This is a genomic window from Noviherbaspirillum album, assembly GCF_035916955.1.
Lineage (GTDB): Bacteria > Pseudomonadota > Gammaproteobacteria > Burkholderiales > Burkholderiaceae_D > Noviherbaspirillum > Noviherbaspirillum album.
This window is the reverse complement of the sequence record NZ_JAWIIV010000044.1, coordinates 1-44,974: the sequence shown is the minus strand read 5'-3', so window position 1 is coordinate 44,974 and position 44,974 is coordinate 1. Positions and strand designations below refer to the sequence as shown.

The 44,974-nt window shown below is 59.8% G+C and carries 39 protein-coding genes and 2 pseudogenes; 19 read left to right on the top strand and 22 right to left on the bottom strand.

The annotated features are described in order from the left end of the window. Nucleotides 1-229, top strand: a 229-nt coding sequence (locus tag RY831_RS28790; RefSeq protein ID WP_326509776.1) for a hypothetical protein, incomplete at its 5' end; no start/stop codon positions are given. Between the two features lie 229 nt (nt 230-458). On the opposite strand, the gene RY831_RS28785 is transcribed toward RY831_RS28790, so the two are convergent. Continuing rightward, on the bottom strand, nt 459-908 hold the full coding sequence (locus RY831_RS28785; protein WP_326509775.1) for a hypothetical protein: 450 nt from the start codon (nt 906-908) through the stop codon (nt 459-461). 237 nt (nt 909-1,145) lie between these two features. Here RY831_RS28785 and RY831_RS28780 point away from each other — a divergent pair, with 237 nt between their 5' ends. Next, nucleotides 1,146-2,327 carry an esterase-like activity of phytase family protein gene (locus RY831_RS28780; RefSeq protein ID WP_326509774.1) on the top strand — a complete coding sequence of 394 codons (1,182 nt, stop codon included), beginning with the start codon at nt 1,146-1,148 and terminating at the stop codon, nt 2,325-2,327. A 33-nt stretch (nt 2,328-2,360) separates the two neighbouring features. Here RY831_RS28780 and maiA read toward each other — a convergent pair whose 3' ends face one another. Genes maiA through hmgA form a run of 3 tightly spaced genes read right to left on the bottom strand, consistent with a single transcriptional unit; the run spans nt 2,361 to nt 5,645 of the window. After that, the gene (maiA, locus tag RY831_RS28775; RefSeq protein ID WP_326509773.1) at nt 2,361-3,005 is read right to left on the bottom strand and encodes a maleylacetoacetate isomerase; all 645 of its coding nucleotides are present in this window, start codon (nt 3,003-3,005) and stop codon (nt 2,361-2,363) included. A 10-nt stretch (nt 3,006-3,015) separates the two neighbouring features. Beyond that, complete coding sequence (fahA, locus tag RY831_RS28770; protein ID WP_326509772.1) at nt 3,016-4,305, bottom strand: fumarylacetoacetase; 1,290 nt, start codon at nt 4,303-4,305, stop codon at nt 3,016-3,018. Then, entirely contained in the window at nt 4,302-5,645 is a 1,344-nt protein-coding gene (gene hmgA, locus RY831_RS28765) for a homogentisate 1,2-dioxygenase (protein ID WP_326509771.1), read from the bottom strand. The genes fahA and hmgA overlap by 4 nt, the downstream gene beginning before the upstream one ends. A gap of 138 nt (nt 5,646-5,783) precedes the next feature. On the opposite strand from hmgA, the gene RY831_RS28760 reads away from it, so the two are divergent. Then, on the top strand, nt 5,784-6,689 hold the full coding sequence (locus tag RY831_RS28760; protein ID WP_326509770.1) for a LysR family transcriptional regulator: 906 nt from the start codon (nt 5,784-5,786) through the stop codon (nt 6,687-6,689). 51 nt (nt 6,690-6,740) lie between these two features. On the opposite strand, the gene RY831_RS28755 is transcribed toward RY831_RS28760, so the two are convergent. Genes RY831_RS28755 through RY831_RS28740 form a run of 4 tightly spaced genes read right to left on the bottom strand, consistent with a single transcriptional unit; the run spans nt 6,741 to nt 9,822 of the window. Next, a complete protein-coding gene (locus RY831_RS28755) occupies nt 6,741-6,953 on the bottom strand; it encodes a DUF2783 domain-containing protein (RefSeq protein ID WP_326509769.1) in 213 nt (70 codons plus the stop codon). Continuing rightward, nucleotides 6,935-8,653, bottom strand: a complete 1,719-nt coding sequence (locus RY831_RS28750) for an FAD-dependent oxidoreductase (protein WP_326509768.1) — start codon at nt 8,651-8,653, stop codon at nt 6,935-6,937. The genes RY831_RS28755 and RY831_RS28750 overlap by 19 nt, the downstream gene beginning before the upstream one ends. A 55-nt stretch (nt 8,654-8,708) precedes the next feature. Beyond that, nucleotides 8,709-8,876 (bottom strand): hypothetical protein, encoded by a 168-nt coding sequence (locus RY831_RS28745; protein WP_326509767.1) that lies wholly within the window; start codon nt 8,874-8,876, stop codon nt 8,709-8,711. After that, nucleotides 8,860-9,822, bottom strand: coding sequence for an MBL fold metallo-hydrolase (locus RY831_RS28740; RefSeq protein ID WP_326509766.1), 963 nt, complete (start codon nt 9,820-9,822; stop codon nt 8,860-8,862). Before RY831_RS28740 ends, RY831_RS28745 begins: the two co-directional genes overlap by 17 nt. Nucleotides 9,823-10,160: 338 nt before the next feature. On the opposite strand from RY831_RS28740, the pseudogene RY831_RS28735 reads away from it, so the two are divergent. Then, nucleotides 10,161-10,814 (top strand): annotated as a pseudogene (locus tag RY831_RS28735) (LysE family translocator). Nucleotides 10,815-10,946: 132 nt separating this feature from the next. Here RY831_RS28735 and RY831_RS28730 read toward each other — a convergent pair. After that, the gene (locus RY831_RS28730) at nt 10,947-11,273 is read right to left on the bottom strand and encodes a DUF3861 domain-containing protein (RefSeq protein ID WP_326509765.1); all 327 of its coding nucleotides are present in this window, start codon (nt 11,271-11,273) and stop codon (nt 10,947-10,949) included. 466 nt (nt 11,274-11,739) lie between these two features. Here RY831_RS28730 and RY831_RS28725 point away from each other — a divergent pair, with 466 nt between their 5' ends. Both RY831_RS28725 and RY831_RS28720 read left to right on the top strand, forming a co-directional pair. Next, a complete protein-coding gene (locus tag RY831_RS28725; RefSeq protein ID WP_326509764.1) occupies nt 11,740-12,237 on the top strand; it encodes a hypothetical protein in 498 nt (165 codons plus the stop codon). A 373-nt stretch (nt 12,238-12,610) separates the two neighbouring features. Next, nucleotides 12,611-13,900 carry a GGDEF domain-containing protein gene (locus RY831_RS28720; RefSeq protein ID WP_326509763.1) on the top strand — a complete coding sequence of 430 codons (1,290 nt, stop codon included), beginning with the start codon at nt 12,611-12,613 and terminating at the stop codon, nt 13,898-13,900. A gap of 146 nt (nt 13,901-14,046) precedes the next feature. Here the strand turns inward: RY831_RS28720 and RY831_RS28715 are convergent, their stop codons facing one another. The 4 genes from RY831_RS28715 to RY831_RS28700 all read right to left on the bottom strand — a co-directional run bounded on the left by RY831_RS28715 (nt 14,047) and on the right by RY831_RS28700 (nt 18,561). Next, nucleotides 14,047-14,856, bottom strand: a complete 810-nt coding sequence (locus tag RY831_RS28715) for a hypothetical protein (protein WP_326509762.1) — start codon at nt 14,854-14,856, stop codon at nt 14,047-14,049. Nucleotides 14,857-14,887: 31 nt separating this feature from the next. Then, nucleotides 14,888-15,604, bottom strand: coding sequence for a hypothetical protein (locus RY831_RS28710; RefSeq protein WP_326509761.1), 717 nt, complete (start codon nt 15,602-15,604; stop codon nt 14,888-14,890). Next, nucleotides 15,601-16,821 (bottom strand): sialidase family protein, encoded by a 1,221-nt coding sequence (locus RY831_RS28705; RefSeq protein ID WP_326509760.1) that lies wholly within the window; start codon nt 16,819-16,821, stop codon nt 15,601-15,603. The genes RY831_RS28710 and RY831_RS28705 overlap by 4 nt, the downstream gene beginning before the upstream one ends. A gap of 627 nt (nt 16,822-17,448) precedes the next feature. After that, nucleotides 17,449-18,561: a hypothetical protein gene (locus tag RY831_RS28700; protein ID WP_326509759.1), complete on the bottom strand. Its 1,113-nt coding sequence runs from the start codon at nt 18,559-18,561 to the stop codon at nt 17,449-17,451. A gap of 354 nt (nt 18,562-18,915) precedes the next feature. On the opposite strand from RY831_RS28700, the gene RY831_RS28695 reads away from it, so the two are divergent. Together RY831_RS28695 and RY831_RS28690 are read left to right on the top strand one after the other, a co-directional pair. Further along, complete coding sequence (locus RY831_RS28695; RefSeq protein WP_326509758.1) at nt 18,916-19,740, top strand: alpha/beta fold hydrolase; 825 nt, start codon at nt 18,916-18,918, stop codon at nt 19,738-19,740. Next, nucleotides 19,737-22,220, top strand: a complete 2,484-nt coding sequence (locus RY831_RS28690; protein ID WP_326509757.1) for a hybrid sensor histidine kinase/response regulator — start codon at nt 19,737-19,739, stop codon at nt 22,218-22,220. Before RY831_RS28695 ends, RY831_RS28690 begins: the two co-directional genes overlap by 4 nt. 79 nt (nt 22,221-22,299) lie before the next feature. Here the strand turns inward: RY831_RS28690 and RY831_RS28685 are convergent, their stop codons facing one another. The 3 genes from RY831_RS28685 to RY831_RS28675 form a co-directional block, all read right to left on the bottom strand. Next, nucleotides 22,300-23,310, bottom strand: coding sequence for a Bug family tripartite tricarboxylate transporter substrate binding protein (locus tag RY831_RS28685; protein ID WP_326509756.1), 1,011 nt, complete (start codon nt 23,308-23,310; stop codon nt 22,300-22,302). Nucleotides 23,311-23,392: 82 nt separating this feature from the next. Beyond that, on the bottom strand, nt 23,393-23,866 hold the full coding sequence (locus RY831_RS28680) for a DUF3237 domain-containing protein (RefSeq protein WP_326509755.1): 474 nt from the start codon (nt 23,864-23,866) through the stop codon (nt 23,393-23,395). A gap of 96 nt (nt 23,867-23,962) precedes the next feature. After that, nucleotides 23,963-25,639: a tannase/feruloyl esterase family alpha/beta hydrolase gene (locus RY831_RS28675; protein WP_326509754.1), complete on the bottom strand. Its 1,677-nt coding sequence runs from the start codon at nt 25,637-25,639 to the stop codon at nt 23,963-23,965. Between the two features lie 287 nt (nt 25,640-25,926). Between RY831_RS28675 and RY831_RS28670 the strand changes: the two genes are divergently transcribed. Beyond that, nucleotides 25,927-26,769, top strand: coding sequence for a helix-turn-helix transcriptional regulator (locus tag RY831_RS28670; protein ID WP_326509753.1), 843 nt, complete (start codon nt 25,927-25,929; stop codon nt 26,767-26,769). 3 nt (nt 26,770-26,772) lie between these two features. Beyond that, a pseudogene (locus RY831_RS28665) lies at nt 26,773-27,513 on the top strand (YoaK family protein); the annotation flags it as partial. 125 nt (nt 27,514-27,638) lie between these two features. Here the strand turns inward: RY831_RS28665 and RY831_RS28660 are convergent. Both RY831_RS28660 and RY831_RS28655 read right to left on the bottom strand, forming a co-directional pair. Then, nucleotides 27,639-28,091 carry a nuclear transport factor 2 family protein gene (locus RY831_RS28660; protein WP_326509752.1) on the bottom strand — a complete coding sequence of 151 codons (453 nt, stop codon included), beginning with the start codon at nt 28,089-28,091 and terminating at the stop codon, nt 27,639-27,641. A gap of 411 nt (nt 28,092-28,502) precedes the next feature. Then, nucleotides 28,503-28,970 (bottom strand): CHRD domain-containing protein, encoded by a 468-nt coding sequence (locus tag RY831_RS28655; protein WP_326509751.1) that lies wholly within the window; start codon nt 28,968-28,970, stop codon nt 28,503-28,505. A 314-nt stretch (nt 28,971-29,284) separates the two neighbouring features. On the opposite strand from RY831_RS28655, the gene RY831_RS28650 reads away from it, so the two are divergent. The 4 genes from RY831_RS28650 (at nt 29,285) to RY831_RS28635 (ending at nt 34,085) form a co-directional block, all read left to right on the top strand. After that, nucleotides 29,285-31,198: a hybrid sensor histidine kinase/response regulator gene (locus RY831_RS28650; RefSeq protein WP_326509750.1), complete on the top strand. Its 1,914-nt coding sequence runs from the start codon at nt 29,285-29,287 to the stop codon at nt 31,196-31,198. A gap of 387 nt (nt 31,199-31,585) precedes the next feature. After that, a complete protein-coding gene (locus RY831_RS28645) occupies nt 31,586-32,470 on the top strand; it encodes a sugar kinase (RefSeq protein ID WP_326509749.1) in 885 nt (294 codons plus the stop codon). A gap of 55 nt (nt 32,471-32,525) precedes the next feature. Then, nucleotides 32,526-32,948: a universal stress protein gene (locus RY831_RS28640; RefSeq protein ID WP_326509748.1), complete on the top strand. Its 423-nt coding sequence runs from the start codon at nt 32,526-32,528 to the stop codon at nt 32,946-32,948. A gap of 87 nt (nt 32,949-33,035) precedes the next feature. Then, nucleotides 33,036-34,085 (top strand): SDR family oxidoreductase, encoded by a 1,050-nt coding sequence (locus RY831_RS28635; protein ID WP_326509747.1) that lies wholly within the window; start codon nt 33,036-33,038, stop codon nt 34,083-34,085. 485 nt (nt 34,086-34,570) lie between these two features. Here the strand turns inward: RY831_RS28635 and RY831_RS28630 are convergent, their stop codons facing one another. Continuing rightward, nucleotides 34,571-36,391, bottom strand: a complete 1,821-nt coding sequence (locus tag RY831_RS28630) for a glycoside hydrolase family 15 protein (RefSeq protein ID WP_326509746.1) — start codon at nt 36,389-36,391, stop codon at nt 34,571-34,573. Between the two features lie 288 nt (nt 36,392-36,679). Here RY831_RS28630 and RY831_RS28625 point away from each other — a divergent pair, with 288 nt between their 5' ends. Next, nucleotides 36,680-37,156: a DUF2231 domain-containing protein gene (locus tag RY831_RS28625; RefSeq protein ID WP_326509745.1), complete on the top strand. Its 477-nt coding sequence runs from the start codon at nt 36,680-36,682 to the stop codon at nt 37,154-37,156. Nucleotides 37,157-37,168: 12 nt separating this feature from the next. On the opposite strand, the gene RY831_RS28620 is transcribed toward RY831_RS28625, so the two are convergent. Further along, complete coding sequence (locus RY831_RS28620; RefSeq protein WP_326509744.1) at nt 37,169-37,582, bottom strand: CopD family protein; 414 nt, start codon at nt 37,580-37,582, stop codon at nt 37,169-37,171. Nucleotides 37,583-37,767: 185 nt separating this feature from the next. On the opposite strand from RY831_RS28620, the gene coxB reads away from it, so the two are divergent. The 4 genes from coxB to RY831_RS28600 all read left to right on the top strand — a co-directional run bounded on the left by coxB (nt 37,768) and on the right by RY831_RS28600 (nt 42,549). After that, a complete protein-coding gene (coxB, locus tag RY831_RS28615) occupies nt 37,768-38,811 on the top strand; it encodes a cytochrome c oxidase subunit II (protein WP_326509743.1) in 1,044 nt (347 codons plus the stop codon). Further along, nucleotides 38,808-41,327 carry a cytochrome c oxidase subunit I gene (gene ctaD / locus RY831_RS28610; RefSeq protein WP_326509742.1) on the top strand — a complete coding sequence of 840 codons (2,520 nt, stop codon included), beginning with the start codon at nt 38,808-38,810 and terminating at the stop codon, nt 41,325-41,327. Before coxB ends, ctaD begins: the two co-directional genes overlap by 4 nt. Continuing rightward, a complete protein-coding gene (locus tag RY831_RS28605) occupies nt 41,273-41,686 on the top strand; it encodes a hypothetical protein (RefSeq protein ID WP_326509741.1) in 414 nt (137 codons plus the stop codon). Before ctaD ends, RY831_RS28605 begins: the two co-directional genes overlap by 55 nt. A gap of 98 nt (nt 41,687-41,784) precedes the next feature. Then, nucleotides 41,785-42,549: a cytochrome c oxidase assembly protein gene (locus tag RY831_RS28600; protein WP_326509740.1), complete on the top strand. Its 765-nt coding sequence runs from the start codon at nt 41,785-41,787 to the stop codon at nt 42,547-42,549. 286 nt (nt 42,550-42,835) lie between these two features. Here RY831_RS28600 and RY831_RS28595 read toward each other — a convergent pair whose 3' ends face one another. Continuing rightward, on the bottom strand, nt 42,836-43,429 hold the full coding sequence (locus tag RY831_RS28595) for a DUF2062 domain-containing protein (RefSeq protein WP_326509739.1): 594 nt from the start codon (nt 43,427-43,429) through the stop codon (nt 42,836-42,838). Between the two features lie 905 nt (nt 43,430-44,334). Further along, complete coding sequence (locus RY831_RS28590; protein ID WP_326509738.1) at nt 44,335-44,595, bottom strand: RHS domain-containing protein; 261 nt, start codon at nt 44,593-44,595, stop codon at nt 44,335-44,337. Between the last annotated feature and the right edge of the window lie 379 nt (nt 44,596-44,974).

The window sequence follows — 44,974 nt, the reverse complement described above, 5'->3', positions numbered from 1 at the left end:
GGTCACATTGGTTTGCGCGGATGCGGCGCCGGCGACAGCGCCGAGCACTGCCAGTGCGATGAGCGATTTTTTCATTGTTATCCCAGAGAGTTTGTCATTTACAGATGCCGTGCGGCTGTCGTTCGCATGCGCGAATTCAAGTCGCCGCCCTCGTTGGTCGGCGGCCGGCGCAGGCTTTTTGCACCTGCGCGGCGTTGAGGACAGGTGGAAGTCTGAATGCGGCCTGTGACAGCTTCATGACAATCGTACAAGCTGTTGTCAGTGTGCGACAGGTACTGGAAGGATGCGGATATGACTTCGCAGAGCGAAGAAGGTACAAAAAAAATGCCCGCAGGATCGCTGCGGGCAAAAATCAACCTTGGGGATGCTGGATGACGAGCGCATTGTAGTGGGCCATTGTTTCGCTCTGATGACAGCGCACTCGGCCAGCATCGGCCAACAGACAATCGCGATGCCGCTTACTTGCTGCTGCCTTGCGAGCCGGAAGGCGTCTTTCCGGCGCCGTAGGCGCCGCTGCCGCCAGCCGATGCATTTGACGAACCTGTTCCCGATGCCGGCTTGCCCGGATAGGCAGAGGAATCGCCCGAAGACATTTTTGCCGAACCGGAATTCGAACTTCCTCCGGAGGATTGCGCTCCTGACTTGTGGCTGCCCGAGCCGCTGTGCTGCGCGCTGCTTCCAGAGGAACCGGAAGTATCGGAAGAAGAACGCGATGTGCCTGAGGTGCCTGAGGTGGTACCGGAGGTTCCGGCGCTGCCCGGGCTCGGGTAAGCCGATGCGTCGCCGGAGGACGGACCTCCCTTGCTTGCTCCGGTTGAAGTGCTCTGCGCAAATGCAGGGGATGCAGCGAGGCCTGCGGCAAGAATTGCCACGGGCAGCATGCGAAGCAGATTGCGGTTTACTTGCATGATGTTCTCCAGATGAAGGTAGGGAACCGCCGCATCTGCAATTCATGTGCCAGTCCTGCGCCGCACGGTATGCCGATAAACTGTGCTTCGATTATTGAAGATGTGACGATTTTTCTGTAATTCCTACAAACGCGCCTGGACTGATTCGCAGGTGACGCTTGCGTGGCTGTCACGTTCCTGTCACGGTGTTTCCTTATAGTGCGACGTGTTTCCAACAACAAAAAGTCGACCACACTCATGCACAACAGAATCGCACACTATTTACTGGCCTCGGCGACCTTCACGCTACTCGGAGCTCTCGCGGGCTGCGGCGGCTCCGACGATAAGCAAACGGCGGAGCGCACGGTAAGCTCGCTGCGCTTGCTAGGCCAGCAGGTCCTTCCGAGGAGGACCGAGTTTCAGGGAACTGTGGTGGGCGGCCTGTCGGGCATTGATTACGATGCGGCCAACAACCGCTATGTCATGATTTCCGACGACCGCACGACTGCCGATTCGGGCAATCCGCCGCGCGCTTATACCGCCAACCTGGCATTCAGTGAAAGCGGATTCAACGGTGTCCAGTTTCTGTCCACATTTTCGCTGAAACAGCCAGACGGCAGCGTATATCCGAAAGTGCCCGATCCCAGGGTCGCGGATCCGGAAGGCATCCGCATCGATCCAGTCAGCGGCAACCTGGTCTGGGTCAGCGAAGGAGACCGCACGCTGACTTCGCCGCAGCGCATCATCGATCCATTCATCCGCGAAATGCGAACCGACGGCAGTCATGTCCGGGAATATGCCCTGCCCTCGATGTTCCGCATGTCTGCATCCGATACCGGACCGCGCGGCAATCTCGTATTCGAAGGCATCACATTCACGCCGGGCAGAAAAAATGCCGTGGTCCTTGCCGAAGGCCCGCTGCTTGCCGACGGCCCGGCGTCCACGACGACTTCCGGCTCCATCGCGCGCATTACCGAGTTCGACCGGGCAAGCGGCACCGCGATTGCGCAGTACGCCTATCCGGTCGAGCGGGTGCAGGCCGCTCCGGTCCCCGACAATGCATTCACGGTCAGCGGCGCGACCGAAATCCTCGCGCTGACGGACAAGCGCTTCCTGGTGCTGGAGCGCAGCTTCTCCGTCGGCGTCATCGGCAATCAGGTGCGACTCTATGAGATCGACGTCACGAATGCCACCGATGTGCTGTCCCGGCCAGCGCTCGCCACGGGAACCTATACGCCGGTCTCGAAGCGCCTCGTGCTGGATTTCGAAAGTCTGAAAGCCCAGCTCGGCGGCATTGCAAACTTGGAGGGCATGACTTTCGGCCCCAGGCTGGCAAACGGACGAGACTCGCTCATCGTGGTGGCGGATGACAATTTTCCCGCCGCCGACTCCGCAACCGACCGCAATCAAATCCTGGTATTTGAAGTCATTCCGCAATAAGCCCGGAATCCGGCACAGTGCCTAGTGGGGTGACTATTCCGCGTCGGGCTGCTTGGCGGGCGCGGCCAGCGCGAATGCGTCCAGTGTCATCGCGTAATCGTTGATGCGCATGATGGTTGGATAGGCATCGAGCGGAATACCGAAGCGCTGCGCATTCCATACCTGCGGCACCAGGCACAGGTCGGCCAGCGTGGGTTGGTCACCGCATGACAGCTTGCCGGTGCGGCTATCGGCGGCCAGTCGCGCTTCCAGCGAGGTGAAGCCGGTCGTTACCCAGTGGCGATACCATTGCTGCCTGGCTTCGTCGGACACGCCCAGCGTGCCGGTCAGGTACTTGAGCACGCGCAGGTTGTTCAGCGGATGGATGTCGCAGGCGATCTGCAAGGCCAGTGATCGGGCATAAGCGCGGCCGGCCGGCGTGCCTGGCAGCAGCGGCGGCTGTGGATGGATTTCGTCGAGATACTCGATGATGGCCAGCGACTGCTGCAATAACTGGCCATCGTCCTCCAGCGCCGGCACCAGCCCGTCCGCATGGATGGAGCGGTAAGTCTGTGCCAGCTGTTCGCCGCCGTTGCGCACCAGATGCACCGCCGCGTATTCGTACGAAAGACCTTTCAGGTTCAGTGCGATGCGCACGCGGAACGATGCCGAACTGCGGAAATAGCTGTAGAGCTTCACGCGCCCTCCTTTACTTTGCGGGGTGTGCCGGAAGAATGACGCCGGTGCAAGGACCGAAACCGACGCGGTAGCCATTGCCCTGGCACCATCCGCGCAATGTCAGCTCATCGCCGTCTTCGATGAAGGCGCGCTTCTCGCCTGTCTTCAGCGTCACCGGTTCGCGGCCGTTGAAGGTCATTTCCAGCAGCGAACCCAGGGAATCCGGCGTGGGGCCGCTGATGGTGCCAGAACCCATCAGGTCGCCGACGCGCGTATTGCAGCCCGACACCGTGTGGTGCGCCAGCTGCTGCGCCATGGTCCAGTACATGTACTTGAAATTCGTGCGGGCGATGGTGGTCGGCTCGGCCGCATTCTGCGGCTTGATCAGCGCTTCGAGCTGGATGTCGAAGGCATGGTCGCCGGCATGCTGCAGATAAGCCAGCGGCTGCGGATCCTGCTTCGGCTGCGTGGTTCGGAAAGGCGCCAGCGCATCCATCGTCACCACCCACGGCGAGATGGTGGTCGCGAAGGTCTTCGCGTTGAACGGGCCGAGCGGCACGTATTCCCAGGCCTGGAAATCGCGCGCGCTCCAGTCGTTGAGCAGCACCATGCCGAAGATATGCTTTTCCGCCTCTTCGCAGGGAATGGGGTCGCCGAGCGCATTCGGTACGCCGACGATGAAGCCGGTCTCGAGTTCGATATCAAGCTTGCGGCAGGCGCCGAATACCGGGCGCTCCTGGTCGGGCAGCTTGATCTGCCCGTTGGGACGACGTACCGGCGTGCCGCTCACGATCACCGAGGACGCGCGGCCGTTGTAGCCGATCGGAATTTCCGACCAGTTGGGCAGCAGGGCATTCTTGGGGTCGCGAAACAGCGAGCCAACATTGGTCGCGTGTTCTTTCGACGAATAGAAATCGGTGTAGCCGGGAATCTCCACCGGCAAAAGCATCGCCGCTTCAGACTGCGGAACCAGCGACGTCGCGCGAAGCGCGGCGTTGCCCTGCAGCGTCTGATCGGAAGCGGACAGCAAGGCGCTCACCTGCTCGCGCACGCTGCGCCATGTAGCCGGGCCTTCAGCGATGAAATCGTTCAGGCTGGCGCGCGCGAACACGTCCGGCTTGCATTGCAGCACGCCTTCGCCTGCCAGCACGGCGAGGTCGAGAATGCTGTCGCCGATGGCAACGCCCACCCGCGGCGCACCGTTCTTCGTGCTGAACACGCCATAGGGCAAATTCTGGATCGGGAATTCGCTGTCGGCCGCATTGGCGCTTTCCACCCAGCTCTTGAGGTCGGGCGCGGTAGTCATGTCTTGTTGGCTCATTTTGCGTTCGGATTGAAGTTTTTCTTGATGGTCTGCCAGCACTGGAAGTATTCGGCCTGCAGCTGCGAGGTTTCAAGTGCGAATTTCGTGGGTTTGATCACCGTGGGCGTTTCGAACATGAAGGCCATGGTGTCGGCCACCTTGTTCGGCTTGCTGGTGTCGCTGCGCGACGCCTTTTCGTAGGTCTCGCCGTCCGGGCCGTGTCCCGACATGCAGTTGTGCAGGCTGGCGCCGCCGGGCACGAAGCCTTCGGCCTTTGCATCGTACTCGCCATGGATCAGGCCCATGAACTCGCTGGCGATGTTGCGATGGAACCAGGGCGGGCGGAAAGTATTTTCCGCTGCCAGCCAGCGCGGCGGGAAGATCACGAAATCGATCGAATCCACGCCCGGCGTGTCGCTCGGCGACTGCAGCACCAGGAAGATCGACGGGTCCGGATGGTCATAGCTGATCGAGCCGATGGTATTGAAGCGGCGCAGGTCGTATTTGTATGGCGCATAGTTGCCGTGCCAGGCCACCACGTCCAGCGGCGAATGTCCGATCGCGGCGCTCCACAGGCGGCCGTTGAATTTGGCGAGCAGCTCGAAATCGCCTTCCACGTCTTCATAGGAAGCTTGCGGCGTCAGGAAGTCACGCGGATTGGCAAGCCCGTTGGAGCCGATCACGCCGAGGTCCGGCAGGCGGAACAGCGCGCCGAAGTTTTCGCAGATATAGCCGCGAGCCTGGCCGTCGGGCAGCGCAACCCGGAAGCGCACGCCGCGCGGGATGACCGCGATTTCCTGCGGCTCGACCTCCACCATGCCCATTTCGGTGGCCAGCTGCAAGCGGCCTTGCTGCGGCACGATCAGCAGTTCGCCGTCGGCGTTGTAGAAGAAGCGGCCTTCCATATCCTTGTTGGCCGCATACAAATGGATCGCGCAGCCGGACATCGCTTCCGGCGAGCCGTTGCCGGCCATCGTTACCCAACCGTCGACGAAGTCGGTCGGCGTGGTCGGCATCGGCAGGGGATTCCAGCGCAGCTGATTCGGCGGCGTGGGCGGCACGCTTGCAAAATCGGATACGATCGAATTCGACTCCACCAGATTGAACGGCTTGTGCATCGCCGCCGGGCGGATGCGGTACAGCCAGGAGCGACGGTTGTGACTGCGCGGCGCGGTGAACGCGGTGCCGGAGATTTGCTCGGCATACAAGCCATAAGGGGCCTGCTGCGGGGAATTCTGTCCGACCGGCAAGGCGCCGGGCAAGGCTTCGGTCGCGAATTCATTGGCAAAGCCGGATTGATACAGATGCTTGGTAATGGACAGGCCGGGTGCCTTGGCGAGGTCGCTGATGGACGTCATGACTTTGCTCCAGTGCAAAAAGCGCGAATGGCGGCCGCCGGATCGCGGCTGATGAAAAAATGACAGCTGCCACTATAGGACTTCATGCATTGAATTAAAATGCAAATACGCAAATTTCGCTTATTTAGCATATCAATAATGCGCCATCCCTCCGATATCGACCTCAATCTCCTGGTGGTGTTTCATGAGCTGTTCCAGCAGCGGCAGGTGTCGCTGGCGGCGGCGCGCCTGGGACTGTCGCAGCCGACCATCAGCAATGCCCTGGCGCGCCTGCGCAAGGCTTTCGAAGATGAACTGTTCGTGCGCACCGCGCAAGGCATGCAGCCCACGCCCTATGCCCAGGAAATCGCGGAACCGATCGCCAATGCACTGGCGAGCGTGGCATCCGCCCTGAACCGGCAGCAGGAATTCGACCCGCTTACCAGCGACCGCCAGTTCGTGATTGCCATGACAGACGTCGGAGAAATCCATTTCATGCCGGCACTGCTGGAGCGCTGCGGCAGGATTGCGCCCCATGTCAGGATCGGGTCGGTAAGGGTAAGCGCGGTCGACTGGCGCGAAGGCATCGAAACCGGCCAGATCGACTTGGTCATCGGTGCATTCACCGATGCATCGGAGAGCCTGTATCACCGCAGCCTGTTCAGCCAGAAGTACGTCATCATGTTCCGCAAGGACCATGCGTTTGCCAAGGGCAATATCAGCTTGGCTGATTTTCTTGCGGCGCGGCACCTGATCGTATCGTCGCGGGAAAACCCCTATGACGTGATCAATGAGAGGCTGGAGAAGGCCGGCGTCGCGCGCGCCGCGCAATTCCATGTGCCGCATTTCACCTCGGTGCCTTACATCGTCAGCACCACCGACATGGTGGTCACGGTGCCGGAGAAGCTGGCGCAGCGCGCCGCCGGCCCGTTCGGACTCGCCTTCGCGCGTCCTCCGCTGCGGCTGCCGCCGCTGCATACGAATATCTTCTGGCACCGGCGCTTCAACCAGGACAGCGGCAACCAGTGGCTGAGAGGCGTAATTGCAAGCACGTTCAGGGAGTAATCCCGGAGGACGCCCATCCCTAGCTTTCATGCGGGTCGTCTGGCGCCCGGATCATGTCCCGCCCGCCCCCTGGTCCCGCGCGATCCGCATCGCCTCCTCCAGCACTCCCTGATCGCCGATATGATTGGCAAGCAGGAGAATCAATGCAGCATTCGCTGCCTCGCTCTGCTCCGGCGACAAATCGCGATGCATGTCGATCAGCCGTTCGTAGAAATCATCAGGACGCGCAAGATTGGCGGCGGTATTCAGTGCAGGGCCAGGCATGGCACTCCCTCGGCAAGATTGGTTTCCACGGCGGACTGCGTGGCGCGCGCCAGCGCCTGCCGCACAAGTTCAGGTTCGAGCTTCCTCCAGCGGGCACAGACATGCTGGTCGGGCCGTATCAGATAGAAGGTGCCCGGCTTAGCGTCGTAGCGCTGGGCCAGCAAGCCCTGCTCATCGTTGAGTACGGTCAGGCCGTCGGCCGCAGGCGCATCCGTACCCTGTGAAACGATGATCAGCGTTCGCACCGGCTGATCTCCGTGCGCAAGTGATGCAAGGGATTCGAAGGCCTTGTCATCAACCCGCCCGCGATCGGAAAAGTACAAGCCTGTGAACGTGCCGCCAGCATAAGCGGTCAGCCACTGCTGCTCGGTTGCGGCGACCACCGGTGCGTCCGCCATCGGAGCGCCCGGCACCATGGCTCCTTCGAATTCATCCCCATCCGTCGTATTGAGCGGACTGTCCGCCAACACCGACGGCATGGACAGCCGGCCGCTGTTGACGATGCGGCGCGCGAATTCGTGGTGCTTCGACAGTCTCAGCACCGCATCGCGGAAGGTCTTGCTGACCGCGCTCTTGGGTGTAATGAAATCGGTGGAACGCGTCGAATTGAGAATGTTTTCATCTGCTGCGGCCTGGCGCTCGACGGCATAGGTGTCGAGCAGGTCGGGAGACGCCCCGCCCTTGAGCACGAGCGCGAGTTTCCAGGCAAGGTTGTCGGCATCCTGCACGCCGCTGTTGGCACCGCGCGCACCGAACGGCGATACGCCGTGCGCCGCATCGCCGGCGAACAGGATGCGGCCATGGCGGAAGCGCTCCATGCGCAGGCAGGAAAAAGTATAGACGCTGACCCATTCCAGTTCGAAGTCGACGTCCTGTCCGAGCAGCGCCCGGATGCGGGGAATGACCTTTTCAGGTTTCTTTTCCTCGACCGGATCAGCATCCCAACCCAGCTGGAAATCGATGCGCCAGACATTGTCCGGCTGGCGGTGCAGCAGAACCGACTGATTGGGATGGAATGGCGGGTCGAACCAGAACCAGCGCTCGGTCGGGAACTCCGCTTTCATCTTGACGTCGGCGATCAGGAAGCGGTCACGGAAGGTGCGGCCCTTGCTCTCCAGCCCGCACAAGCCCCGTATCGGGCTGCGCGATCCGTCGCAGGCAACCAGGTAATCGCATGCCAGGCTGTACGATCCTTCCGGAGTCTCCACCATCAGCGTGACGCCGCCGGCTTCCTGCGACAGGCCAACGACCTTGTTCTTCCAGCGCAGATCGATATTAGGCAGCTCCAGCGCCCGTTCAACCAGGTAGCCTTCGACATAGTACTGCTGCAGATTGATGAAGGCCGGACGCCGGTGCCCGGACTCCGGCAGCAGGTCGAAGGAATAGACCTGTTCCTCACGGAAGAACACCCTGCCCACATTCCACGACACGCCCTTGTCCACCATGCGCTGACCGCAGCCCAGTCGGTCGAAGATTTCGAGGGTGCGCTTGGAAAAGCAGATCGCGCGCGAGCCGGCCGACAGTCCGCAGTCATCGTCGAGCAGCACGACCGGCTGGCCGTGCTGCGCAAGGTCTATCGCGGCAGACAGCCCGACCGGGCCTGCCCCCACGACGATCACCGGATGGCGCGCCGGCGTCGCAGCGTCCTGATCCGGCGAACGGCGGTAATCGTAAACCGCCTGCTGGTAATTAGTGTCCATTGCAGTTCTCCAGGACGATGCTCGTTATAGTTACATGGTCACAAGACGCAACTTATCAATCCTGCAGCGCATGCCACATTTCCTTGTCGCGCTCGGCGGTCCAGATGCGCGGACGTGCTGCGGGATTGCGCAAGGCATGCCTTGCGCCGCGGTACGCCGCAACGGCTTGCAAGCCGTTGCCGGGCACCCGCTTGCGTGCGCAAAACCTAATCCTGCAGCGCATGCCACATTTCCTTGTCGCGCTCGGCGGTCCAGATGCGCGGGTGCTTGATCCCGCTCGCCTCATCCACAGCGCGCGTCACATCGAACGGCAGGCAGTGCTCATAAATGAATACATGGCCGAACTTGGGGTCCATCTTGCTGCGCGTGTGCGCCATCGCGGCCTTCAGGTCCTTGCCCTGCGCCACCGACTCCTTCGCACATTCCAGCAGCGTGGTGACGAAGTCCTTCGTATAGTCGATGCCCTTGTTCACCTCGGCCGGGTTCATCAGTGCCGGCCCGCGGCCCGGCACCAGCTTTTCAGCACCCATGGCGCGCAATGCCTCCAGCGTGTGCGGCCACTCCTCCAGCTGCGCATCGCCCGTATAGGCCGCCGCGTCATACTCGACCAGGTCGCCAGAGAAGCAGATCTTCTGCGATGGAATCCAGGCAATGGTGTCGCCCTTGGTGTGGCCCATGCCGATATGCATGAGCTTCACTTCAAGCTTGCCCATGAAGATCGTCATTTCCTTTTCGAACACCATGGTCGGCCAGGACAGGCCGGGCACCGATTCCACCCCGGCGAACAGGCGCGGGAAGCGCTCGATCTCCGACTTCATGTCGTGTTCGCCGCGCTCGACAATCAGCTCATAAGTACCGCGCGAGGCGATGATCTGTTCCGCGCCTTCCTTGAAATAGGCCGACGCGCCGAGCACCCGCACCGCGTGGTAGTGCGACAGCACCACGTACTTGATAGGCAGGTCGGTGACCTCGCGGATATGCTTGATGAGCGACTGCGCCATGATGGGCGTGGCGGTGGTATCGATGACCATGACGCTGTCATCGCCGATGATCACGCCGGAATTGGGGTCGCCCTCGGCGGTATAGGCATAAGCATTGTCGGATAGCTTGATGAAACTGGTCTTCTTTTCCACAAGGTCGGCCTGCGAAGCAAATTTTTTTTCCGTCATGATGATCTCCTTGACATGAATGGAAGGAATAGCAGAGCGTGCGCCCGGCTTCCGTTCCTACAATGTTTCAACATTCTGCGCGTGCATGGCAGTATTCCGATACTGATTCGTTATTATCTAATGCACTCGATTAAATTGAAGTTTGTTTTAGTTGAAGACATATGTCAATAGCAAACGTGAAACTGCATTGATTGTCCCGATGAGAGGACTCCCATTCCAGCTGCCATTCCGGCGAGTCGCTGCGCGGTCCGAGGGAATCGTGTTTAATGCACCATCGCACCCCGTGCGCAATCAGGTCCTACGGCTGGCTACGCCGAAACCTCATATACAGGCACACCATGGAAATTCATCTCTTGGGCCCCGATGCCCTGCTTGCCTATGCAGCTTATTTCGTCGGCACTGTCAGCCCGGGGCCAAGCAACCTGTCGATCATGTCGATTGCGATGCATTCGGGACGCAAGCCGGCATTCGTGTTCGCCGCCGGCGTGGTATCCGGATCGATGTTCTGGGCGCTGCTGGCGGCGCTTGGCATGTCGGCCGTCCTGCTGACGTATTCGAACCTGCTGCTGCTCATCAAGCTACTTGGGGGCACTTACCTGCTTTGGCTGGCGGCAAGGTCAGCACGCGCAGCATGCCGCGCGGCGCCCGCCCGGGACTCCCGGAACATCGGGTTGAACAGGGAAGCCGGGGCAGAGGACTTGAAACGTCTTTACCTGAAGGGACTCGGTCTTCACCTGACCAACCCGAAGGCCATCCTGACCTGGATCTCCATTGTCTCTCTGGCACTGCCCCAGGGGGCCGGCACCGTCCACGCGCTGGTCATTGTGGGCGGCTGCGTCTGCATTGGTATCTTGGTGTTCGGCGGCTAAGCCTTGCTCTTCTCGACAGCGGCGGCCCGCCGCATATACATGCGTGTGCGCCGCTGGTTCGAAGGCGTGCTTGCGGTGGTGTTCGCGTTCGCCGGCGTCAAGCTGCTGCTGTCGCGCAGCTGATCGGCGGCGGGCCGGGTCAATTGAGCACCTGGTTTTGCTAAGCCATGAGGGCGGCATTTTCCCGACAACAGGCAGGTGCAACCATGACGCTTGCCTGCACATGCTTTTCCGGAAACGGGCCTCCGGGTTGCGTCAGCCAGTTCCGCGTCCGTCTTCCGCGCCCCGTCCTTGCGACACGCGCTGCTTGAATGCAGTGATGTAATCGCGGTATGCCCCGAGGATGGGTGCAAACAGCGGGTCCTGGCGATGCTTGAGCATGACTTCGCTGAACAGCTTCATTCCCAGCGCCAGTGCCGCCGATGTGTCGGCATCGAACATGTCGGCCTGCTGCACACGTTGGATGATATCGAACAGGTCGTCGTGATTATCGGCATGGAAACTCAGCGGCGCATGCAGCTCGGGGCCTGCATGCTTTCCGCCCAGATATTCAAGAGTAATGCGATATTGATGTGTACTCATGGGCTTACTGGAATCCTTCTTAAAATGTATTGCATGCGATTGGATCTGGACTCGCATTCGCCATGCGGCCTGCATTGCGTCGCGCTTCCCTATTGAGAACATCAAAAAGCCTTTGGTTCTCTGATTCTTGTGCCATGCAGCCTTGCAGTGAATCACTGGATGTCGCTAATGAAACGCGGAGTTTTTACCGCCACGGTGTAAAGATGAACATGCAAGCGCTGCGAAACATCTTCCTGTCGGACACTGAACCGACCGGATTCGGTATCAAGGCCGCATCTGCCTGCTGATGAGCGGGGTGGCCCGCTCTTTGCTAACTAAACTCATGTCTCCTCCCCTATCCTGATAGGGATTTATTCCGCAGCCCCAAGGGGCTGCGGTTTTTTTATTGGAGCCGGATTCCGAGGTGATCAATCCTGCAAACGAGCATGCTTTAGAATACCTATCCGACATATAACACTGACCACCGATGAAACGGATTGGACAAGGCTATTCGCCGCTCATCACGTCCCTTACACATGAGCAAGGCTATATCGGCTCGCGTACAGAAGACGAACAGATGACCCCCGTTGAAAACGGCGGCTGGAATGTCGAGCAAGGCTGCTTCGATCGAGTGGGAAATTATCAGCAACTCAACAAATTCGACTACGACGACAAGCGCTTCCTGATGATCCCGCTCTGGCGGCTGTTTCTTGATGCGTTCACGGCGGCGGTCGAGAATGGCTATATCGACCACGTGAACTGGAAGCAGGCTTTCCGCTTCAGGGAAGACTGGCTGGCGCTCGCAACCGACCTGAAGAACGCCGGAACCGAATGGATGCATGAACGCCATCAGCGGGCGCTTACCGTAGCCATTCTGGGGCGAAAGCCCGGGCATTCCGGCTTCGCCTCCTATCGTGACTGCGGCGTGTTTATCGCCACGCAGATCGAACCTCGATCGGATTTGCCCCGCCTGCGCCTGGTGTAGTCAGCCGGCAGGCAGCGCGATACGCATATGGCAATGCAAGCACGACAATGCGGTCGCGACAAGTCGGGCAATGGCCCGCTGCACTGCCATGTCCTGCCGACGGAACGGTCGCCTTGTCGGCTTGTTCAATGCGCAATGATCCGCGCTTAATGCCCGCCCGCCACTGAAGCGTGTGCCCGATGCTGCTCGCGGCACGTTTTCAACGCTCCCTCCGCGATCAGATGATCGTTTCCAGCCGAGAACGATTTGCGGCTTTACGTATCCAACCAGCATGTTCTCTTCCGCCGTCAGAACGGCATACCGATACTCATCCGCCGAGCCAGCAACCGCAATGCGCAGCCGATGGCAAGGGCGCGAGCCTCTTTAAGAAATCATGATGAAAACGTCCACGCCCATCGCGCACGCCCGCCCGGGCAAAGCAGACTCAGGCGATTCAGCCGAATCGGGCGCTGCCTGGAAAAGGAAGCACGCCCGCTTCGAAGCCTTCAGCCTGTCGGCGCTGGTTTTTAGCGCGCTGCTCGCCGTTATCGGGTGCATCACTTTCGGCTTGCAGGCGAACCGCATCCTTGACGGACATGAAGCGCATCGCAAGGCGGCGGAAGCGACGGCCACGGCACTCAAAATCCTGAGCAGTATCCAGCACATGGAAGCCGGTCAGCAAAGCTTCATGCTGACCGGCGACTCCAGCTTCATGGCGCCTTTCCAGCAGGGCGGCCTGGAGCTGGGGAAAACGATTGCGGTTCTTGCCCGCATGGTGCCCGATGACGATGCCGCCGCCCAGGCATTGATCGCCAAGCTGCGCATGTTGCCGCGCTCGCGCGATGTCGCGCCGGCCGGCAGCGCGGCGCCTGTGATGCCGGGCGGTTTGCCTTCAGCCATCAGCACGCAGGAACTGGCGGAAAACTCGGCGCGCCTGCACACCCTTCAAAATATCGTACAGAGTCTCAATGCAGGCTTCCGGCAGCGGCAGCTTGCGCAGGACAAGGCAACCGAGCAGGTCGTACGGGAAGCGAAGTGGCTGTTTGTTTTATGGGTGCTATCCATCGCGTCCGGTTTCTGCCTGGCGTTCTGGTACGGCGCGGAAGGCCGCCGGCTGCTCCGGCGCGAGGCTCAGCGCTTGGCGCGGGACGCCAGCCACGACCAGCTGACCGGTTTGCCGAACCGCCGCTTTCTGGGCGAGTGGAGCAGAGATGCGATGGCCGACAGCCTGCGCCGCCGCGAGCCGCTGGCTGCCCTGTTCATCGATCTCGACGGCTTCTCGAACATCAACAATACCCTCGGTCACGATGCAGGCGACGAAGCTCTGATCTGGGCCAGCCAGGCCATTCAATCACAATTGCGCGGCACGGATTGCCTGGCCCGACTGGGCGGCGATGAATTCGTCATCGTCACCCGCGGCCTCTCGCTGGCGCAGCTGGAAGGGCTCGCGCAACGGCTGCTGAAGACCTTCGCCGCCGGCCGCCCCATAGCGCAGTTGCCGCTCGGCGCACTGGGGCTGAGCATAGGGATTGCGCAGCTTTCTCTCGATGCCGCCAATCCGGACTTCGAACGCTTGCTGGCCGATGCCGATCAGGCCATGTATGAGGCCAAGCGCGCAGGCAAGCGGTGCTATCGGATCGCGGGCCGACTGCTCACTCCCGCACCGCAGCCAATGGCGGCCTGATCACGGCAGCGGCAGCCATTGCCGCTATCCATGGATTTGCATTGCGAGGACGTGGATTGCCGGAGCATTCGCAGCAGGCTGCATCTCCGCTACGGCATCATGTCATTGAACCGTCGCAATCACGGGTTTCCGCGCCAATCCTACGATCAGGGTTGCGGATTGTAGGTCGAGCCGAGAAGCCAGGACACGAACAGCAGGAATACCAGCAGCATTGCAAACAGTGTGGAAACCTTCCGGCTGTCCGCCTGGTTGTCGATGACCGCCGGCCGGCCGTAGCCGAGTCCGATCATGTACGCCATGAACGCGGTCGACAGATAATGCACCGCCCCGAACATCTCGCTGAGTTCTCCCTTGCGCGGATGATCGATCAGAAGATGGGACAGCAGCACCAGCAGAAGGTAGGCGTATGCGGCCGGCAGCGGCGGGAGATAGATTCCCAGCGACTCCACCCAGCTCTTGACGGCGGGCCTGGTGCGCGCGACCAGCGGCAATATGACGTTATGGGTGATGCCGACGACAAAGATCAGCTTGACCAGGATGGTCTTGTGCAGGCTGGCGCCGCCCAGCGCCAGGTTGTGCAAATTGGTTTCGAACTGCTTGTTGTTCTGCTTGAAGAACTCCGGAGAGTCGATGCCCAGCAAGCGCTGGAACCAGCTGATCTCTTCGAGCGCCGCCAGCGCCACGAGCACGGTCAGGCCGATGATGCCTAGCACCTCGAGGCTGATCCTGGGTTGCCGGGACATCTTGTCCATGGCAATGAAACCGAGCAGTCCAGACAGGACGGTGAAGCACAGGAACTGCATCCACTCCACCAGGCCGTCTTCGCCCAGCAGGCGCCACATGCTGGGCGATTCGGCGTCCGACGATGCCAGCGCCAGCGCCGCTGCAAGGACAACGGCGTTGATTGCGATCGCCGTAACGATCACCGGGGTTAAAAACGAAGTGCGACTTCCCACGGGCCAGCTCCCTTTTCGAATAAATAGCGAATTATGCAGACTTTCCGATGTCTTCGGCAGTTTGCGCGTTCACCACGCTTGCATAACCCGCCTGCGGCGAGTCCTGCCCGAGGCGCTCGCGGCGCCGAGCGCCGGCGCGCAGCTTCCCCATCGATATCAGCGACACCAGGGACCAAGTCCACAGCACCGGGTCCAGCAAGGCATCCCACAGGTTGCCGGTAGGCAGACGCAGCACCGTAAAGATGGCGGTCGCAAGCAGAAGCGCCAGTGCCGGGAGGCGCGAATAGCCGAGCGCTGCCGCAGTGGCGCATGCAAGCATCAGGACCAGGGCTGCCACAGGGGCACCGACCGGTCCGAAGCCGACATAGTAAACACCCAGCGCGACCAGTCCGACCGCGTCTAGGTACAGCATGGATCCTGCCAGCGCAATTGGAATGGCAAGCCAGGGCGGCATAACTGCCTGTTCGCGCGCGCCCTTCCAATTCAGGTACAGCCTGCCCAGCGAAAGTCCCACCAGGAGTCCGCTCGGCCACTGCAGGGCCAGGCCCAGCCAGTATGCGAACGAGGCCGCGCCGGGAAGCATTGCCAGCAGCACTGCGCCGATCAGCAGGAATGCGATTGCCGCAGCCGGCATCCGTCTCGCGCGCGGCCACGCCGCCGTCAGCAGTGCGACTAGCAGTGCGGCCAGCACCATGGCCCAGGCGAATCGCCCGTAAAGTATCTGCCATTCCAGTTCCGGCAAACTCATCGCGGTTCCTTTCCATAGGCGATCCGGTACACATGATGTTCGATCGAAGTGCGGCGCGAGGTATAAGTCACGTGCAGTTCATTGCCGACCTGCTGCAGGGTGGGATAGGAAAATTCTTCGCCCGGTTCGCCCCGGGCGACGTCGAACACGGTTTCCCAGGTCCTTGCGTCCTTCGATATCGAAAGACGGAGGATATTGCGTGACGACCCGCCCTCAATGACGTGGTTGTGCAGGAGCAGGTAGCCGCCCTCGCTGAGCCGAAGGGCTGCCACGGAAGTGCTGTGATTGGGAAGGTCGAGCGGCGGCAGGTCTTCCCAGGTGGCTCCGCCATCGCGGCTGACCGCTTGCTGGATCTTGCGTTCGTCGCTGGCATCGCGCATCAATGCATGCGCTTCGGATGCCGACACCGGAACGACGGTCGGCTGCAGCGTCGTCATGCGCTCTCCAATGCGCGCGAGCCATTCCGGTTCGCCATCATCGTCGAAAGACATGATCATCGGGTATTTGATTCCGAGCTCGAAATAGGCCGGCAGCCACCATCCGCCATCGGCCAGTCCGACCGGCGACGTTCTGACCAGCACGCTGGTGTTGAAGAGAGGCGACATCGGCAGCACCCGCACGACTTCAAAGCTTTCCGCATGATCCGATGACACGAGATGCACGATCCTCGATGCCGCCCAGCCGCCCAGCCCGGTCGCTACGACGTACAGGTTGATCTTTCCGTCACGGGCGGTCCAGACCACCGGATTGCCGATCCGGCGCACGCCGAAGCCCAGCGCGGCGCCAAGCGACTCGCGGCTCGCGACCTCGCGCGAAGGGCTCCACTTGCCATCATCCCAATGGGAGCTGTACACCTTGACATCCGGCCCGCTCTCCCGGCTGCCGGCCCACCAGAATGCCAGCATCTCGTCGCCCTTGATCGCGGTTATTGAACTGGCATGCGCCGAAGGAACGCCTTGCGGCATGGGGATATGGGAGGCAGACAGTTTGTCAAGAGAGATGGTGCGATGTTCGGCAACTTCGGTAACGGCCAGCGATCCGTCCTCGTGGGTTGCGGCGGTCCAGCGCCTTGATTCGGCGGCGAAGCCCGCAAGCACCGCCGCCGCGCAAGCCAGGCTCACGAGCATCGACTTCGCTCGCGAGCCAGAGGACGAACGGACAACGCGTGGACGCGGCCGGGCTTCGCTGCGGTCAGCGGCCAGGGCAGCCTCGGACAAGTCGGGCTCGATTGGGTGTTGAGGCTCCCTTTTCGGCAACATGAGTTGCATGGTCCTTTTAATGTTCTGCACGGCGTACGACTCGGCATCGACGCCAATTGCCAGCCAGGTTCATGGATGGATAGATGATAAAGGCCCTGTAGGGAAGCTGGTTCCATTGCGTTGATTGCGATCGGCCAGGGCTCGGGCGACTGGAACATCCCGGCATGGCAAAGCGCCAACATGGACAGCCGCCGCACCTTTCACACCGCTAGCGGGGGCAGCTTATCAACTCGCGCGATTGCTATGACGCCGCTCCGGCCGGAAGATCCGAAGAGACGCGGAAGGAGGATTCTAACAATGCAGGGGAGATGCGTCAAAGCAAGACACCTTTATTGACGTTCTTTCAGGGGAACGCGGGCAGGCTCCAGGCATTCGGCGGAAGCACGCTGCAGTGTGCAAGCAATGCCGGACGCATGCTGCGGCTAGCGGCACTTGCCCGCAACCGAATTATGGTTTGGCCAAGGACGACATGCGCGGAACATGCGCGGATAGAGATGATCGTGCATAAGGGGATGGCGCTGGACCGTTTGCGCCGCCCCGCAAGTGAAAACCGGCCCCGGCACCGGTGCACCGGGGCTTTCCGCTTTAGTGGAGGTTGCGGCCTGTCGCGCCCGCAGAGTCGGCACCGGCACCTGTACCAGTACCTGTAGTGCCACCCGACTGCCCTGCGCCTTGCGTCACCTTGGCTGCCAGTTCTTCCTTGGCACGCTGCGCTTCCTGCTTGGTAAGCTCGGCAAATCGCTGCGCCGATTCCTTCACCGTCTGCATCTGCGTCGAAGCGATTTCCTTGGCCTTGCCCATCAGGTTGTCGCGCACGCCGCCGAGCAGTTCATTCTCGCGGCGGGTAACCGCCAGCATTGCTCCGAGTCCTGCGCCCACCGCAATGCCCAGGGCACCGATCAACAACGGCTGCTCATCTTTCATCGTATCGACACGATGCTTGGCACGGTAGTACTGGGTTTTCGTCTGGTATCCGACGTCATTCAGACGCGCCTTTGCGCCCTCCGTCGTGGATTGCAGCCTGGTGCGCGCAGAATCGCTGGCTTGCTTCATCCGATCCGTCATGCGGTTGAGCGTGCCCGTGGATGTTTTTCCCGAAGCGGCCGAGAAGCCATCCCCATACACGGCATCCGGCGAGTAAGCGGTATCGAGGCCGAAGTCCCGGTCCGCATCGATGGGTGCATCCGCGCCGTATCCGAGATTGGAAGCATCCGACTTGTAGGTCGTGGTGCCTCGCCTCGAGCCTGACGCCGGCGACGCCTGGAGGAACCGCTGGAGCAGGAATCCTGCAACTACCGTGCTTGCAAGAAAGGCTCCCTTCGAACTCCGCAGCTGGCTTGCCGCGCTTTGCAGCATGGTGCCCGACGAGGCATTCGACTCGGGATAGCTGCGCAGGGAATCATAACTTTCCGACTCTGCGGTTTCATACGGCATGGATTGCCGCTGGCGCGCACCCTGTGTCGAGGCGCGGGTGCTGCGCGAGGCGCCGCCGATCCGGTCGGTATCGCTGCCTTCATACAGGCTGGTGGCATCCATACCGGCACTTCCCGCCGCACCGATGCTGTCGCCCGGCGTGCTTGATGCGATCGAAGGTTGCGAGGATGCATCAATCAAATGCTCGCCAGGGCCTGGCGCTACGCCGCTCGAGATCGGAGTGGTCGTCACTTTGTCTTGATCTGTCTGATTCTGATCTTTCATTTCTCGCTCCTGGTTAATATAGGGGCCAGCCTCCATGCATCGCGACAACAAATCCGTAAAGCAATGAAGCCGGCTCGCCGTAGACCAAGGTCTTGCTCATGGGACAAGCACTCGGTCATACATCTGAAATAAGAAATGCGAGCTTCGAATTAGTTCTATGACAATCCGCATCTCTCGCTGCTTCACCTCGATTGCCGCAAAAAGTGCAGTGATGCAGAAACAGTGCATCGCATATAATTTTCATTGTTCGCCATGCAAATCCGATTCAATAAAACATTGGGCGCATGGCCAATGAACACTGCGCAGAGCCCAATAATGCATGCCAGAAATTTCCAACTCCCACGCGCCGAGACAATGAATATGCCGACCCACAACGACGTCCTCAAGCGCAACAACGTCAAGATAAGTGGCAAAGGCCGCCAGACAATGATTTTCGCGCATGGGTTCGGATGCGACCACAACATGTGGCGGCATGTGGCGCCCGCCTTCGAAGACGATTACAGAATCGTTTTGTTCGATAACGTCGGTGCGGGCGGATCAGATCTCTCCGCATTCGATTCGAAAAAATACGGCACCCTCCACGGCTATGCCCAGGACGTGATTGACATCCTGCATGCCGTTGGCGCGCAGAACTGCATTTTCGTCGGACACTCGGTAAGCGCGATGGTCGGCATCCTTGCCGCCATCCGCGAGCCGGCACTGTTCGACCACCTGATCCTTGTGGGTCCGTCGCCCAGCTACATCAATGACGGCGATTACATCGGCGGATTCGAACAGCAGGACATCGAGCAGATGCTTGAGTTTCTCGACACGAACTACCTGGGATGGTCGAGCACCATGGCGCCGGCAATCATGGGCAACGTCGACCAGCCCGCGCTTGCCGGCGAACTTGAAAACAGTTTCTGCCGCACCGATCCTGCCATCGCCGGCCATTTCGCCCGGACCACCTTCATGTCCGACCATCGCGCGGATCTGGCCAGTCTGAAGACGCCCGCATTGATACTTCAATGTTCGGACGACGTCATTGCGCCGGATGCCGTGGGACGCTACATGCATGCACGCATGCCGGGCAGCGCATTCGTGCAGATGAAGGCAACCGGACATTGTCCGAATCTCAGCGCCCCGAAAGAGACGATTGACGAAATGCGGAAATATCTCCGCGCGGAACTGGCGCCATGAGCCATGCTCAGGAGCAGGCCATGTCGCGCCGGCTGGAAGAAGACATGGAGGAGCTGTATGAGAATGCGCCCTGCGGCTATCTCTCCACCCTTCCGGATGGCACGATCATCAGAGTCAATGCGACATTTCTGAAATGGACCGGCTACGGCAGGACCGATCTGCTTGAGCGGAAGCGTTTCCAGGAACTCCTGCCGGTCACCGGCAGGATCTTCCATGACACCCACTTCGGCCCGCTCCTGCTGATGCAGGGCTTTGTCAGGGAACTTGCATTCGACATCATGGCGGCGGACGGCACGCGCATGCCGATTCTCATGAACTCGGTGCTGAAGCGGGACGAAGCGGGCGAACCCCTGGTGATTCGCACCACCCTGCTTGATGCCAGGGGCAGGCGCGCCTACGAGGAGGAACTGCGACGCGCGAAGCAAAAGGCGGAAAAGGCGGAGACCGCGGTTCGGCAACTCGCCGACGAACTGGAACAGCGCGTGGAGCAGCGCACGCAGGAACGTGACAGGGTCTGGAAAATGTCGCGCGACATCCTGGCCATTGCGACGCTTGACGGCCGCTTCCTGAACTGTAATCCCGCGTTCACCACGATACTGGGCTGGACCGAAGACGAGACGGCAAGTCTTTCGGCTGCAGACCTTGTGCATCCCGATCATCGTGAGCAGCTCGCAAACATGTTGGCCATCCTGGGCAGGGGAAACCCGGTGGACCGCTTCGATGTGCCCATGCGCCACAAGGATACGAGCTATCGCTGGCTGTCGATGGCGGTCATGCCGCATGACGATGCCATTTATATCGTCGGGCGCGACGCGACCAGGGAGCGCGAGCAGGCGGAGACCTTGCGCAAGACCGAGGAGGCCTTGCTCCAGGCGCAGAAGATGGAGGCCATCGGCAAGCTCACCGGGGGCGTCGCCCATGATTTCAACAATATCCTGCAGGTCATTGCCGGCAACCTGGAGCTGCTGAAGTTGGAATTCGCGGGGAATGCTCAGGCTGGAAACCGCCTGCAGCAGGCAAGGTTCGCCGTCGAGCGCGGCGCGAAGCTTGCATCCCAGCTGCTATCATTCGCCAGCCGCCAGCCATTGCAGCCGGTCCCCACCCATCTCGGCCGCATCCTGCGCGAGATCGATGATCTCCTGCGCCGCGCGCTGGGAGAATCGGTGGAAATCGAAACCATCGTCAGCGGCGGACTCTGGACCGCGTCGGTGGACCGCAACCAGCTTGAAAACGTGATTCTCAATCTCGCCATCAATGCCCGGGATGCGATGCGCGGCGCGGGGCGGCTCACCATCGAAATCGGCAATGCCTCGCTCGACGAGCACTATGCACGTACGCATGCCGACGCAACGCCCGGCCAGTACGTCGTGCTGTCCATGTCGGACACGGGAAGCGGCATGTCGCCCGAGCTGATAGAACACATCTTCGAACCCTTCTTCACGACCAAGCCCGAGGGCGAAGGCACCGGCCTCGGGCTGAGCATGGTGTACGGCTTCGTGAAGCAGAGCGGCGGCCACATCAGGGTCGACAGCGCCCCAGGATGCGGCACCACCTTCAGGCTCTATCTGCCGCGCGTGCATCAGATGGAAGCCGGGATCATCGATGCGCGCAGGGAACCGGTGGCTGGAGGGAAGGAAACGATTCTCGTCGTGGAGGACGACCCCGCGGTGCAGGCAACGACGGTCGACATGCTGGCGGGCCTGGGTTACAAGGTATTGCGCGCCATGGACGCGCAGAGCGCGCTGAGCATCCTGCAGAGCGGCGTTTCGGTGGACCTGCTGTTTACCGACGTGGTGATGCCCGGCCCGCTGCGAAGTCCTGAGCTCGCGCGGCAAGCGGGGTTGATCATGCCCGGCATCGCGGTGCTGTTCACCTCCGGCTATACCCGCAATATCATTGTCCACGACGGCAGGCTCGATCCGGGCGTCGAGCTGATCAGCAAGCCCTATCAGCGTGACGATCTCGCCCGCAAGATTCGCCATGTGCTCGACAGCAGGGACCGGGCCGGCGGCCGCGATTCGGCGGCCGTTACGACATCGGCCCTTGCGGTAACGCCGTATGAAACACCATATGCAACCCAATCGACACCGATATCCGCACCAATATCTGCAACCTCTCCCGCGGCGCAATCACTGCGCATCCTCGCGGTGGAAGACAACGGCGATTCGCTCGAAATGCTCTGCCAGCTTCTGCTTGCGCTCGGCCATGCTGCCCGGGGCGTAGCCAATGCCGATGACGCAATCGCCGCCCTTGCACAAGAGCGCTTCGACGTCCTGCTGACCGACGTTGGCCTGCCCGGGAAGTCAGGCCTGGAACTTGCGCGGGAGGCCCTGGCAATCCATCCATCGCTGCGCATCATTTTCTGTTCGGGCCATGGCGTCATCAAGGAAGAAGGGATATCCGCCCTGTCTTTGCCCAAGCCCTACAGCCTGGAAAGGATGATGGACATTCTTTCCAGGGTCCGCAGCGAACCCGCATAGGAGCGAACCGGAAGCAGCATGCAGCGCCGGCGGACCAAGCAAGCGGGTGGCTTTCAACCATCGTTGCGGGAAGACGGCGTCATTCCTGCACCTTGAATCCGGTAGCCTTCACCACCTTTTCCCAGCGCGGCAAGTCTTCCCGCAGCAGGCGGTCGAAGTCCTGTCGGCTGGAACCCGCAACCCGGAATCCGGCGCCCTGCAGCTTTTCCTTTACCTCCGGCGCCTGCATGGCCTTCACCACTTCGCTGTTGAGCTTGTCGAGGATGTCGCTCGGCGTCTTCGCGGGCGCATACACGCCGAACCATGCGCCGAATTCCACCGCGGGATAACCCTGCTCCTTCGCGGTCGCCACATCCGGCAGCATGGTCGAGCGCGCCGGGCCCGACGTGGCCAGGGCGCGCAGCTTGCCTCCCTTTACATGCGAGGACACCAGCGCCAGCGTGCCGAACAGGCCCTGGGTGTCGCCGGCAATCACGCCGCTCATCGCATCGCCGGTGCTCTTGTAATGCACGGCTTCCATCTTCAGCTGGGTGGCGTCGGCCAGCATGGCAATCCCGAAATGGCCAGGCGTGCCCGCGCCGAAGGTACCCATGAACAGATTCTTCTGCGACTTGCCCCATTCGACGTATTCCTTGAGATTCTTCGCGGGAATCGATGCCGGCACGACGAAGGCGAAGTCCGACGTCACCACATGGCTGATGGGCGCGAAATCCTTGACGGGATCGAAGCCGAGCTTGGTATAGGTGCTGGGCGATATCGCCATCTCGCCGACCGTGCCGAGGAACAGCGTGTAGCCGTCCGGTGCCGCCTTGGCCGCCTCGCGCGCCGCGATCAGGCCTGCGGCGCCGGTCTTGTTGTCCACCACGAAGCCCTGGCCGGTCGATTCCTGCAGCTTCTGCGCGACGATGCGAGCCACCAGGTCAGGGCCCGTGCCGCTGGGGAAGCCGACCACCAGGCGCACCGGCCGGGTCGGATAGGACTGCGCCAGCGCATCGCCCATGTGGGCGACGCCGGCCGCCAGCAGCAATGCCGTGGCGGCGAGTCGGATCAGGCCCTTACGGGCCGGTGTCGTGGCGGATGTGCGATGCATGATGGTCTCCTTGTTTGAATACATGTTGTGAGGGTGATGCATGAGATGTGAGGCGATGGTGGCTCTGCCTTGCATGAAGGCCTTAAAGCACCAGGTGCACATCGATGATCGCGGCCCCGGCGGTACGCGCGCCCATGCCGATGGCGATCAGGGAATTGAGATGGCGCCAGCGCGCCGCGCCGGTCTGGAACCGGATCGCCGTGCGGAAATAGTATTCGCCCGGCCCGACCGGCTCTCCGGCGGCAAGGCGCTGCATGACCTCGGGCGGACCATGGCGAAAGCCATCGCTATGTATCTCGACCAAAGCGCCGTCGCCATCCCTGATCACGTAATGCGCGGCGATATCGAGCGTGCCGTCGGCGCGTTGCAATTGCCAGTCCACGCCGCCGGCAACAACCTGCCCGCTGAAGTCCTCGCCGCTCACGGTGCCGCCGATGATGGGCACGTATCGCCGCTCGCCGCAGGCCGTTTCGCCAAGCGAGACGACGGGGTCGACCCTGGCGGTGATGCGGCACAGGAAGCGGGTGGATGGACTTTGCACTGCGATGTTGCTCATGTCGGTTCGGCTTTCTTTAAGATCGGTGTGATTCATGCGCCGGCGCCGCGGATGAAAAAGTTTCCGCGGCGCCGGCGCGTTTTCATGCAGCCTGTCTCACTCGCAGACAAAGTTCGAGGCATCCTCGACATTGCCGGTTCCCTTGTAGCGCGCGGACTGCGGATACGGGCAGAGCGGACGGCTGCGGCCGGGGAAGGCGGCGGTGCCGCGCGCGGCAACGCTGGCTGGCGCCACCCCCTTCTCCACCCAGTTCACGATGGCGGCAAGGCCATCATACGCGTCGGTGGCCGGACCGCCGGCGCAGTGCGTCATGCCTGGCACCAGGAACAGGCGGGCAAATGCCTGCGCCTTGTCAATGCCGCCGGCCGTTGCCGCGACGCGCTGGAAATAATCGACAGTGTCGTTGGACGAGAAGATCGGGTCGCTCACGCCGTGGAAGAACAGCATCTTTCCGCCGCGGCTGGTGTAAGGCGTCAGGTCGGTCGTGCGGTAACTGTCGTAGATGGCGGAATAGGCTGCCAGGCGCTGCGGGTCCTTTTCGAAATCGAAATTCAGAATATTGAAGCTGGCATCATAGGGCGTCAGGAATTCATAGGCCATGGCATTCTGGATCAGCGTGATGAACCGCGAGTTCGGCACGGCGCTGGTCGATGTCCCTAGCTTCCAGTTGCGCCAGTCGGCGGCACGGATGCCGGCATCCCATGGCCAGGAGCTGTAAAGCGCGGTGCCGGCGGCGTTGCGCGGTCCGGAGAAGGCTTTCTTTAGCGCGGCAACCTGTTCGCCCGACAGGCAGCTGTCGTTCTTCGCGCCGGTGCACTGCAGCACCGCCGGATCGAACTGGCAGGAAGCCGGATTCTGCACCATGCCGTCGCTTACCCCGTCCCTGGCGTCGCAGGCCGCCAGCACGCCGTTCGAGACGAGCGACAGGTCGCTGTCGCTGAAGGCCCGCGAGAGGATAGGATTGCCGGCTGCATCGCGCGGGGCGACTGCATGGTAGGTTTGCGACTCCCATGCCGCGGAGATCGAGGCGCCGCTCGCCACCCGCATGGCCGGCGCGCTGGCGACGATGCCGTCGAAGTACGAAGGAAAGCGCTGCGAGAACATCATGCCTTGCCGTCCGCCGCCGGAACAGCCCATGAAATAGGAATGATCGGGCGTGCGGCCGTAGTAAACATTGATCATTTGCTTGGCGATCTGGGCCGTGCGGTCGTAGGCGTTGTACGCATGGTCGATGCGGCCGCGCTCGTCCTTGCCGTAGACCGAGGCATCGGTGCCCTGGTGGCCGCCATCGGTGCTGACGACCGCGAACCCGCGCGCCAGCGCAAAGGCGTTCGTGCCTTCCAGCGCGGCCAGCGCGCCGGTGTTGGTGCCGAGCGCCGGATTGATCACGCCGTCATTCCCGCCGCCGCCCTGAAACAGGAACTGGCCGCTCCAGTTCTTCGGCAGGCGCAGCTCGAAACCGATATGGCGGTCTATGCCGTCGGAGCCCTTGTAGGCATCGGCGGCTCCCGTCACCACGCAGTGCGCGGGCAGGAAGGCACCGCTGCCGACATTGGCAGGGCGGGCACTGTCGGCAGCGACCTCCCTCACGCTCCGGATGGTAACGTTCGGCAACTGGACCTTTTCCATGCCCGCGCAGCCAGTGCTGCCCAGAAGCGCGCTCGCCGTCGCGGGCGCGGCGTCGTTGTCATTGCCGCCGCATGCCGCGCAAAGGATGCCAAGGCTTCCCAGCACGGCGAGCGTCATTGGTTTCGGCAGAAATCGCATTCCCATCGTCGTCTCCTTGTCGTTCTTTTAAATTTGATCGCAAGCGGGGCGGCCGGCCTGTCCGGATGCTGCGGACGGGTCAGGGCTTCCCGGATGAAGCCGGGACTTGTGCCGGGACGCGAATTTCATTACTGTCTCCATATTGTTCGAGTCCGAATTGCAACCCGTTCCACAACACAGGCCGGCCGCAACCGTGTCTTTCGTATTCTTGGCATTGTTATCAAGATGATAGAAGAGCAACCGGCAAACGCATGTCCTCCCAAAGGAGGACAGATTGAAATGACAGGCACAACATGAACGTCTGGACCGTGGCCGAGGGCAGCTCGCCTTCCGATATCGCGCTGTACTCGCTGTCGAAAATCGTTGCGCATATCGGTACGCAGGATTTCACCAGCGGCGTGCTGCGGGAAATCAACCGCGGCCTCGCCGCCGGCTCCTGGAGCGTGTACCGGACTTCCGGACGGCGCCTCCCGGTCTGCTATCTGTCGAACAGTTACAAGCGGCGCGATACCACGGGACGCTGCTTTCTTGCCTATCGTGAAGGCCTCTACCGGGAAGACCGCACCTTCGATGCGCTCGAAGGCAGCAAGGGCCAGGACATCCGCATCCTTCACATCACCGCCGGGGAAGTGCGCAATCCGGAGCACCGGCGCGTGATTTATGAACATCACCGGCTGCGGGAACGCCTCTCGGCGGCGCGGCTGGCGGGCGATGGTTCCATCCTGTCGGTCAACCTCTACCGGCATGACGACCAGCCCGCCTACCGCGAATGCGACCTGCAGCTCTTCGAGCATCTCTCTCGAGGCTTGTTCGCGTCGGTCGAGCGGCAGATCGCGCTGCAGCCCGGAATGGAACAGGACGGCGCCGGTGCGCAGTCAAGCATCGCCGACCTGCCGCAGGATGCGCACAGGGAGGCGCTGCGCCATCTCGCGCCTGACATGCCGGCCCGGGAAATGGAGGTATCGCTGCGGCTGCTCAGGGGCATGAGCCATGACGGCATCGCCTGCGACCTCGGCATCGGCGCCACCACCGTCAAGACTTACCGCAACCGGGCGTTCGCCCGGCTGGGCATCCATCACAACAATGAACTGTTTGCACTTGTCCTCCAGCATCGCGATGCCCTGCTCCGCCGCTGAATCATGCCCATCAACTACGCCCGGCGCCTGACCGGCCGCGAGCGCAGCGCCGAGGCGAACCGCCATCTCGGCTACACGCTTGCCTTCATTGCGGGCGCAACCAATGCCGGCGGATTCCTGGCGGTGCACCAGTACACCTCGCACATGACGGGGATTGTTTCATCGGCGGCCGACAGCCTGGCGCTGAATGACTATGTGCCGGTCCTGGCGGCGTTCGGAGCGCTGCTCTCCTTCGTCGCGGGCGCGGCGGCGACCTCGATCATGGTCAATCTCGCTCGGCGTCACCGAATGGCCGGCGAATACGCGCTGCCCCTGCTGCTGGAAGCGATCCTGCTGCTTTGCTTCGGCATACTCGGCGCCCGGCTTTCCGGCATCCACGGCTTATTCGTTCCCTTCACCGTGATGCTGCTCTGCTTCATCATGGGCTTGCAGAACGCGGTCATGACCAAGCTGTCGCGTTCCGAGATCAGGACCACGCACCTGACCGGCACGGTCACCGATATCGGCATTGAACTCGGCAAGCTCTTCTACTGGAACATCGATGCGGCGCAAGACAAAACTCCGGTCGTCGCCAACCGCTCACGGCTGCGCCATCTGGTTCTGCTGGCGGCATGCTTCTTTATCGGCGGAGTGGCGGGCGCGGTGGGCTTCAAGCAGATAGGCTACCTGTCGACGGTGCCCCTGGCGCTGCTCCTGTGCGCGCTGGCCATCGTGCCTGCCGTGGATGACGTGCTGATGTTCATGCGCAGCAGGCGCGGAATCAGGTAGATATGGAGAAACTCAAGGAATTGAAGGGCATGAACGACTTGAAGGAACTGGAAGAATAGGCAGGAAATCCGCTCCCGCCCATCTTCCTTCTTGCCGCAACTTCAATGGAGCAGGTTGGTGCCGGCTTCCGGCTGCTGCCCGGCCGACGGTTGCAGCGGCCGATAGGCATGCTCGGCGGCGGCGGTATCGTTGAACTGCTGGAACCGCGCGATCTTGCCGTCGCGGATGGTAAAGATGTGCACCCAGGGATTGCTGTAGCTGCGGGCCGTCGCTCGCACCATCCATTCCGACTCTCCGCTGACGACGACCTTGTCGCCTTCGGCCACCATTTCCAGCGGTTCGAAGCGCACCGCTTCCTGGGCTTGCGCCAGCATGTCGAAATACCGCATCACATCCTGCTTGCCACGGTAGATGCCCGAGAACGGCAGGTATTCGCTTTCCACGCCGATCCATTCAATGTCATCGGCAAGGCTTTCCATCAAGCCATCGATATCCCGTGCCTGGAACCTCTGATAGCCCTGCATCACGAGTTGCTTGTTTTCCTGAATAGTCATGATCGTCTCCTTGCTGTGAGAGCCCGTTCGAAAACCGCGGCAAGCGCGACGGATCAGCGTCCATGCCCTTCGGTTATCGCTTCACATTGAATACAGGAAGTATTCAACCGGACTCCTGATGCCTGCCCCTTCTCCCGCAATTCGCTCGTACTACAACATAGGGCGGCATCTGGAAGATCGGTTGTCGAAGATCAAAGCGGAGGCAATCGTCAGTGTCCGAGGCCGAGGCCGCGCACAAGGAATGAGAGGCCAAGGAGGGACAGTGCAAGGATAGTCGAAGCGCGGGCCGGTCGGCAGCACGCTGCGTGCCGATGCAAATCGGTACGCAGCTTTGCTCAGCAGCCTTGCTCAGTGCAATGTGACAGTATGTTGGCCTGGCAGATCGCCAGGCATCGGTTCCCGCCCCATGGGTCAGGGTTTGAGCTGCACGCGAAGTTCGCCGGCCGGATGCGTCGGGCTATGGACATTGATGTATAGATTGCCCGCCTTGTAATCGGCAAACTGGGATTCGGTCAGGCGCGCATTGGCGGGCACCGAAAACGCCTTGTCCGACGTCTTTGTCAATGGCAGGATGACCGGGCCGTTCTCGCCCTTCGCGCCGCGATGAATATGCGCCGCATTGGCGTTCATGTCTTCGATGAGCACCGATCCGCTGACTGTCCGGTCGTCGGCCACCGTAATGGTGCTGCGCCCGGACGCCTTGGTCGCCACCGGCGGTACCTCATTTTCACCCTTCAGTTCAAGAGTCGTCTTCGAGCCGCCGAGCCCCATCTTGCCCATCATGCCGCTCATCGTGTCGCAGCCGCCCAGCAAGCCGAGACTCAAGACCAATGCGAGGGAAGTTGCACACCGAACAGATTTCTTTTTTGGAACATTCATGGTTTTCTCCTTGAGGTGTGAAGCGATTCGCCGGGAAGCCGTGTCATGTGCCGCGGAAGGCAGACGGCCAGGTTGCATCGCCAGCGTAGTATGAGCTTAGGCGGGGGCGTTTTTAGAAAAAAGGGTTTGGCAAAGCGAGTTGACATTTGTCAATGCATGATCCCATGAGCCTCGCGGAATCACCGGGTGGCAAGCCCTCCCCTTTTCCTTGCATGAAAGTCGATTGAGTTTCATCGGCGCATGTCTGGCGGCGAGCGTGTAACATTGCCTTTTTGCCGCGCATGTCACGGCAGTGTTACAGGAAAGACAACGACATGAACGACAAGCCTTCTCCGCAGTCCCGGACAACGACGGCCGAGAGCCGGTTTGAGTTGCTTGTGTCGGGCATCAACGACTACGCCATCTACATGCTCAATCCCGAGGGCATCGTGACCAGTTGGAATGCCGGTGCGCGACGCTTCAAGGGGTACACCGCCGACGAAATCATCGGCGAGCATTTTTCCCGTTTCTATACGCCCGCAGACCGCCAATCCGGCCGGCCTGCCAAAGCACTTGAAATTGCGTTAACGGAAGGCAAGTTTGAAGCGGAGGGATGGCGCGTGCGCAAGGATGGCACGCAATTCTGGACCAGCGTGGTCATCGACCCCATTTACGACACCACCGGCCAGCATATCGGGTTTGCCAAGATCACGCGCGATGTGACCGAACGCAGGAACGCCGAGGAAGCCTTGCGGCAGAGCGAACAGCGGTTTCGAATGCTGGTGCAGGGCGTGACCGATTATGCGATCTACATGCTGTCGCCGGCGGGAGAAGTCACCAACTGGAATCTCGGCGCCGAGCGTATCAAGGGCTATGTCGCCGATGAAGTCATCGGCACCTCCTTTTCCCGCTTCCATACGCCCGAAGACCAGGCGGCGGAATTGCCTGCGGTCGCGCTGGCGACTGCAGCCAGGGAAGGACGTTTCGAGCGCGAGGCATGGCGCGTACGCAAGGACGGAAGCCGGTTCTGGGCGCATGTCATCATCGATGCGATATACAACGATGACGGAACGCTGGCAGGATTCGCCAAGATCACCCGTGATATCACCGAAAAGAAGAATGCCGCCGAAGCACTTGAACAAGCCAATGCGGCGTTGTTCCAGTCGCAGAAAATGGAAGCCATCGGACAGCTGACCGGAGGCATTGCGCATGACTTCAACAACCTGTTGTCGGTCATTAGCAATGGGCTGGAAGTCTTGCCCCTAAAAACTGGCGAACCTGGGGACATGAAGATCGTCGAGAGCATGAAACGCGCGGTCACTCGCGGCGCCACGCTTACCCAGCAACTGCTGTCGTTTGCCCGGCAACAGCCGCTGCGCCCGGAAAAGCACAATCTGAACACCGTCATCAACGGGTTCGAAGCGGTATTGCGCCGCGCCGGCAACTCCTTGATTGCCTTCAACATGGACCTCGCGGCAGACCTGCAGATGACGATGGTCGACATCCCTCGCTTCGAAACGGCATTGCTGAACCTGGTCGTGAATGCACGCGATGCCATGCCGGACGGCGGACGCATCTCGATCGCCACATCCAACGTGACACTGGCCGATCAGAAGGTTGCCGGCCTGGCGGCAGGACAATACGTCAGGGTATCGGTATCGGATACCGGATCCGGGATGCCTCCGGATGTGATAGCCCGCGCTTTTGAGCCATTCTTTACCACCAAGGAAGTCGGCAAGGGTACCGGCCTTGGCCTGAGCCAGGTTTATGGCTTCATGAAGCAATCCCAGGGTGGTGTGTACATCGAATCGGCGGTTGGCCAGGGCTCCACGATCAGCCTGTATCTGCCGTCCCTTGGCGACAGCGGCAGCAATGCAATTCCACCCGAGGACAGCAGCGAAAAGGTGCTGGTCGTCGATGACGAACCGGATGTCATGGAGACGGCGGCCGCGCTGTTTCGGAGTATCGGCTATGACGTCTTTACCGCCAATAACGGACCGGCCGCGCTGGAAATCCTGCAGCGGACCAAGGACATCGCCGTGCTGTTCTCGGACGTCATGATGCCGAGCATGACAGGTATCGAACTGGCGATAAGAGCGCGCGAGCTTCGGCCAGGAATGAAGATATTGCTGGCATCGGGGTATCCGTTGCCAGCATTGAAGGCGCAGCATAGCGGCATCGACGAGTTCACCTTCATGAACAAGCCCTACAAGCTGGCCGAACTCGCAAGGAAACTTCGGTTGTCGTAGCGGCGCAGGTGTTTCATGCTCGGCGCCTGATGCGGACGCCGAGTGTTATAGATGCCAATCCAGTGGCCAATGGCCAATGGCCAATGGCTTGGCTTGCTTGCTGCAAAGTTTCAAAACATTGAAGATGCACGCACCATTGTTTGAAGGTCCGGATGGCTGGCTCAAGCATTCCATTGGGTTCCGTTCAGTACCGAAAAGTTCTACTATAAAAACAGAGTAAGCATTTGGGAAAACCGGCATCCATTAAGCCTGCAATAAGAATATTCGGGTACATTGAAATTAGAACGGCGCCGGACACCCATGCAGGGACGATGAAGAATCGCATCTGCCGTCTCGGCTTTATGAAAGTCAATACTTATGAAGCAAGGATGGTTTGCCGGAGAATGCATGATCGAGCTGCGCCCCACTGCGCCCGCGACACTCATGCAGTCATTCGCCGGAGACGTCTACAACACGGCGGTTTACTTCCGTCGTCTGTCGCCGCAATGGCCGAGCCAGTTCATTTCGTGCGTTGGAGAAGATCACGTAAGTGACGCGCTAATGCTGGATGCCGGTAGCCATGGGCTTGATACTACGTTGATCCGGCGCGTCGCCGATCGCCATCCGGGCTTGTACTGGATCACGACAAGTGCATCGGGAGAGCGAAGCTTTCTTTACTGGCGAGGATTTTCCGCCGCGCGAATGATGCTAGACGAGAACCAGGAAATACGGTTGCGAAGTTGCCTGGCCGATTGCGGACTTTTCTATTTTTCCGGGATCACACTATCCATTCTGCAAGAACCGCAGCGCGAGCGTCTGCTGAATCTTGCCAGCGACATCCGCAGCGCTGGCGGCATTGTCGCCTTTGATTCGAATTATCGTGCATCGCTTTGGGAATCGAAGGAAGCGGCGGTCGACTGGTCATTGGCTGCGTCGCGAACGGCGTCACATCTTCTCGTAACGGAAGATGACGAGGCGGCATTGCACGGCGATGCCACCCCGGCGGATACCCTGGCACGCGCGCTTGAACTCGGCGCCGTCGAAGTAGTCGTGAAGATGGGTGCGCGCGGTTGCCTGCTTCAGAGCGAAGCCATGGATGAAGCACTGCGCGTTCCAGCAGTCCAGGCGAATGTCGTCGACACCACCGCTGCCGGAGACTCGTTCAATGCAGCCTATCTCGCTGCGCGAACGAGAGGGCTATCGCCTCTCGAGGCAGCACGGTCCGGCTGCTCCCTTGCGGCTCGCGTGGTCGCTTTTCCAGGGGCCATCATTCCGGCTGACGCCATGCCCTAATAAGGGTTGGCGTGAAGCCGCAGTACCGTTTTACTCTGAGTGGGAGGAATCAACCATGCGGAGATTACTGATCCCCTTTGACGGATCCGACAGCTCGCTGCATGCCTTGCAATATGCAATCGATTTGGCCAGAGACAAGTTCGTCCACGAACTGGAAGTTCTGCATGTCGGCAACCCGATGCCCATAGGTACGCACGGCATGATGACTCACGAGGAAATTGCGCACCGCGAAGCCAATGAAGCAGGACGAATCCTGCAACCGGCACGCGCACTGCTTGAGGCCGCCGGAATAAGCTATCAGGTGCGTTCACGGACCGGTACGCCGGCGAATGAGATTGCCAAGCAGGTAAAGGAGGGGGACTGCGATGGCATCGTTATGGGGACGCGCGGGCTGGGATCGATTGCAAGCATGATGATGGGGTCGGTCGCATCCCGGATAGTCGCCACGGTCGATGTGCCGGTCACGCTCGTTAAATGAGTTTGCCCGGGGACTTACCGAAAGTATGATGTAGCGTTGTATTTCAACGCGCCTTTGTCAAAGGTCCGTTTTTCCGGAGGTATGTTAATGGCTGCTGCTCCCGTGGTTGTCATCACTGGCGCGTCTGCGGGCATCGGACGCGCCCTTGCCCGTCTTTTTGGTGCACGAGGATATCAGGTTGCATTGCTTGCTCGCAATCAGGACAGCCTTGCCACCGCGTGCCGGGAAATCGAACAGGCCGGCGGCGTTTGTCTGCCCATCCGCACCGACGTGGCGCACTACGATCAGGTCGAGGAGGCAGCAGAACGCGTCGAGCGGGAACTGGGGCCGATAGAAGTGTGGATCAACAACGCCATGGCAACTATTTTCGCACCGGTAGAGCACATATCCCCAGACGATTTTGAACGCGCTACACGGGTCACCTACCTTGGCGCCGCCTGGGGCACGATGGTAGCGCTCAAACGCATGAAGCCACGCAACCGAGGCACTATCGTGCAGGTGGGATCCGCGCTTGCCTATCGTTCGATTCCCTTGCAGGCACCCTATTGCGGCGCGAAAAGCGCATTGCGTGGATTCACGGACTCGCTTCGCTCTGAACTTATCCACGATGGAAGCGCCGTTCGTCTCACGATGGTGCAGCTGTCCGCTTTCAACACCCCCCAATTCAACTGGGGCAAGACCTGTTTTTCAAGACAGCCGCAACCATTGCCTCCGATCTATCAGCCGGAACTCGCAGCTGAGGCGATCTACCATGCTGTACGGCGGCCTCGACGGGAACTATGGGTCGGATTTCCCGTAGTCAAAGCCATTCTAGCCAATCGAGTCGCGCCAGGCCTCCTAGACCGGCTTCTCGCGTCGAGAGCGTATAGCGGGCAGTTCGCCGACGAAGCGTTGCCGCCAGGCCGCCAGGACAATCTCTACCGCAGTGTGGCAGGCGACCAGGGCGCGCATGGCAGATTCGACGATCGTGCCAAGGCCTCCAGCTGGCAATTTTGGATCAGCACCCATCGCTTGATGACGGCTGTCATGACGATGACGGCCGTGGCCCTTGGCACAGCCGCGGTTGTCGCCACTACCGAACGAAAGGTGCGGCATGCTAAGGAAAAGATCGCACGCAACACCGACATTCGACGATGACCCGCGTATCGGAACTGCGGCAGCCGGCATTCAAACAGGCCAATGCGCGCCATGCATGAACGTGTGAATGCGATGCTACCTGCTGATTTTTGGCGGATTTAAGTTTGGCCTAATACATTCGTGGGAACATTCCTGCATCGGCTAATCGCGTTGACCTTTGCCTGTGCCTGAGGGTAGGTTGGCCTGACAAATATGAGGTGTCGCACATGTTGCCTATACCGGAGTTTTCTCGTCATGCCTTGATGGCAAGTACCAGCGCCGCAGCGCCGCAGCGGAAAAGAAATGCATATGCATCGCCCGGAAAATGCGGCGAGCCCGGATGCATCGAGCAGGAGCGGCGGGACAGATTTGGCCGCTTCGGTCACGCGACCAAGCGACTTTTGGCACTGCAGGCCGTCGAAGGTGAAGAAGGCTAACGGCTTGATGGCGGATTCACCAGCCGATGTTACGCCAGTGACCGCCCGCTCCGGATCGTCTCTCTCCGCTTAGACGATGTTGTTCTTCTTTGCGCCTGATTCCTGCAACGCGAGCCAGGCCATGATCTGCGAAAGGTGCGTCAGGCCTTGCGGGTAATTGCCCAGCATGGTTCGGGAAGCGATGTCATATTCTTCGGAGAACAAGCCGAGGTCATTGCTGCACGCCAGCGCATTTGCGTAATACTTATTTGCCAACTCCAGCCTGCCCTGTCGCGCGAGGCAATTCACCAGCCAGAAAGTGCACGGCACGAATAGTCCCTCGGGGCCGTCAAGGCCGTCGTTGCTCTTGTAGCGGAGCAGCAGGCCGCCGCAATCCAGATCTTCGCAGATGGCATCGGCGGTTTTGAGCATTCTTGGGTCGTCATAAGAAATGAAATCAATCCGGGGGAGAATAAGCACGGCCGCATCGAGTGCGGACCGGTCGAAAGCCTGAACGAAAACACCTCGCTTGGCATCGAAGCCCCGCGACTCTATCGCATCACGGATCTCGTCTCGTACCGCGCTCCATCGTTCCAGCGGGACCTTGAACCCGTTGGCCAGCGCGAGCTGGATGCCACGATTCACCGCCGCCCAGCACATTGCTTTCGAATGCACGTAATGCAGCGGCTCGCCGCGCACTTCCCAGATACCGTGATCGGCCTGTACCCAGCGTCGACATACGGCATCGACCACATCGGCCAGGAACTGCCAATATGCGGGATCCGTGGAGTGGCCGCCGCAATGCCATTCCCAGGCCATCTCCAGCAGTTCGCCGTAGATATCGAGCTGAAGCTGTTTGGCGGCAGCGTTGCCGATCCTGACCGGTTTCGAGTTCCGATAGCCTTCCAGCCAGTCCAGTTCGACTTCGCTCAGGCGGCGCATGCCGTCAACGCCATACATGATCTGCATTTGTTCGGCGCTGCCTGCGGCACTGCGCTGGATGAACCCGTGGAAGCGCTCCGCCTCCCTGGCAAACCCGAGTTCATGCAAGGCCCGAACCGTAAACAATGAGTCTCGCACCCAGCTGAAACGATAATCCCAGTTGCGTCCGCCGCCGATCCATTCCGGCAGTGAAGTGGTGGACGCCGCGACGATGGCGCCCGTTGGCTCATAGGTTAAAGCCTTCAGTGTAATGGTCGAGCGCAGGGTGTGCCTGTCAAGCGGCCAGCAAGACTTCATCTGGGCGCTCCAAGCCTTCCACCAGCGTTGCGTTATATCCAGGGCGCTGTCCATGGCTGGCGGTGTTCCGGCTACGCGAGAGATAGCCTCGGCAACGCGCTCGGGAAATTCGAACTGGATTGCCAGCTGTCGCCTCTCGCCGGCATGAATGCTGAAGCGGCCGTAAATATTGCATTGGGCTTCGATTTCGAGTGGCATGTCGCTATGGAAGATGAGCCCCTGGTTGCTTCCTATGGCGCTGTACAGGCCTGCTCCATGCTTCTGGATATACGGAACGATTTCGCCGTAGTCAAAGCGTGGGCAGATTTCGACATGTATTTCCACACTTCCCGAAATGCCGTCCACCAGGCGCACGTGGGAATGACAAGGCATCTGCACGCCCTCGGCATTGATCGCGAAGAAATCGGTGAGACGCGCCTCGCCGCCATCGGTCCGAAAGGACGTTTCAACGATCATGGTGCCGTCGACATACTTCCACGTTGATGTGTATCCACCCGTCGGGGCAATCAGGCAGTGCCCTCCCCTTTCCCAGTCGAGCAACCGGCCGAAGGAACTGTCGTCGTCCATGCGCGGCATGCAAGACCAATCTACCGAGCCATGGCGCGATACCAGGGCGTTGCAATGGCAATCGCTGATAAGGGCATAATCGCCGATGGAAGGATATTTCGACATGGAATCACCCCTATTCTTTTATATACCGATCCGTTGAAGACTTCGGATGATGCATGCTCGACCCTGCCTTCGGGCTTTAGCCTATAGCCATTAGCCTATAGCCTTCACCCTTGATCCGGTTCGAGCGTAACAGCAGCCGAATTCAGTATTTCATCGGCTGTGCTTCCGTCGCAGATGGCTTTTTCAAAGCGAAATACCGATTTTTCGAAAGCCTCCGCGCAGCCATGCAGGAACATCACCTTTCGGCCCGATGTCTATGCTTTAAATTCACGGAAGGCTACAAGCGCAATGAAGAATCCACTGCTGTCTCATCCGCCTAAAAGTACCGCAAGCTACATCGCGCTTGCTGGCCATCCGATTCATCCAATGCTGGTATCGTTCCCGATTGCCTACATTATGGGCGCCGTTGCCAGCGATGCGGCTTTCTGGTGGACAGGCGATCCGTTTTGGGCACGCATGTCGCTCTGGATCATCGGCATAGGTTTCCTACTGGGTACGGTCGCAGGCATCGCAGGTACGCTTGATTTTCTCCTGGTCCGGGAGATACGCCACCATGTTACGAGCTGGAGCCATTTTCTGGCTGCCGTCATGATGCTGGCGCTCACCGCAGCGAACTGGTGGCTCCGGGTCGGCACCCCGGAAGCGGCGGTTCTGCCATGGGGCTTGTTCCTGTCGGTGGTCACTGCGGTCGCGCTCAGCTTTGCCGGCTGGCTGGGTGGCAAACTCGTGTTTGAGCATAACGTGGGCACCGGAGAAATGGAATGAAGCATCAACCCGTCAGAACGGCTTGGCGGATACCAGCGTTATTATCGCCGTAATGAGCAGCGCGGGAACAATGGGCACAATCCGATAAACGACCGATGTCCGACGTTGTTCCCCGCGGCGTATTTTATCCATCTCGCTTCCGCAATAGACGTGAAAAAAAACCATGAGCAATACAAGGGCCAGCTTCACATGCAGCCAGCCGCCGATGAAACCGCGCTCGAAAATCAGCCAGATGCCTGCGCCCACCGCCAGCAGCGCGCTGGGCGTCATGACGTAGGCATACAGCGTACGCTGCATATGAATCGCGCTGCGCTGGCTATCGATGCCGTCATCCTCCACCTGTCGTACAAGCAGGAACGGGAAATACAGAAGCGCGGCGGACCATATCAGAAGAAATGCAATATGAAGAGAAAGAGCAAATAGCACCAGCGGTCTCCTTCAGTAAAAAACCACAAGAGGCGGCTCGGATGGAAGTCTACGCGAAACGGGCCGATTTGATGAGCATCAACAAGTACTACTGCGCAGGCGCGGTCGCGCACGCAGTACTCGGCTAATTCGATTAGGCTTGGACAGCGCATCGTCATGTTGGTGCGCATCTGAGCACGTAGCACATGAGGAAAAATGATCTTCAGGACGCCAATCCAATGACCAACCGCTTGTCCGCCATGAAACCTGGAGTTCTCGCGCGAGGCATGCACTGCATCGTGCCGGCATGGTTCCTCTGTGGTTGCGGCGGCGTTCAGTCCGTGCTCGACCCCCGCGGTCCCCAGGCCGGTGCGATTGCCAGCATTGCGTGGGTCATGTTTCTGGGAGCGGCGGCAGTTCTACTATTGGTGACCGCACTGGCTCTCTATGCATTCTACGGACCTCGCAGCCGCGAACGGCGGAGCAATGATAACGCATGGATCCTGGCGGGCGGCATTGCCTTACCCGTTCTTACCCTATCGGCCTTGCTGGCTTATGGCGTCCATTCGATGGCCTCGATGCGCGAAGCCGCTCCATCCGATGAAAGGATCGAGATCATTGCCCATCGATGGTGGTGGGAAGTGCAGTACTTCGATGAAAACGGCCTGGTGGCTGTCACAGCCAATGAGGTGCGTATTCCGGTCGCAACCCCGGTTGCGGTCGATCTCCGTTCCCGCGATGTCATTCACAGTTTCTGGGTACCGAATCTCGCCGGAAAGATGGATGCAATACCCGGCCGCACAAACAGACTGATCCTGCATGCATCGGCTCCGGGACTCTTCCGCGGGCAATGCGCGGAGTATTGCGGCGCCCAGCATGCGCGCATGGGCCTGCACGTCATCGCGCAGACTCCGGCAGCCCACGCCGAATGGCTCGCAAGCCAGCGGGAGCCGGCGCGCATGCCTTCTGACGAAATCGCGGTCCGAGGCCAGCGCCTGTTCGGTAACCATTGCGCGGCCTGCCATACAGTGCGCGGCAATGGTGCTGCCCAACGCAGCGGTCCGGATCTGACCCATCTGGCGAGCCGTCGATTCATTGCCGGCGGCACTCTCGAAAACAACCGCGCGAACCTGCTCAACTTCATCACCGAGAGCCAGTCGTTAAAGGCAGGCAGCGGCATGCCCTCTTTTGCGCATCTCGAGCAGGATGCCCTGCATGCCATTGTCCAGTATCTGGGTGGATTGCAATGATGGATGCCGCACCGACGTCCTACGAACAGAAGAACCTGCGCACGCAGCTTGAACGGATTTGGGGCAATCCTCCGGGGCTGGGTGCGCTGCGTGTCGTCAACCACACCACGCTTGGTCTGCGCTTCATTGCCACCGGCTTCATGTTTTTCCTGATCGGCGGAATTCTGGCCATGCTCATCCGAAGCCAGCTCGCCTTTCCGGGTAACGATCTGCTCGACCATCGTGCATATGCCCAAGCATTCACCATGCATGGGACGACGATGATGTTTTTTTTCGCTGTGCCCATCATGGAAGGATTCGCTGCCTACCTGATTCCGAAGATGATCGGCGCGCGCGACCTCATATATCCCAGGCTGTCGGCGTTCGGCTACTGGTGTTATCTTTTCGGCGGCATCCTCCTATTTTCCAGCGTCTTCGTCGGCGCGGTGCCGGACGGAGGATGGTTTATGTATGTGCCCCTCAGCGGTCGGGAATTCTCTCCGGGATTGAACACTGACTTCTGGCTCCTTGGCGTGACTTTCGCGGAAATTTCGGCGGTTGCGGCGGGCATTGAGCTGATCGTCTCGATCCTCAAGACGCGGGCACCGGGAATGGCCCTGCATCGCATGCCGATCTATGCATGGTACATACTCATCACCGCCTTCATGATCGTCTTCGGCTTTCCGCCCCTAATCTTGGGCAGCATCCTGCTTGAGCTCGAACGCGCATTCGGCCTGCCCTTTTACGATGTGGCTCGCGGCGGAGACCCGCTGCTATGGCAGCATCTGTTCTGGATATTTGGACATCCGGAGGTCTACATCATCTTCCTGCCCGCAGCCGGCCTTGTAACAACGATGCTGCCCACGTTCGCGCGGCGTCCGATCGCCGGCTATGCATGGGTGGTGCTGGCGGTCATTGCAACCGGCTTCATCAGCTTTGGCCTGTGGGTGCACCATATGTTCACCGTGGGCATTCCGCTACTGTCTCTGGCGTTCTTTTCCGCAGCCAGCATGGCGGTTGCAATCCCGACAGGTATCCAGGTTTTTTCATGGCTGGCCACGTTATGGGGGGGGCGCCCTGTCATGAGGACGCCCATGCTATTTATCCTGGGCTTCCTTTTCATTTTCGTGCTCGGTGGCCTGACCGGCGTCATGGTTGCAATGGTTCCCTTCGACTGGCAGGTGCACGATACACATTTCATCGTCGCTCACATGCACTACGTGCTGTTCGGCGGCATGGTCTTTCCCCTGTTTGCAGCGCTTTACTACTGGTTGCCCTTGTTTTCAGGCAAGGCGCCGTCTGAAAAGCTGAGCCGCGTCGTGTTCTGGACCATATTCCTTGGCTTCAACCTGACATTTCTCCCGATGCATGTCACCGGCCTGATGGGCATGCCGCGCAGGGTGTACACCTACATGCCGGGACTTGGCTGGGAAACCCTCAACCTGATTTCGACCGTCGGCGGATTCTTATCGGCGGCCGGGGTCGCAATGTTCGTCATCGACTTCCTGCTGCATTTCTACCAGGGCAAGCAAGCGCCGCCCAATATGTGGAATGCATCAACCCTGGAGTGGGCGGCGCGCACGCCGGTGCCCGCTTATACCTTCGCCTCGCAACCTCGCGTGACAGGTCGGGACCCGTTATGGACAACGCCTGGATTGGGCGAAAGTATGGACGCAGGTGCCGGATATCTGGGACGCACCGATGTCAGCCACCGAGAAATGTTGGTGACCAGTACCGTCAAGGCAGAGCCGGAATATGTCGTTATTCTTCCGGGCAATACTATTACTCCTCTGGTCACCGCGCTGCTGACTTCCCTTTTTTTCTTCGGCTTCCTCGTCAAGATGTATTGGCTCGCCACGCTCGGAGCCGTGCTGGCGGTGACTTCGCTGCTATGCTGGGCATGGCAGGATAGCGCGCATCATGCTGCCACGCATATCGATGCGGGTAACGGAGCGAAACTGCCGACGCAAGCGCTCGTGTCCGAATCGCCCGGCTGGTGGGGCACCCTGATAGCCTTGTTCGCCGACGGAACGCTTTTCCTGTCCCTCGTATTCGCATATTTCTATCTTTGGACGGTCGCTCCGGCCTGGCCGCCCGCCGGTGTGGCCGGTACAGGTTCCCTGGTCGGTCCGGGCGCAGCCATGGCATGCCTGATCGCCAGTAGCCTCTTCATCCATCTGGGATCCTCAGCCAATATGCGTGGTCGGCCGCGTCTCATGCAGTGGTTTCATTTCGCCGCGATCGCGTCCGCGAGCAGTTTTGTCGCTCTGGAGACCTTTTCCCTGGCTGACATCATGCCTGCCACCGCACATGCATACTCAGCCGTTGTGCACACCATCGTCGGCTTCCAGTTCATTCACGTCGCAATCGCAATTCTGCTTGTATGCTTTACCATCGCGCGATCGCATCTGGGTCACGTTGACGCGCGTCGTCCGGCAGTAGTGAGAATCGCTTCCCTGTTCTGGCACTATACGGTATTGCAATGGATGACCGGCTTTACGGTCATCCATCTCTTTCCCTTGATGGCGGGCGGATGATGCGCAACCCTTTCCGCGTCGGAAATCCCTTCTACCTATGCATCGCTCCCGTGGTCTGGAGCATTCATTTTCTGTGCTGCTATTTGCTGGCCTCACTGGCGTGCGGGCTTGTTTCTGCCGAGACCGCCGTTCGGGGCATTGCCGTCGTTACGGCGATCGCGCTCGGCTTGTTAGGCTATGTGGCATGGACATGCAATCGCCATCGCACGCAACGCCGGCAAGTCGCATTGCCGTCGAAAACAGACCCCGCTTCAGCCGACCTGACGACGCGGGTAACGATCGGCTTGTGCGCGTTATCGGCTCTCACGCTGCTGTGGGTAGCGTATCCTTCCTTGGTGCTGCCGGCATGCGTGGCTTGAATATCGCAGTCGGATTAATACTCCCTCTTCCAGCTGCCGCACACGGCTCTGGACATGCGGATCATTGGTGGTCATTCGATCCATGGACATGGATTCCCATGCTCGCCGCGACGTGCCTCTACTTCATTGGATTGCTCCGCGTGCGCGGACATAACCGTCTGGCACCATCGCTTCATCGCATCATCAGTTTCTGGCTTGGCTTGGCCGCATTGTTCTTCGCGCTCATCTGGCCTTTCGATGTTCTTGGCAGCATCAGTTTCGCTGCCCATATGTCGCAGCACATGCTGCTCATTGCAGTCGGAGCCCCGTTACTTGCACTTGCACGGCCAGTACCACTGTTGATCGCAGGCTTGCCCCGACCGCTGAGACAACTTCATCGCTGGTCCGGATTTCTATATCGCATTAGAAGCCCTATGAATCGTCCGGCGACGGCGTTCTCGCTGCACGCATTCATTATATGGGTATGGCATTCACCCGTCCTGTTCGAACTGGCACTTCACCATGCATGGATCCACGTGGCGGAGCATCTCTGCTTTCTGGTGAGTGGATTGCTGTTCTGGGGCTCCATACAACGAAATTGCGGCGTTGATGGCAAAGGCTATGGGATGGCAATCCTCTGGCTTCTGGCCACGATAATGCATACGGGACTCCTGGGCGCCTTGTTGACCTTTTCGCCCAAAGTCCTCTACAACTTTTATCAGGCAGGCAATCACGCTTTTCTGACACCGTTGGAAGACCAGCAGCTTGCAGGATTGGTGATGTGGATCCCAGGAGGTTTATGTTACCTCGTCGCGGCACTCTCGTATGCGGCCGCCTGGCTGCAACTTGGACTTCGCGAAGACGGCTCAAAGACCATGAGCTAGAGCGTTTTCGCCCTGATTGGCTTAGGCGAGGCCGAGGCGGATTGCTTCTGGGACAAGGCGTGGCGACGCGGCATGGCGGGGGCCATGGCAAGGAGGCACAACGCGGTACCAGAGGCAATCCGCCCGGGATCGGCAAGCAGGTCGGGGCGAAAACGCTCTAAAGTAAAAAGATGACAGGATCAGTAGCCGCTACTCCGGTCAACCGCCTTCAACCGCGGTCGTTCCGGTCTTTGCCTGAACTGGACCATTAAGGAACTCGATGCGGCCTGTACATGCCGTACTTCCCTCAACTGGATGTGCGCCCCCGGTGTGCCTTGCGGATCCACCATTGCCTGCGGACACGCAAACTCCAGACTGCTTTGATCACAAGGTAAGCGGTGAGCGAGACGGATACTGACAGCACCAGCAAACCTATTGCCAACGGCAGACCGACATCTTGAATGCCGCCTAGCAAACCTTGAAACCATGCCGTTAGCCTGCTCACATTTTCGGTGACACCCGCAATGGATACCGCTTCACTTTCAATCGCCTGCTTTGCAGAAATTGCAAAGCGACTGACCATGCTATCCCCGATGCGATACGCCAGGTAATAAATAGGAGGAAATGTCAGAGGATTGGTAATGAGCGTGCATGCTGCAGCAACCGGAAGATTGACCCGGAGGACAATCGCCCCGAAGCATGCAAAGAAAATCTGAAAAAAAGGAATGAGTATTCCGAAGAACAAGCCGATCGCAGCACCACCGGCTACCGTATGCCGGTTGAATTGCCATAAAAAATGATGGCCGAGATAACGCTTGAGCGGGCCGAGAAATTGAGAGTTCTGCAATTGCTTGTCAGCAAGCGAACGAAAGGATACTCTTCCCTTTGTTGTCCTGGCCATGGTGCCGCCCCAAGAAATAAGTGTTATTGAACTTGGATCACGCGATAGTGATCGGAAACGTATCCATCATATTCCAAGCCTGTCTGCCGCTGGAACGGCATTACAGAGCAAGAACTGATTGACCGAACTTTAGTTTCCATGGGAACAGTGCGAAATTGGCTATGCAGCACATCCTGGATAAACTGCAATAGATTATTCGGCACTCCAGACAAGTTTGCATTGATCTATGCGTGGCTATACGCCTCACCCATCATGAACCCTGCAAGGGATATGTCGTGCCGGGAACATTCCGTATCAACCAATGGTGTTTTCCTCCCGTTTTACGCTGCAATAGCAGACCGGATTCGCGCGCCCCTTCAATTTCAATATATTGTTCTTCGGCATTGCCGGCCCGCGATTGGTCTACTCGACCTAATGCCTGGCCATGCTTATCATTGGGTACCTCCTGTAACTCTGTCCTGAATTGGCTTGAACGTGAAAGGATCGCTTACGTCAACCTCAGCGAGATGATCCGCCGCTGCGTGCACAAGCGTGTCCCTAATCATCGCCGAATCGATGGCGGGTAGCCGGCTCGCGACGTCCTCAATCGGCATGGGCTTTTGCCATGAGGTGTCCCACTGCTGGTAGATTTCAACAACCTGTTTCCAAATTGCTCCTTCTGAACTCGTAAGCATCTTTTATCCTCAATGACAGTGGCGTTGTAGAAGGTTACCCGTTCTTCGAATCATTTCATGACATGGGTGACTATTTTGAGAAGGTTGTCGTCGAATGTATCAAAATCAATTTGACAGGATACATGAGTAACTCAACTGGAAAACCTGCTGGCCTGCGCATGACTGCAAGTGTACTGATAGCGAGTGTACCGCGTCGGGATGAGCTACTGAAGTCGGTTATTCTTAGGTTCTTTACGGAATAACGTGGAGCAAGCAAAAACGAGAAAGGCGGTGAAACGCCTCGTCCTGCTCTATCGGTACCGGTTCTTCCACCCGCAGCACATTGCCCCATGCCTGGTATGTCGTCGACCAGTGCAGTTGCCCCTGCTCGTCCGTCATCTCCCGCGGCGTACCCAGATGATCGGTATGGATATGAAATACCTGCGCCTTCTTCGCACTCTGTTCCGCTTCGCCATCCTGAGCACAAGTCCGGTTTACCTGCGCCAGCGGCACAAACGACTCCGGCTGATACAGGTACGTTCTCGCATGACTGCCGCGCACTTCCTCCAGCAAGCGATNTAGCCATACATCACCGTCTGCACCGTCTGCTGGTCGGTATGTGCCTGCCGCGTTGTGGCGGCTTTGATTAACTGGTGCTCGCCGTTCCACTGCAGCGCGATCTCAGTATGCCGGCCGATCTTTTTGCTGGTCAGGTCGCCATGCACATCGTAGGCATAGCGCTTGTCCTCGAACACCGTGACCCGGTTGTCCTCGATGCGCCCGCCTTGTTCCTGCACATCGGCATCGATCAGGTTGTGCGCCGGATCGAAGGCAAAGCGCTCCTGCAGGTCGGGGTGAATCGCCGACAGGATGCGGCCCAATGGATCGTAGT

Excerpts from the sequence above, each read along its gene's own strand:
- RY831_RS28785 (WP_326509775.1), bottom strand. The coding sequence starts at position 908 with ATGCAAGTAAACCGCAATCTGCTTCGCATGCTGCCCGTGGCAATTCTT.
- RY831_RS28780 (WP_326509774.1), top strand. The coding sequence starts at position 1,146 with ATGCACAACAGAATCGCACACTATTTACTGGCCTCGGCGACCTTCACG.
- fahA (WP_326509772.1), bottom strand. The coding sequence starts at position 4,305 with ATGAGCCAACAAGACATGACTACCGCGCCCGACCTCAAGAGCTGGGTG.
- hmgA (WP_326509771.1), bottom strand. The coding sequence starts at position 5,645 with ATGACGTCCATCAGCGACCTCGCCAAGGCACCCGGCCTGTCCATTACC.
- RY831_RS28760 (WP_326509770.1), top strand. The coding sequence starts at position 5,784 with ATGCGCCATCCCTCCGATATCGACCTCAATCTCCTGGTGGTGTTTCAT.
- RY831_RS28755 (WP_326509769.1), bottom strand. The coding sequence starts at position 6,953 with ATGCCTGGCCCTGCACTGAATACCGCCGCCAATCTTGCGCGTCCTGAT.
- RY831_RS28750 (WP_326509768.1), bottom strand. The coding sequence starts at position 8,653 with ATGGACACTAATTACCAGCAGGCGGTTTACGATTACCGCCGTTCGCCG.
- RY831_RS28745 (WP_326509767.1), bottom strand. The coding sequence starts at position 8,876 with ATGCGCTGCAGGATTAGGTTTTGCGCACGCAAGCGGGTGCCCGGCAAC.
- RY831_RS28740 (WP_326509766.1), bottom strand. The coding sequence starts at position 9,822 with ATGACGGAAAAAAAATTTGCTTCGCAGGCCGACCTTGTGGAAAAGAAG.
- RY831_RS28730 (WP_326509765.1), bottom strand. The coding sequence starts at position 11,273 with ATGAGTACACATCAATATCGCATTACTCTTGAATATCTGGGCGGAAAG.
- RY831_RS28725 (WP_326509764.1), top strand. The coding sequence starts at position 11,740 with ATGAAACGGATTGGACAAGGCTATTCGCCGCTCATCACGTCCCTTACA.
- RY831_RS28720 (WP_326509763.1), top strand. The coding sequence starts at position 12,611 with ATGATGAAAACGTCCACGCCCATCGCGCACGCCCGCCCGGGCAAAGCA.
- RY831_RS28710 (WP_326509761.1), bottom strand. The coding sequence starts at position 15,604 with ATGAGTTTGCCGGAACTGGAATGGCAGATACTTTACGGGCGATTCGCC.
- RY831_RS28700 (WP_326509759.1), bottom strand. The coding sequence starts at position 18,561 with ATGAAAGATCAGAATCAGACAGATCAAGACAAAGTGACGACCACTCCG.
- RY831_RS28695 (WP_326509758.1), top strand. The coding sequence starts at position 18,916 with ATGAATATGCCGACCCACAACGACGTCCTCAAGCGCAACAACGTCAAG.
- RY831_RS28690 (WP_326509757.1), top strand. The coding sequence starts at position 19,737 with ATGAGCCATGCTCAGGAGCAGGCCATGTCGCGCCGGCTGGAAGAAGAC.
- RY831_RS28685 (WP_326509756.1), bottom strand. The coding sequence starts at position 23,310 with ATGCATCGCACATCCGCCACGACACCGGCCCGTAAGGGCCTGATCCGA.
- RY831_RS28680 (WP_326509755.1), bottom strand. The coding sequence starts at position 23,866 with ATGAGCAACATCGCAGTGCAAAGTCCATCCACCCGCTTCCTGTGCCGC.
- RY831_RS28675 (WP_326509754.1), bottom strand. The coding sequence starts at position 25,639 with ATGGGAATGCGATTTCTGCCGAAACCAATGACGCTCGCCGTGCTGGGA.
- RY831_RS28670 (WP_326509753.1), top strand. The coding sequence starts at position 25,927 with ATGAACGTCTGGACCGTGGCCGAGGGCAGCTCGCCTTCCGATATCGCG.
- RY831_RS28660 (WP_326509752.1), bottom strand. The coding sequence starts at position 28,091 with ATGACTATTCAGGAAAACAAGCAACTCGTGATGCAGGGCTATCAGAGG.
- RY831_RS28655 (WP_326509751.1), bottom strand. The coding sequence starts at position 28,970 with ATGAATGTTCCAAAAAAGAAATCTGTTCGGTGTGCAACTTCCCTCGCA.
- RY831_RS28650 (WP_326509750.1), top strand. The coding sequence starts at position 29,285 with ATGAACGACAAGCCTTCTCCGCAGTCCCGGACAACGACGGCCGAGAGC.
- RY831_RS28645 (WP_326509749.1), top strand. The coding sequence starts at position 31,586 with ATGATCGAGCTGCGCCCCACTGCGCCCGCGACACTCATGCAGTCATTC.
- RY831_RS28640 (WP_326509748.1), top strand. The coding sequence starts at position 32,526 with ATGCGGAGATTACTGATCCCCTTTGACGGATCCGACAGCTCGCTGCAT.
- RY831_RS28635 (WP_326509747.1), top strand. The coding sequence starts at position 33,036 with ATGGCTGCTGCTCCCGTGGTTGTCATCACTGGCGCGTCTGCGGGCATC.
- RY831_RS28630 (WP_326509746.1), bottom strand. The coding sequence starts at position 36,391 with ATGTCGAAATATCCTTCCATCGGCGATTATGCCCTTATCAGCGATTGC.
- RY831_RS28625 (WP_326509745.1), top strand. The coding sequence starts at position 36,680 with ATGAAGAATCCACTGCTGTCTCATCCGCCTAAAAGTACCGCAAGCTAC.
- coxB (WP_326509743.1), top strand. The coding sequence starts at position 37,768 with ATGAGGAAAAATGATCTTCAGGACGCCAATCCAATGACCAACCGCTTG.
- ctaD (WP_326509742.1), top strand. The coding sequence starts at position 38,808 with ATGATGGATGCCGCACCGACGTCCTACGAACAGAAGAACCTGCGCACG.
- RY831_RS28605 (WP_326509741.1), top strand. The coding sequence starts at position 41,273 with ATGGATGACCGGCTTTACGGTCATCCATCTCTTTCCCTTGATGGCGGG.
- RY831_RS28600 (WP_326509740.1), top strand. The coding sequence starts at position 41,785 with ATGCTCGCCGCGACGTGCCTCTACTTCATTGGATTGCTCCGCGTGCGC.
- RY831_RS28595 (WP_326509739.1), bottom strand. The coding sequence starts at position 43,429 with ATGGCCAGGACAACAAAGGGAAGAGTATCCTTTCGTTCGCTTGCTGAC.